Source organism: Brenneria izadpanahii, from assembly GCF_017569925.1.
Taxonomy (GTDB): domain Bacteria; phylum Pseudomonadota; class Gammaproteobacteria; order Enterobacterales; family Enterobacteriaceae; genus Brenneria; species Brenneria izadpanahii.
Map to the genome: position 1 here is coordinate 1,208,028 of NZ_CP050854.1, position 55,869 is coordinate 1,263,896.

54 protein-coding genes, 6 tRNA genes and 2 pseudogenes (2 of these 62 running past the window's edge) are annotated in these 55,869 nt (G+C 53.5%); 22 read left to right on the forward strand and 40 right to left on the reverse strand.

Annotated elements, in window-relative coordinates; translation table 11 throughout:
- The 6 genes from nrdE to HC231_RS05425 form a co-directional block, all read right to left on the reverse strand.
- Window positions 1-240, reverse strand: the start of a protein-coding gene (nrdE, locus tag HC231_RS05400) for a class 1b ribonucleoside-diphosphate reductase subunit alpha (RefSeq protein WP_208230053.1). The gene continues 1,911 nt to the left of window position 1, outside the view; 240 of the gene's 2,151 nt are visible here — the first part of the coding sequence; its start codon is at window positions 238-240; its stop codon lies off the left edge, out of view.
- Window positions 219-626 (reverse strand): class Ib ribonucleoside-diphosphate reductase assembly flavoprotein NrdI, encoded by a 408-nt coding sequence (gene nrdI / locus HC231_RS05405; protein WP_208230054.1) that lies wholly within the window; start codon window positions 624-626, stop codon window positions 219-221. Before nrdI ends, nrdE begins: the two co-directional genes overlap by 22 nt.
- An 8-nt stretch (window positions 627-634) precedes the next feature.
- Complete coding sequence (gene nrdH / locus HC231_RS05410; RefSeq protein ID WP_208230055.1) at window positions 635-871, reverse strand: glutaredoxin-like protein NrdH; 237 nt, start codon at window positions 869-871, stop codon at window positions 635-637.
- Window positions 872-1,330: 459 nt separating this feature from the next.
- Complete coding sequence (gene speD, locus HC231_RS05415) at window positions 1,331-2,125, reverse strand: adenosylmethionine decarboxylase (RefSeq protein ID WP_208230056.1); 795 nt, start codon at window positions 2,123-2,125, stop codon at window positions 1,331-1,333.
- Between the two features lie 29 nt (window positions 2,126-2,154).
- Window positions 2,155-3,018 carry a polyamine aminopropyltransferase gene (gene speE / locus HC231_RS05420; protein WP_208230057.1) on the reverse strand — a complete coding sequence of 288 codons (864 nt, stop codon included), beginning with the start codon at window positions 3,016-3,018 and terminating at the stop codon, window positions 2,155-2,157.
- Between the two features lie 108 nt (window positions 3,019-3,126).
- Window positions 3,127-3,474 carry a YacC family pilotin-like protein gene (locus tag HC231_RS05425; RefSeq protein ID WP_208230058.1) on the reverse strand — a complete coding sequence of 116 codons (348 nt, stop codon included), beginning with the start codon at window positions 3,472-3,474 and terminating at the stop codon, window positions 3,127-3,129.
- Window positions 3,475-3,598: 124 nt separating this feature from the next.
- Between HC231_RS05425 and HC231_RS05430 the strand changes: the two genes are divergently transcribed.
- Window positions 3,599-3,790, forward strand: coding sequence for a hypothetical protein (locus HC231_RS05430; RefSeq protein ID WP_208230059.1), 192 nt, complete (start codon window positions 3,599-3,601; stop codon window positions 3,788-3,790).
- A gap of 72 nt (window positions 3,791-3,862) precedes the next feature.
- Here HC231_RS05430 and HC231_RS05435 read toward each other — a convergent pair whose 3' ends face one another.
- The 3 genes from HC231_RS05435 to HC231_RS05445 all read right to left on the reverse strand — a co-directional run bounded on the left by HC231_RS05435 (window position 3,863) and on the right by HC231_RS05445 (window position 5,303).
- Entirely contained in the window at window positions 3,863-4,267 is a 405-nt protein-coding gene (locus tag HC231_RS05435) for a DUF6515 family protein (protein WP_208230060.1), read from the reverse strand.
- 66 nt (window positions 4,268-4,333) lie between these two features.
- On the reverse strand, window positions 4,334-4,687 hold the full coding sequence (locus HC231_RS05440; RefSeq protein WP_208230061.1) for a hypothetical protein: 354 nt from the start codon (window positions 4,685-4,687) through the stop codon (window positions 4,334-4,336).
- A 190-nt stretch (window positions 4,688-4,877) separates the two neighbouring features.
- On the reverse strand, window positions 4,878-5,303 hold the full coding sequence (locus HC231_RS05445; protein WP_208230062.1) for a GNAT family N-acetyltransferase: 426 nt from the start codon (window positions 5,301-5,303) through the stop codon (window positions 4,878-4,880).
- A gap of 150 nt (window positions 5,304-5,453) precedes the next feature.
- Here HC231_RS05445 and hpt point away from each other — a divergent pair, with 150 nt between their 5' ends.
- Entirely contained in the window at window positions 5,454-5,987 is a 534-nt protein-coding gene (gene hpt, locus HC231_RS05450; RefSeq protein ID WP_208231232.1) for a hypoxanthine phosphoribosyltransferase, read from the forward strand.
- A 51-nt stretch (window positions 5,988-6,038) separates the two neighbouring features.
- On the opposite strand, the gene can is transcribed toward hpt, so the two are convergent.
- Entirely contained in the window at window positions 6,039-6,680 is a 642-nt protein-coding gene (gene can, locus HC231_RS05455) for a carbonate dehydratase (RefSeq protein WP_208230063.1), read from the reverse strand.
- Between the two features lie 302 nt (window positions 6,681-6,982).
- Here can and HC231_RS05460 point away from each other — a divergent pair, with 302 nt between their 5' ends.
- A complete protein-coding gene (locus HC231_RS05460) occupies window positions 6,983-7,906 on the forward strand; it encodes an ABC transporter ATP-binding protein (protein ID WP_208230064.1) in 924 nt (307 codons plus the stop codon).
- Window positions 7,903-8,673 (forward strand): ABC transporter permease, encoded by a 771-nt coding sequence (locus HC231_RS05465; RefSeq protein WP_208230065.1) that lies wholly within the window; start codon window positions 7,903-7,905, stop codon window positions 8,671-8,673. Before HC231_RS05460 ends, HC231_RS05465 begins: the two co-directional genes overlap by 4 nt.
- A gap of 106 nt (window positions 8,674-8,779) precedes the next feature.
- Here the strand turns inward: HC231_RS05465 and panD are convergent, their stop codons facing one another.
- The 9 genes from panD to thpR form a co-directional block, all read right to left on the reverse strand.
- Window positions 8,780-9,160 carry an aspartate 1-decarboxylase gene (gene panD, locus HC231_RS05470; RefSeq protein ID WP_208230066.1) on the reverse strand — a complete coding sequence of 127 codons (381 nt, stop codon included), beginning with the start codon at window positions 9,158-9,160 and terminating at the stop codon, window positions 8,780-8,782.
- A 285-nt stretch (window positions 9,161-9,445) separates the two neighbouring features.
- Complete coding sequence (panC, locus tag HC231_RS05475) at window positions 9,446-10,300, reverse strand: pantoate--beta-alanine ligase (RefSeq protein WP_208230067.1); 855 nt, start codon at window positions 10,298-10,300, stop codon at window positions 9,446-9,448.
- Window positions 10,301-10,330: 30 nt separating this feature from the next.
- Window positions 10,331-11,125 carry a 3-methyl-2-oxobutanoate hydroxymethyltransferase gene (gene panB, locus HC231_RS05480; RefSeq protein ID WP_208230068.1) on the reverse strand — a complete coding sequence of 265 codons (795 nt, stop codon included), beginning with the start codon at window positions 11,123-11,125 and terminating at the stop codon, window positions 10,331-10,333.
- A gap of 86 nt (window positions 11,126-11,211) precedes the next feature.
- Window positions 11,212-11,733 carry a 2-amino-4-hydroxy-6-hydroxymethyldihydropteridine diphosphokinase gene (gene folK / locus HC231_RS05485; protein ID WP_208230069.1) on the reverse strand — a complete coding sequence of 174 codons (522 nt, stop codon included), beginning with the start codon at window positions 11,731-11,733 and terminating at the stop codon, window positions 11,212-11,214.
- A complete protein-coding gene (pcnB, locus tag HC231_RS05490) occupies window positions 11,733-13,145 on the reverse strand; it encodes a polynucleotide adenylyltransferase PcnB (protein ID WP_208231233.1) in 1,413 nt (470 codons plus the stop codon). The genes folK and pcnB overlap by 1 nt, the downstream gene beginning before the upstream one ends.
- Before the next feature lie 132 nt (window positions 13,146-13,277).
- Entirely contained in the window at window positions 13,278-14,198 is a 921-nt protein-coding gene (gluQRS, locus tag HC231_RS05495) for a tRNA glutamyl-Q(34) synthetase GluQRS (protein ID WP_208230070.1), read from the reverse strand.
- 176 nt (window positions 14,199-14,374) lie between these two features.
- Complete coding sequence (gene dksA, locus HC231_RS05500) at window positions 14,375-14,830, reverse strand: RNA polymerase-binding protein DksA (protein ID WP_136168102.1); 456 nt, start codon at window positions 14,828-14,830, stop codon at window positions 14,375-14,377.
- A gap of 323 nt (window positions 14,831-15,153) precedes the next feature.
- A complete protein-coding gene (gene sfsA / locus HC231_RS05505) occupies window positions 15,154-15,858 on the reverse strand; it encodes a DNA/RNA nuclease SfsA (protein WP_208230071.1) in 705 nt (234 codons plus the stop codon).
- Window positions 15,859-15,865: 7 nt separating this feature from the next.
- Window positions 15,866-16,402, reverse strand: a complete 537-nt coding sequence (thpR, locus tag HC231_RS05510; protein ID WP_208230072.1) for an RNA 2',3'-cyclic phosphodiesterase — start codon at window positions 16,400-16,402, stop codon at window positions 15,866-15,868.
- A gap of 75 nt (window positions 16,403-16,477) precedes the next feature.
- On the opposite strand from thpR, the gene hrpB reads away from it, so the two are divergent.
- Window positions 16,478-18,922 carry an ATP-dependent helicase HrpB gene (gene hrpB, locus HC231_RS05515; RefSeq protein WP_208230073.1) on the forward strand — a complete coding sequence of 815 codons (2,445 nt, stop codon included), beginning with the start codon at window positions 16,478-16,480 and terminating at the stop codon, window positions 18,920-18,922.
- A gap of 102 nt (window positions 18,923-19,024) precedes the next feature.
- Window positions 19,025-21,547, forward strand: a complete 2,523-nt coding sequence (gene mrcB / locus HC231_RS05520) for a bifunctional glycosyl transferase/transpeptidase (protein ID WP_208230074.1) — start codon at window positions 19,025-19,027, stop codon at window positions 21,545-21,547.
- Between the two features lie 138 nt (window positions 21,548-21,685).
- Here the strand turns inward: mrcB and HC231_RS05525 are convergent.
- Window positions 21,686-22,266 (reverse strand): annotated as a pseudogene (locus tag HC231_RS05525) (LysE family translocator).
- A 137-nt stretch (window positions 22,267-22,403) separates the two neighbouring features.
- On the opposite strand from HC231_RS05525, the gene HC231_RS05530 reads away from it, so the two are divergent.
- Window positions 22,404-23,864: an aminotransferase-like domain-containing protein gene (locus HC231_RS05530; RefSeq protein WP_208230075.1), complete on the forward strand. Its 1,461-nt coding sequence runs from the start codon at window positions 22,404-22,406 to the stop codon at window positions 23,862-23,864.
- Between the two features lie 9 nt (window positions 23,865-23,873).
- On the opposite strand, the gene HC231_RS05535 is transcribed toward HC231_RS05530, so the two are convergent.
- Window positions 23,874-24,497 (reverse strand): glutathione S-transferase family protein, encoded by a 624-nt coding sequence (locus tag HC231_RS05535; RefSeq protein ID WP_208230076.1) that lies wholly within the window; start codon window positions 24,495-24,497, stop codon window positions 23,874-23,876.
- A gap of 152 nt (window positions 24,498-24,649) precedes the next feature.
- A complete protein-coding gene (gene hemL / locus HC231_RS05540; protein WP_208230077.1) occupies window positions 24,650-25,930 on the reverse strand; it encodes a glutamate-1-semialdehyde 2,1-aminomutase in 1,281 nt (426 codons plus the stop codon).
- A 261-nt stretch (window positions 25,931-26,191) separates the two neighbouring features.
- On the opposite strand from hemL, the gene erpA reads away from it, so the two are divergent.
- The gene (gene erpA, locus HC231_RS05545) at window positions 26,192-26,536 is read left to right on the forward strand and encodes an iron-sulfur cluster insertion protein ErpA (protein ID WP_208230078.1); all 345 of its coding nucleotides are present in this window, start codon (window positions 26,192-26,194) and stop codon (window positions 26,534-26,536) included.
- Window positions 26,537-26,661: 125 nt separating this feature from the next.
- The gene (locus HC231_RS05550) at window positions 26,662-27,453 is read left to right on the forward strand and encodes a saccharopine dehydrogenase NADP-binding domain-containing protein (protein ID WP_208230079.1); all 792 of its coding nucleotides are present in this window, start codon (window positions 26,662-26,664) and stop codon (window positions 27,451-27,453) included.
- 26 nt (window positions 27,454-27,479) lie between these two features.
- Here HC231_RS05550 and HC231_RS05555 read toward each other — a convergent pair whose 3' ends face one another.
- The 3 genes from HC231_RS05555 to mtnN all read right to left on the reverse strand — a co-directional run bounded on the left by HC231_RS05555 (window position 27,480) and on the right by mtnN (window position 29,671).
- Window positions 27,480-27,752 carry a hypothetical protein gene (locus HC231_RS05555; protein WP_208230080.1) on the reverse strand — a complete coding sequence of 91 codons (273 nt, stop codon included), beginning with the start codon at window positions 27,750-27,752 and terminating at the stop codon, window positions 27,480-27,482.
- Between the two features lie 255 nt (window positions 27,753-28,007).
- Window positions 28,008-28,805 (reverse strand): vitamin B12 ABC transporter substrate-binding protein BtuF, encoded by a 798-nt coding sequence (btuF, locus tag HC231_RS05560; protein ID WP_246494698.1) that lies wholly within the window; start codon window positions 28,803-28,805, stop codon window positions 28,008-28,010.
- A 164-nt stretch (window positions 28,806-28,969) separates the two neighbouring features.
- Complete coding sequence (mtnN, locus tag HC231_RS05565; protein ID WP_208230081.1) at window positions 28,970-29,671, reverse strand: 5'-methylthioadenosine/S-adenosylhomocysteine nucleosidase; 702 nt, start codon at window positions 29,669-29,671, stop codon at window positions 28,970-28,972.
- A 123-nt stretch (window positions 29,672-29,794) separates the two neighbouring features.
- Between mtnN and dgt the strand changes: the two genes are divergently transcribed.
- The 7 genes from dgt (at window position 29,795) to HC231_RS05600 (ending at window position 38,560) form a co-directional block, all read left to right on the forward strand.
- A complete protein-coding gene (gene dgt, locus HC231_RS05570; RefSeq protein WP_208230082.1) occupies window positions 29,795-31,300 on the forward strand; it encodes a dGTPase in 1,506 nt (501 codons plus the stop codon).
- 207 nt (window positions 31,301-31,507) lie between these two features.
- Window positions 31,508-32,944, forward strand: a complete 1,437-nt coding sequence (gene degP, locus HC231_RS05575; RefSeq protein ID WP_208230083.1) for a serine endoprotease DegP — start codon at window positions 31,508-31,510, stop codon at window positions 32,942-32,944.
- Between the two features lie 234 nt (window positions 32,945-33,178).
- The gene (locus HC231_RS05580; protein WP_208230084.1) at window positions 33,179-34,336 is read left to right on the forward strand and encodes a CdaR family transcriptional regulator; all 1,158 of its coding nucleotides are present in this window, start codon (window positions 33,179-33,181) and stop codon (window positions 34,334-34,336) included.
- Window positions 34,337-34,751: 415 nt separating this feature from the next.
- Entirely contained in the window at window positions 34,752-35,762 is a 1,011-nt protein-coding gene (locus HC231_RS05585) for a sulfate ABC transporter substrate-binding protein (RefSeq protein WP_208231235.1), read from the forward strand.
- A 110-nt stretch (window positions 35,763-35,872) separates the two neighbouring features.
- Window positions 35,873-36,685: a sulfate ABC transporter permease subunit CysT gene (gene cysT, locus HC231_RS05590; protein ID WP_208230085.1), complete on the forward strand. Its 813-nt coding sequence runs from the start codon at window positions 35,873-35,875 to the stop codon at window positions 36,683-36,685.
- 11 nt (window positions 36,686-36,696) lie between these two features.
- Window positions 36,697-37,578, forward strand: a complete 882-nt coding sequence (gene cysW / locus HC231_RS05595; protein ID WP_208230086.1) for a sulfate ABC transporter permease subunit CysW — start codon at window positions 36,697-36,699, stop codon at window positions 37,576-37,578.
- Entirely contained in the window at window positions 37,568-38,560 is a 993-nt protein-coding gene (locus HC231_RS05600; protein ID WP_208230087.1) for a sulfate/molybdate ABC transporter ATP-binding protein, read from the forward strand. The genes cysW and HC231_RS05600 overlap by 11 nt, the downstream gene beginning before the upstream one ends.
- 174 nt (window positions 38,561-38,734) lie before the next feature.
- Here HC231_RS05600 and HC231_RS05605 read toward each other — a convergent pair whose 3' ends face one another.
- From HC231_RS05605 to HC231_RS05655, 11 genes and pseudogenes are all read right to left on the reverse strand, one after another.
- Complete coding sequence (locus HC231_RS05605) at window positions 38,735-39,994, reverse strand: efflux RND transporter periplasmic adaptor subunit (protein ID WP_208230088.1); 1,260 nt, start codon at window positions 39,992-39,994, stop codon at window positions 38,735-38,737.
- A pseudogene (locus HC231_RS05610) lies at window positions 39,987-41,442 on the reverse strand (TolC family protein). Before HC231_RS05610 ends, HC231_RS05605 begins: the two are co-directional and overlap by 8 nt.
- Window positions 41,435-42,634: an ABC transporter permease gene (locus HC231_RS05615; protein ID WP_208230089.1), complete on the reverse strand. Its 1,200-nt coding sequence runs from the start codon at window positions 42,632-42,634 to the stop codon at window positions 41,435-41,437. Before HC231_RS05615 ends, HC231_RS05610 begins: the two are co-directional and overlap by 8 nt.
- Window positions 42,627-43,319, reverse strand: coding sequence for an ABC transporter ATP-binding protein (locus HC231_RS05620; protein ID WP_208230090.1), 693 nt, complete (start codon window positions 43,317-43,319; stop codon window positions 42,627-42,629). Before HC231_RS05620 ends, HC231_RS05615 begins: the two co-directional genes overlap by 8 nt.
- Before the next feature lie 36 nt (window positions 43,320-43,355).
- The gene (locus HC231_RS05625) at window positions 43,356-44,159 is read right to left on the reverse strand and encodes a hypothetical protein (RefSeq protein ID WP_208230091.1); all 804 of its coding nucleotides are present in this window, start codon (window positions 44,157-44,159) and stop codon (window positions 43,356-43,358) included.
- Window positions 44,160-44,294: 135 nt separating this feature from the next.
- Window positions 44,295-44,756 carry a hypothetical protein gene (locus HC231_RS05630; protein ID WP_208230092.1) on the reverse strand — a complete coding sequence of 154 codons (462 nt, stop codon included), beginning with the start codon at window positions 44,754-44,756 and terminating at the stop codon, window positions 44,295-44,297.
- Between the two features lie 127 nt (window positions 44,757-44,883).
- Entirely contained in the window at window positions 44,884-45,156 is a 273-nt protein-coding gene (locus tag HC231_RS05635) for a hypothetical protein (RefSeq protein WP_208230093.1), read from the reverse strand.
- A gap of 523 nt (window positions 45,157-45,679) precedes the next feature.
- Window positions 45,680-45,755: transfer RNA gene (locus tag HC231_RS05640), tRNA-Lys, on the reverse strand.
- A 7-nt stretch (window positions 45,756-45,762) separates the two neighbouring features.
- Window positions 45,763-45,838 (reverse strand) — tRNA-Val (locus HC231_RS05645).
- A 44-nt stretch (window positions 45,839-45,882) separates the two neighbouring features.
- Window positions 45,883-45,958: transfer RNA gene (locus HC231_RS05650), tRNA-Val, on the reverse strand.
- A 45-nt stretch (window positions 45,959-46,003) separates the two neighbouring features.
- Window positions 46,004-46,079, reverse strand: a tRNA-Val gene (locus HC231_RS05655).
- A gap of 271 nt (window positions 46,080-46,350) precedes the next feature.
- Here HC231_RS05655 and gltX point away from each other — a divergent pair.
- The 3 genes from gltX to HC231_RS05670 all read left to right on the forward strand — a co-directional run bounded on the left by gltX (window position 46,351) and on the right by HC231_RS05670 (window position 48,159).
- Window positions 46,351-47,766, forward strand: a complete 1,416-nt coding sequence (gltX, locus tag HC231_RS05660) for a glutamate--tRNA ligase (protein ID WP_208230094.1) — start codon at window positions 46,351-46,353, stop codon at window positions 47,764-47,766.
- Window positions 47,767-47,963: 197 nt separating this feature from the next.
- A tRNA-Ala gene (locus HC231_RS05665) sits at window positions 47,964-48,039 on the forward strand.
- 44 nt (window positions 48,040-48,083) lie between these two features.
- Window positions 48,084-48,159, forward strand: a tRNA-Ala gene (locus tag HC231_RS05670).
- A gap of 97 nt (window positions 48,160-48,256) precedes the next feature.
- On the opposite strand, the gene ung is transcribed toward HC231_RS05670, so the two are convergent.
- Entirely contained in the window at window positions 48,257-48,943 is a 687-nt protein-coding gene (gene ung / locus HC231_RS05675) for a uracil-DNA glycosylase (RefSeq protein WP_208231236.1), read from the reverse strand.
- A 364-nt stretch (window positions 48,944-49,307) separates the two neighbouring features.
- Here ung and grcA point away from each other — a divergent pair, with 364 nt between their 5' ends.
- Window positions 49,308-49,691: an autonomous glycyl radical cofactor GrcA gene (gene grcA, locus HC231_RS05680; protein WP_208230095.1), complete on the forward strand. Its 384-nt coding sequence runs from the start codon at window positions 49,308-49,310 to the stop codon at window positions 49,689-49,691.
- A gap of 299 nt (window positions 49,692-49,990) precedes the next feature.
- Here grcA and HC231_RS05685 read toward each other — a convergent pair whose 3' ends face one another.
- On the reverse strand, window positions 49,991-50,956 hold the full coding sequence (locus HC231_RS05685) for a metallophosphoesterase (protein ID WP_208230096.1): 966 nt from the start codon (window positions 50,954-50,956) through the stop codon (window positions 49,991-49,993).
- A gap of 247 nt (window positions 50,957-51,203) precedes the next feature.
- Window positions 51,204-52,529 (reverse strand): ATP-dependent RNA helicase SrmB, encoded by a 1,326-nt coding sequence (srmB, locus tag HC231_RS05690; protein WP_208230097.1) that lies wholly within the window; start codon window positions 52,527-52,529, stop codon window positions 51,204-51,206.
- A gap of 133 nt (window positions 52,530-52,662) precedes the next feature.
- Between srmB and trmN the strand changes: the two genes are divergently transcribed.
- Complete coding sequence (gene trmN / locus HC231_RS05695; RefSeq protein ID WP_208230098.1) at window positions 52,663-53,409, forward strand: tRNA(1)(Val) (adenine(37)-N(6))-methyltransferase TrmN; 747 nt, start codon at window positions 52,663-52,665, stop codon at window positions 53,407-53,409.
- A 34-nt stretch (window positions 53,410-53,443) separates the two neighbouring features.
- Here trmN and nadB read toward each other — a convergent pair whose 3' ends face one another.
- A complete protein-coding gene (nadB, locus tag HC231_RS05700) occupies window positions 53,444-55,045 on the reverse strand; it encodes an L-aspartate oxidase (RefSeq protein ID WP_208230099.1) in 1,602 nt (533 codons plus the stop codon).
- 384 nt (window positions 55,046-55,429) lie between these two features.
- On the opposite strand from nadB, the gene rpoE reads away from it, so the two are divergent.
- Window positions 55,430-55,869: the 5' portion of an RNA polymerase sigma factor RpoE gene (gene rpoE, locus HC231_RS05705; protein ID WP_048637826.1), read on the forward strand. The gene runs 136 nt beyond the window's last position; the window shows 440 of its 576 coding nt (coding positions 1-440); the start codon lies at window positions 55,430-55,432; its stop codon lies beyond the right edge, outside the window.

Sequence of the window (55,869 nt, forward strand, 5' to 3'; positions counted from 1 at the left end):
ATCCAGCACCTCGGCTTCGTAATAGCCCTCTTCAACCAGATAGCGCAGCTTTTCCTCCAGGTTATGGAAGAACACCGTATTTTGATTGACGTGCTGCAAGAAATAGCGGCGCGCCGCCAGCCGGTCTTGTTCAAACTGGATGCGTCCCTCGGCGTCGTAGAGGTTCAGCATGGCGTTCAGCGCATGGTAATCCAGCTCCGTGTTGGCTGGTTTGGTGATCACGGATTCTGTCGTTGCCAAAATTCAGTTACTCCTTTACGCACGTTTTCAACGTCTTCTGCCGTGCCCAGTAGCTCGAAGCGATACAAATAGGGCACCTGGCACTTCTGCGCGATGATGTCGCCGGCGATGCAGTACGCCGTCCCAAAGTTCATGTTGCCCGCGGCAATCACCCCGCGCAGCCGATCGCGGTTTTGCCGATCGTTCAGAAAACGGATCACCTGTATGGGCACCGCGCCTTTGGCGCCGCCCCCGCCATAGCTGGGAACCACCAGAATGTAAGGCCGTTCCATTTTCAGTATGGGTTGGTCGCTCGCTATCGGAATGCGCAGGGCCGGTAACCCAACCCTGGTGATGAATCGATGGGTGTTTTCCGACTGGCTGGAAAAGTAGACCAGCGGGTTCATCTTGCCCCCTACGACGCTTGTAATTGGCTCAGTGTGCTGATTTTGTCCGGGCGGAAGCCGCTCCAGTGGTCGTTGGCGGTCATTACCACCGGTACTTGCTGATAACCCAGCGCTCTTACCTGCCGCAATGCTTGCTCATCTTCCGTGAGATCCACCAGTTGATAGTCAATTCCCTGCTTATCCAGCGCACGGCATGTGGCGTTGCATTGAACACAATCTGGTTTTGTGAAAATAGTAATACGCATGATTCGTATTTACCTTATGGCTTGAAAGAGTTATGTCGGAGCGGTTATGCTGCTGGGCTTCTGCCTTGAACCGATCCACGGAGCAGCCGTCGTTTATTTGGTGGCTACGCTTTAGATACTAGATGTGGGTGTTTTAAATTTCAACCATACAATATATAGGAAATATACTGAAATTTAGCAAATAGGGATCTAAGCCAGACGGCGCAAGGGGAAAACAGAAATCAAGAAAAAAATTTTCTTTTGCCGACGGGAAAATCGGCGTGTTTTTTGGCGTAATTTTGTTCAATTCAGGTTGGCGGCATGGATGAAGAAAGGGAGCTTATGCTCCCTCAGAGTGATGACAGCGTTAGCGAATCCCAATCCGTCATTCCCGCCTAGGCAGGGGTCTTCCCGATATCAACCCTCGGCTTGATGTAGATCTCCGCCTGCGCGGGGATAACGATGACTTTACTAAAGCCATCACAAGACCGGCAGATTCCTGCCGTAATAAATTTCCTGCATCTCGTGATACAGCAAATCGGTGATTCTTTTACGTTCCTGCGCGCTCAATGTACTGGGATCGACGTTAAACAGATAATGTTTAAGATCGAAATCTTTCAGTAACATCTTGGTGTGGAAGATATTTTCCTGATAAACATTCACATCCATCAGGTGATAGAGCGATTTCATATCCGCCGACATAAAATTCTGGATCGAATTGATCTGATGATCGATAAAGTGTTTTACGCCGTTGATATCGCGGGTAAATCCGCGTACGCGATAATCAATGGTGACGATATCCGATTCCAACTGGTGGATTAAATAGTTCAGCGCCTTTAGCGGAGAGATGACGCCGCAGGTGGACACTTCGATATCGGCGCGGAAAGTGCACAGCCCGACTTCAGGATGACTCTCCGGATAGGTGTGTACGCAAATGTGGCTTTTGTCCAGATGGGCGACCACGGAGTTGGGCAATGGGCCAGGATGCTCGGAGTTATCGACATCGCGCGGATCTATCGGTTCTTCGCTGACCAGTATGGTCACGCTGGCGCCTTGCGGCTCGTAGTCTTGACGGGCGATGTTGAGAATATTCGCGCCGATAATCGAGCAGGTTTCGCTCAGAATTTCGGTCAAACGATTGGCGTTATACTGTTCATCAATGTAGGCGATGTAACCGTCGCGATCAGCGGCGGTTCTGGTGTAACAGATATCGTAGATACAAAAACTCAGGCTTTTAGTGAGATTATTAAAGCCGTGTAGTTTCAGCTTGTGCAATTTAAGTCACCCCCTTATGGATGCGTGGATCAGCGCGAAGCCGATAACGCATTCAGTAAATATTGCGGCAGCGCGAAGCTACCAACGTGAACGGCCGGATTATAATAGCGGCATGCAATGCCGGACGCATCAACGCGTTGTTGTAATGTCTCTGCGCTTATCTGACGCAATGACGGATGGTTACTGGCCCAGGCAAACGTCATGATGCCGCCGTAATAGGTGGGGATCGCCGCCTGATAAAATGTGACGTCGCTGAAATAGCTGCTGAGTTTGGCGTGGCTGTTAATGGCCTCGTCCTGTTGCAGAAAGCAGACGCCGTTTTGCGCCACGAAAATGCCGCCTTCATTCAGACAGCGGGCGCATCCCTGATAAAAATCGGACGTAAACAGGCTTTCTCCCGGACCGATGGGGTCGGTGCAGTCGGAAATGATCACATCGAATTTTTCCGCGCATTGATTGACGAAGTTTACGCCGTCATCGATCACCAGACGAAAGCGCGGATCGTCGTAGGCGCCGGCATTATGGTTGGGTAAATACTGACGACAGAATTCCACCACGCCAGCATCGATTTCCACCATGGTGATTTGCTCAATGCCGGTGTGGCGGCTGACTTCTCGCAATATGCCGCCGTCGCCGCCGCCGATAATCAGCACGCGTTTGGCCCGGCCGTGAGATAACAGGGGAACATGCGTCAGCATTTCGTGATAGATGAATTCGTCGCGCTCGGTGGTTTGAACCACGCCATCCAACGCCATAACACGGCCAAGCGCCGCGTTTTCAAAAATGATCAGATCTTGATGATCGGTCTTTTCGTGGTATAGCACCCGGTCAATGGAAAAATACTGACCGAAGTTGGCATGCAGGGTTTCATACCAAATTTCTTTCTGGGCCATGTTCGGGTTTCCTCCGCGATAGCAGTCATGAAAATTGGCGCGTCATGATAGCTAACTCTCACCGCGCTTGCACGGTCAAATTTCGGTCAGTGCGGAGGAGGGGGAAAATTATTTCGTGTAAGCGAGTAAACCGAGTGAGTTACGAGCCAGCGATTGACATTTTTTTGGAGTCGGGATGGCAATTTTGCTCAGATCCCGATAGCTGTCCTCTCCTAATGCCGTCATGTTAAACGCGCCGTAGTTGCTGAGATCCCAACTGTTTTGCTGGGCGAACGTTAACAGTGCTCGGCGAATTTGATCGTTGGGTAAATCCTGATAACCGCAGTTATTTTTCAGATAAACGAAAACGGCAGTTAAATCGGCGAGATCTTCCGCTTCAAATTCATTTAGTGCCTTACTGGCGGAGGAGAAGCTCATCAAACTTAGCAGGAGCAGCACCAGCGCAGGTTTTTTCATGGTTAAACTCATTCCGATTATTGTCAGGAGACGTTACCACAATTGTAGATTACCTGACTAAATTTTCTTGTTCTCCATCTGATATGGCATCGGTAGGCCGAAATTAACGGTGAAGCTGGCGGCGATGGTTTTATCCATCTCCGGCAAAACCTGCATTATCAACTTGTTGGGAGGGATAGGCGCGGTGTCGCTGGATCCTGGCGGAGCCGCGGAGATTGAGGAGCGTATTTTGATGGATAGGTTGAACCCTACCGGCATCACGCTGGGCGAACAGACTATACCGGTGCAAAGCAGCATCTGGTTCGAGCCGGGATAACGGGGTAGATTGAGTATAAAAAACGAACAACCTATCCTGTTTCCCGGCCCATAGCCACGTGCTTATCTTTTTTTATAGCCCGGCGGGTTTGGGAACCTCAATATACTCGCCGTTGATATTACGTTTGTAATAGAACCCGTTTTTGACATAGAAACGCTCGCCGTTCATGTCCAGCACGGTCATTCCATCCTGGGTCGTCGCGGTGGCGGCGCTGGGAGGCGTATCAACGACAACGTAGCGGTCGTTTTGGCGTTGGTAGAAAATGCCGTTTACGACATAGTAGGTCAGCCCGGCGATTAAAACGGTTTCAACTCCATAAGGAAGTCTGTCAAACAGCATTCCCGGCCTTGGCCCCCAATCCCAATCTCCGGGACCAGGGCCGCCAGGACCGCCATGACCGCCAGGACCGGGGTGTGCAATTGCGCTCACTGGTAGCAGCAGACTTAATGCCACGAGAATCGTCAGCGATCTTTTCATACCATACTCCATACCGATCTTATCTCATCGGATTCAAATCTGAATTTACCGGCTTGCGGGTGACGATTATTGATTGCCCGCCTGTTCGGATGGCGTAAAGGGAGCCGGCGGCAATTCTCTTACCATCACCTTGACTTCGTAATTTTTACCTTCACCCCTTGGCGCATTGGCGATCAATTTATTGAGCGCTTCGTCAGGATTGTGCGTCTGAAGGGAGGCTTCATACAGCGGAGCGGGCGGCGGGAAGCCGGGGCCGCCATGAGGGAACTGTGCCATTGGCATGGGCTGCTTTTGTTTAACGATATCTGGTTTAGCAGCATCAGGTTTGGCTGTTTCAGGAGCGGCCCAGGCTGCGGCGCCAGCGGCGGAAAGCGCCAGCACTAGCGTGGCGATACCGGATAATTTAGTCAGCTTTTTCATAAACCCCTCGTTGATTGAGATCCTCTCCGGCTATAAGAAACTCAATCGGGCGACGCTGCAATGTGCTTTACGCAGATTTATTCTGTGATAACGCAATCTTATACATTCATTAACAATTGTGGGAATTACGCCTTCCGGCTTTGACAAGGCAGCTATGCTGACGGCGCAATTCCCATCCTGGCGGCATCGTTTACAGCAGTGCTTTAACCGGGATGATCCAGGCGCTGTCGTGTTTTGTAAAGCCCAGCTTAGGGTAATAATCCACAGCCTGCGGCGCGGCCAGCAGAATGATTTTGCACTGTGGAGATAATTGCTGTGCCGTGAGCTGAATCAGTTTTTTCCCTATGCCGCAGTGCTGCATCTCTTCTGACACGGCCAGATCGGACAGGTAACAGCAGAAATGGAAATCGGTAACGCTACGGGCAACGGCTACCAGCGTATCGCCTTGCCAGGCCGAAATCAGCAGGCTGGCGTTTTCCAACATGCCATTAATGGTGGCGCTATCGGACAGAGGACGTCGCGGGCCTAATGATGTTTTGGTCAGTAATTCGATAAATTGGCGGCTGGAAATCGGTGCGTTAACTTTATAATCAATTTCTGTTTCTGATGCGTTCATAATGGTTCCTGCTGCTGGGGATGACCGGCGCTTTCTGATATACTTCGCGCCCTTAGGCGCTATCTGTCTGCACTGGCGCATCATTGAGAATCCGGGGCCGAGCCCTTCTTGATGATGCAGAATATCTTTATTTAAAGAGTTATGAGTATGATGAAACATACCGTAGAAGTCATGATTTCTGAACAGGAAATTATGGCGCGCGTTACCGAATTAGGCCGGGAAATTAGTGAGCACTATCGCGACAGCGGCAGCGATATGGTGTTGGTCGGCTTATTGCGTGGGTCGTTTATTTTTATGGCTGATTTGTGCCGGTCGATCGATGTTTCACACGAAGTCGACTTTATGACGGCTTCCAGCTACGGCAGCGGTATGAGCACCACCCGTGACGTGAAGATCCTTAAGGATCTGGATGAGGACATTCGTGGTAAAGATGTCCTGATTGTCGAAGATATTATCGACTCCGGTAATACGTTGAGCAAAGTGCGGGAGATTTTGCAATTGCGTTCGCCGAAATCGCTGGCTATTTGTACCCTGCTGGATAAGCCGGAACGCCGGGAAGTGGATGTAAAAGTCGAGTGGGTTGGATTCGCGATCCCTGATGAATTTGTCGTCGGCTATGGCATTGACTACGCGCAGCATTATCGGCACTTACCCTATGTAGGCAAGGTAGTGCCTCAGGAATAAGCAACGATGCCGCTGATGACGCCCCGACTCGGGCCTCATCAGCGGTCAGGCTCAGGAAAGGGAGGACATTGCCCGGCGGTAACGTTGCTCCAGCGTTTCCCGGCTGGTGGCGCTGATTTCCAGATCGCGCAGCCGCCCGTCTTGAATACCATAAACCCATCCATGGATTGTCACCTTCTGGCCGCGTTTCCAGGCCGATTGCATCACGGTAGAATGGCCGAGGTTATAAACCTGCTCAATCACGTTGATTTCACACAAGGTATTCAACCGCTGTTCGGGAGGCAACTCCCCCAGCAGCGAACTATGCTTGTACCATAAATCGCGGATGTGCAGCAGCCAGTTGTTGATTAAGCCCAGTTCCGGATTCTCCACCGCGGCCTGGACGCCGCCGCAGCCGTAGTGGCCGCAGATGATGATGTGTTTGACTTCCAGCACTTCAACGGCATATTGCACCACGGAAAGGCAGTTCAGATCGGTATGAATAACCAGGTTGGCGACATTGCGGTGAACAAACAGTTCGCCTGGCTCCAGACTGGTCAGGCTTTCCGCCGGGACACGGCTGTCTGAGCAGCCAATCCATAAAAAGCGGGGACGTTGCGCCAATGTCAGTCGTTCAAAATAACCAGGATCCTCCTCCACCATTGTTGTCGACCAGCGCTGATTATTGGCGATGAGCGTTTCAATATCTTTCATAAAAGTAAATGACCTGTAACAAACAAGGAGCAGTGAGAGTTAATATAAGACATCAATCATCGTTTGAAAAACGATAGTTTTATACCCGTCATGCTTCAAGCTGCATGTGCGTTGGCTACGCTGAGTCATCCGAATCACTGACTTGAGTAAGCCCGTCGGGATGCCTTCACTTGCCGCGTGAGCCCATCGGGGCCGGCGCAAGCGCTGTTCAAAACGCCATGCGCTTTGTCCTGCAACTCGAATTATTTAGGGTATAGAATCTAATTTGTAGAACTTACTGATAATAAGGCAACGCATTTCTTATGACATATGCACTGGAACTGGCGCAGTTAACCAAAACTTACTCAGGAGGGGTTAGGGCGCTGCGAGGAATCGATCTGCGTGTCGAGGCGGGAGATTTCTACGCGCTGTTAGGACCGAATGGTGCAGGGAAGTCCACTACGATAGGCATCATCAGCTCACTGGTCAATAAAACCGCCGGCAAGGTTCGGGTATTTGGCTACGATCTTGAGCGGGATGTGGTTAATGCGAAACGCCAATTGGGGCTGGTACCGCAGGAATTTAACTTTAATCCGTTTGAAACCGTCTTGCAGATTGTGGTCAATCAGGCGGGTTATTACGGCGTCAAACGTCATGATGCGCTGCAACGGGCGGAAAAATACCTGAAACAGCTGGATTTATGGGGAAAACGCAATGAGCGCGCCCGGATGCTATCCGGCGGCATGAAACGCCGTCTGATGATAGCCCGCGCGCTGATGCATGAGCCTAAGCTACTGATTCTTGACGAGCCCACCGCCGGCGTGGATATCGAACTGCGCCGCTCCATGTGGGGGTTTCTGAAAGAACTCAACGCGCAGGGAACGACGATTATTTTGACCACCCACTATCTGGAGGAAGCCGAGATGTTGTGCCGTAACATCGGCATTATCCAGAATGGCGAACTGGTGGAAAATACCTCCATGAAGCACCTGCTTTCCAAACTTAAATCAGAAACTTTTATTTTCGATCTGGCTATCAAGAGTCCGTTGCCGAAGCTTGATGGCTATAAATATCGTTTGCTGGATACATCGACGCTGGAAGTCGAAGTCATGCGCGAGCAGGGCTTAAACGGCGTGTTTAGCCAGCTTAGCGCGCAGGGGATTCAGGTATTAAGTATGCGCAACAAAGCTAACCGCTTGGAAGAGCTGTTTGTCACCCTGGTTAATGGTTATGGAGAAAAAGCATGATGCGTTTGTATTGGGTGGCGTTGCAGAGTTTGTGGATTAAAGAGGTCAATCGCTTTGGCCGGATCTGGATTCAGACGCTGGTGCCGCCGGTTATCACCATGACGCTGTATTTCATTATTTTCGGTAATCTGATCGGTTCGCGTATCGGGGATATGCATGGCTTTGATTATATGCAGTTTATCGTCCCTGGTTTGATCATGATGTCGGTAATTACCAATGCCTATGCGAACGTGGCTTCCTCCTTTTTCAGCGCGAAATTTCAGCGCAACATTGAGGAATTACTGGTGGCGCCGGTGCCTACGCATGTGGTGATCGCCGGTTACGTCGGCGGCGGCGTGGCGCGCGGCATTTGCGTCGGAGTGCTGGTGACGGCGGTGTCGCTGTTTTTTGTGCCGCTGCATGTTCATGCCTGGTGGGTGATTATTTTAACCCTGGTTCTGACGGCGGTGCTGTTCTCGCTGGCGGGATTATTGAATGCGGTTTTTGCCAAAAGTTTTGACGACATCAGCCTGATTCCGACCTTTGTGTTAACGCCGTTAACCTATCTGGGCGGGGTGTTCTATTCGCTGGCGTTATTGCCGCCATTTTGGCAGTCGGTCTCAAAACTTAATCCCATCGTGTATATGATCAGCGGCTTCCGCTATGGTTTTCTTGGCATTCAGGACGTTCCGCTGGCATTTACCATGGCCGTATTAGCCGCCTTTATCGTGGTGTTTTACATTATGGCGTGGTGGCTGATTGAGCATGGCCGCGGGTTGCGCAGCTAATTCGGCTGGTGGCGGGAATGGGGTAAAAGCCCTCATATCGGCGCCGGCTTTAATCAATAAGCCGGCCATCATAAGGACAGAGGCGGTGTTTTCACCGCCTTGTTAATCAGGCCACCTGTACCGGAATGGCTTTGGCCTGGCGCTGCAATTCATTGTCGCCGGAGAAATAAGCGACTTTAGGATGATGCTCTCTCGCCTGTTCGTCAGACATCTGTACGTAAGAGCAGATAATCAGCCTGTCGCCTACGCAGGCGCAGCGTGCGGCGGCGCCGTTCACCGAAATGATCCGCGAACCTCGCTCGCCGGCGATGGCGTAGGTTGAGAAACGTTGGCCGTTGTCCACGTTATAGATATCAATCGCTTCGTATTCCAGTATGCCCGCCGCATCCATAAAGTCCTGGTCGATGGCGCAAGAGCCTTCATAGTGCAAATCAGCCTGAGTCACCTTTACTCGATGCAGTTTGCCCTGCAACATGGTACGTATCATGGTTCGTTACCTCGGTTCATCCCCTGCATCTTTCAAGCCGCATCGGTGTCGGCTTCCCTCATTACTCGGATCGTCCCTGAGCCTCGCTCCTCCGGGGCCGCGGCAAGCGGCGCTCAAATCTGCCCCGGCAGATTTGTCACCCCAGTCGCTTACTGGTGTAAGCGGCTGGAGATGAATGCGAGACATCCTGTCTTTCACCGAAGGCCAGCCGTTGGCTGGTCAAATTCGTTCCCGACGAATTTGTCATTCAGCCGCCGCTTTGATGCCACTCGAAATCTATTGGGGTCATACGGTCAAATCGACCTGTTGGTTATCAATCAATCGCGCTTTGCCCAGCCAGGCGGCTATTAATACCACCGCACGGGCGCTGTCTACCGTTAGCGGCTGCAGCGTTTCAGCATCGCGAATGAATAGCTCGTCCGGCGTGAATCCGGCTTGTTTCAGTTCTTCTTCAGCCTGAGTCAGTAACTCATCCAACTGACGATTGCCATCCGCCAGTTGCGCGACAACGGCCGCCATGATCTGCTTTAACCGCGGCGCGATCCGGCGCTGTTCGGCGCTGAGATAGCCGTTGCGCGAACTGAGAGCCAGCCCGTCTTGCGCGCGCACGATCGGCACGCCGACAATACTGATGTCATAACCCATATCGCTGACAAGCTGACGAATGAGCGCCAATTGCTGATAATCTTTTTCGCCAAAGCAGGCCAGGTCGGGCTGTACCATGTTAAACAGTTTGCTCACTATGGTCGCCACGCCCCGAAAATGACCGGGACGGCTGGCGCCTTCCAGCATATGAGAAAGTCCGGGAACTTCGACAAACGTTTGCTCTTCCAGCCCGTTCGGATATATCACATCCGGACTTGGCGCGAAAACCAGATCGACCTCGCGCTGGGTCAGCTTCTCACAGTCTTCCTGCAACGTTCGCGGGTAGTTGGTCAGATCGTCCGGCCGTTCAAACTGCATCGGGTTGACAAAAATACTGACCACAACGATATCAGCTCTTGCCCTGGCTTCATCAACCAGCCTCATATGCCCATCGTGTAAATTGCCCATCGTGGGAACCAGGGCAATGCGTTTCCCCTCCTGGCGCCAGCGACGGATTTCACGGCGTAGCAGTAGAGGGGTTTCAATAATCAACACGTCTACACTCCTTAACGAAAACAGCCAATCTTAATGGAAAGAATGTTCTTCGGCTGGATAAATGCCTTGTTCAACTTCCTGTACATAAAGACGCGCGGCCGCGCGGATGTCGCCGCTTTGCGCCAAAAAATTCTTGGCGAATCTGGGCGTTTTTTCGCCCGTAATGCCAAATGCGTCGTGCATGACCAGAATCTGCCCATCGGTGACGTTACCCGCGCCGATACCGATAACCGGAATGGAAAGCGCTTCGGTGATGCGTTTCGCCAGCGCCACCGGCACGCATTCCAGCACCAGCAACTGTGCTCCGGCCTGTTCTAAGGCTTTGGCATCATCAAAGAGTTGATTGGCTGCGGCCTCATCCCGGCCTTGAACCTTATAACCGCCGAAGATGTTGACGGACTGCGGCGTCAGGCCTAAATGCCCGCAAACGGGAACGGCGCGTTCCGTCAGCATCCTTACGGTAGGCGCCAACCAGCTTCCGCCCTCAAGTTTCACCATGTTTGCGCCCGCCCGCATTAATTGCGCCGCCTGGCTGAACGCCTGCTCCGGCGTTGAATAGCTCATGAACGGCATGTCGGAAAGGAGCAAGGCAAGCGGCGCGCCGCGGCGGACGCATTCCGTATGATAGACCACGTCATCGATAGTAACGGGCAGGGTGGAGTCATGCCCTTGTAGTGTCATACCCAGTGAGTCGCCGATCAACATCACCCGGATGCCTTGTTCGAAAAATAAGCGGGAAAAACTGGCGTCGTAAGCGGTAATTGAGGCGAACTTTCGCTGTTCTTGTTTCCATTGGCGCAAGTGGGACATGGTCGTCGGTTTCATGACAGCCTTCCTGAATCAATAGGGCGAGAAGAATTAAGGTGGATCATTCTAATGGATGCAGGCGGACAGCGATAGCGATCAAGCGCTCACTTGGATGAACGGGTCGATTGGCCGACGGCGGCGGCATTATTCCAAAGAGTTAAGCCGTTGCGATCGATGTTCGCCAGAAGATGCGAAAGCGATTCCCCATCGGGAAAACAGAGTTCAGGGGCGATCTCCGCCAGGGGATACAGCATAAATTCGCGGTTTTTCATGTCGTAGTGGGGGACCGTCAGCCGCGGCGTGTCGATGACCTCGTTACCAAACAGCAAAATATCCAGATCCAGCGTCCGCGGGCCCCAGCGATGCGCCTTACGCACCCGGCCCTGTTCCCGCTCGATAGCTTGCGTATGATCCAGAAGTTGTTCGGCGCCCAGGGCGGTTTCCAGCTCTGCGACGGCATTCAGGTAATCAGGCTGATCCTGGGGACCCAATGGCCGGCTACGGTAAAAAGACGAGCAGCGGACCAAACGAGTTTGCGGCACGTTATCCAGCGCGGTCAGGGCGGCATGCGCCTGCTGCAGCGGATGCGCAAGATTGCTGCCCAGAGCCAGATAAACGCGCGTCATCAGGCGTTTTCTCTGCGTTCGGGGCGCGGTTTGCGCGGACGACGCGGGCGGGAACGCCGATGTGGCGTCGGGCCGTCATCCAGCGAATTCAACATGGATTGCTGACGCGGCGGCGCGGCGACCTGGAACTCGCTCCACCATTGCGCCAGGCGTAATAGATCCTGGTGGTTTTCTATTTCGGCTCGCAGGCAAAGCAGATCGTAGGCCGCCCGGAACTTAGGATGTTCCATCAGCTTGTAGGCGCGTTTACCCTGACGTCGGGACAGGCGCAACTGCAATAGCCAGATATCGCGCACTAATGAGGTAATGCGTTTAGGGATTGCCAGCGAACGGCACTGTTCATCCAGAATGTCATTCATTGCCAGCGAGAATGCATCGAAATAGGCCAGACCGCTTTCCTGAGCCAGCTTTTGCGCGTGTTCGATCAGCGGATACCACAGCATGGCCGAGAATAGAAACGCCGGATTAACCCGCATATTGTTTTGCAGGCGTTGGTCGGTGTTCTTTAGCACCTGTTCGATCATCCGCTCCAGCGTGGTATCGCCGGCTTCGGTAAAGTTGCGGCTGATTAACGGGAACAGCGGCTGGAATAGCTGGTATTCGCACAGCATCTTGTAGGTCGGATGGCCGTAACCCGTTTGCAGCAGCTTCAGCGACTCTTCAAACATCCGGGCCGCCGGGATATCGTGCAGCAGAGCGGCAAGCCGGGGGATCGGTTCGGCGGTTTCAGGGCTGATAGTCATGCCCAGTTTGGCGGCGAAGCGAACGGCGCGCAGCATGCGCACCGGATCTTCGCGGTAGCGGGTTTCCGGATCGCCGATCATGCGAATAACGCCCTGGCGCAGATCGTTTAGGCCGTTGGTGTAGTCGCGGACGGTAAAATCGGAAATGCTGTAATAAAGGCTGTTGATGGAAAAATCGCGGCGTTGCGCATCTTCCTCAATGGAGCCGAAAATATTGTCGCGCAGCAGCATGCCGCTCTGGGCCTGCTGGGCCGAATTTTTGGCTTCGTGCTGTTCTTGGTGCTGATCGTGATGCCCGCGGAAGGTAGCGACTTCGATCACTTCCGGTCCGAACATGACATGGGCCAAACGGAAACGACGGCCAACCAACCGGCAGTTGCGGAATAGCTTACGTACCTGATCGGGCGTTGCGCTGGTGGTGATATCAAAATCTTTAGGCTTTTTGCCCAACAGCAGGTCACGAACACCGCCGCCGACCAGATAAGCTTCGTAGCCCGCTTTACTCAGACGATAAAGTACTTTCAGCGCATTATCGCTGATATCACTGCGTGAAATATTATGCTGGTCACGCGGGATCACGGTCAGATGTTGACGCGGTTCCTCGGTTTTGACCGTTTCGTTCTCACGATTCAGTACTTTACGGCAAAAATTAGCGACTCGGGTAAAGATAATACACCTCGATAGTGATGAATAATTAAAGACACAACAAAAACTTGCGGGAGAAATTTTTGACGTCGCTCCCCGCGACGGCCCGTAAGAATGACGCCCAGAAATGGCGCGCCATAAAAAAATAGCGGCTAATCATAGCTCACCAGGCTCAGTTTGAGAATGCTGATGTGATCGCAGACCGATTTTTGCCGCTTGCCGGGGGATTGGCGAAAGCGACCAATGCGCGACAGACCACGCCAATAATGCCGGGAGCGTTAAGTCTTGCCAGCTCTCAGGTAATGGCTGATGCAGAAACTCTAAGGCGGCGATCAATACCGGACGCGGGTCGCTATCAGGCAGCGGCGGGGCATGATTCTGTTTGGAGAGTTTATGCCCGTCTGCATCCAGTACCAGCGGCAAATGGATGTAAGCGGGTTCTTTATATCCCAACTGGCGATATAACGAGATTTGCCGCACCGTCGGTTCTATCAAATCCGCTCCGCGCACAATCTCCGTCACGTTTTGTTCATGATCGTCGACGACCACGGCCAGATTATAGGCAAACAGTCCGTCGCGGCGATGAATAATAAAATCTTCGCTCGCTAATGCGGGATCCGCATGAATTTCACCGCTTAAGCCATCATGGAAGTAGAATACGGGGGTGGTCTGACGTATGCGAACCGCGGCGTTTCTCGCGGGCAGGCCGCGATCCCGGCAGTGGCCGTCATATCGGCCGCCAATCTGCCGGATGCGGCTGCGGGTACAGGTGCAATAGTAGCTAAGCCCCTGTTGCGCGAGCCAGTGGAGCGCCTCTTGATACCGAGCGTGGCGTTGCGACTGATAGACTACCTCGCCGTCCCAATAAAGGCCGTAGCGCTCTAACTGGGAGAGAATTCGTGCGGCGGCGCCGGGCGTTTCGCGGGGAGGATCGATATCTTCAATACGAACCAGCCAACGCCCATGATTGGCGCGAGCTTGCAGATAACTGCCGAGAGCGGCAATCAGTGAACCGAAGTGTAGATCGCCAGACGGGGAAGGGGCGAAGCGACCGATGTAATGATCTGTTTTAGACATAAAGGTAAGAACAACATCGCTATACCAAGCATTTCACCAGCGCGGGCACGGCGGCTGTTCTCAATAACGTATACTTGCCCTTTGGGGGCGGCAATTAATTAAGCGGGAATCATTCCCGCACAGCCTACGCCCTGGCGCAATTAACTTGCCCAAGGGTAGGCTGTTAGGATGAGTGATTATCCTGCCATCTGCTTTTCGCGTATTTCTGCCAGTGTCTTGCAGTCAATACACAAATCGGCCGTTGGACGGGCTTCCAGACGACGGATGCCAATCTCTACGCCACAGGATTCGCAATAACCAAAGTCTTCATCTTCGATTTTTTGCAACGTTTTGGCGATCTTCTTGATCAGCTTACGTTCACGATCGCGGTTGCGCAGTTCAAGGCTGAACTCTTCTTCCTGAGCTGCACGATCCACCGGATCGGGAAAATTGGCTGCTTCATCACGCATATGCGATACAGTACGATCCACTTCATCCCTGAGTTGGTTGCGCCATGCTTCAAGAATACGCTTGAAATGAGCCAGCTGAGCGTCGTTCATATACTCTTCGCCCGGCTTCTCCTGGTACGGCTCTACTCCGGCAATTGCGAGAATGCTCAGAGAAGATGTCTTACGGTTTTGCCCTTCTTGCATGTTGCTTCTCCTACATAACACGACACGCACTATACCCGTCTTATTCGAAGTTACAGCGTTGTCTAGCGCCCCTCATTTACCTGACCGGCCGACTTGCGTAGGCGCGTCAGATTCATTCGTTTTGCTTTACTGCAAATCCAATCACTGGGTATATCGATCCCCTAAGGGGGAAAAACAGGCCGCTATAAATAACAGATGAAGATTAGGTTGGCAATGGTTCCTGACACCGGCCTGATAAAGTGTGAGGAGCAACGTATTATCATCGGATGATAAACAACGTGTTAGCGTGTTATTGCATGGCCACTTTATTTATCTATTTATCGCTATATCAATAACGGCAGCCGATCCGCAAGCTTGATGCCATCAGGTGTTAATGTTGCGCCGTAACATAAAATTTCAACCCCCTGGCGCTGCGCCGCGATTAGTAGTTCGGCATAGCGCGGGTCGATATGCCGTGCGGGGGAAACCTGCTTGATTCCCGAATGCAATACCGCGAAAAACAGCACTGCCCGCTCGCCGTTGGCTACAACCTGTTGCAGTTCACGCAGATGCTTTTGTCCCCTAAGGGTAACCGCATCGGGGAAATAACCCTGCCCGTGTTGCAACAATGTAACGGATTTCACCTCAATATAGCAGTTAATCCGGCCCGGCGCCTGCAATAACAAGTCTATCCGACTGTTTTCCGAACCGTACTTCACTTCGGTTTTGCAAGATGTATAACCCGCTAACGATTCTATCCGATTGTCTACCAAGGCTTCGCGCAAAAGTGTGTTGGCGCGCAGAGTATTGACGCAAATCCAGTCGTTCCGCCGTGTTTCGGTCAACTCCCAGCTATGCGGGTATTTACGTTTGGTGTTGTCGGATGTGGAGTACCAGACCGTATCGCCCGGCGTCGCGCAGCCCGTCATGGCGCCGGTGTTGGCGCAATGAATCGTCAGTTCTTTTCCTTCCGGCGTTACCACGTCGGCAAGAAAACGTTTGTAACGTTTAATTAACCGAGCCGGCCGTAAGCGGGGGGTATATTGCATGGGAATCCTATTTTTGTTTCGTCAGCGGCCAACTTGCTAGGGTCTGATAGCGGGTCTTGCCATTTTCAAACAGCGACTGGTACAGAGAGAAATGGCGCATAGGTATCGGCCAGTTGAAATCCGCGGGGGGCAGGGCGACGGGTCTGGTGGCGCCTCGCAGCAGGGTGATATGCGGGTGGAACGGTTGCGCGCTCTGATGGCAGCCGTTGCGGGCCGCTTGAGATCGCAATAAGTCGGCCAGTTGCAGTAACCCGCGGGGAGCCTGCCTGCACCCCATCCACACGACGCCGGGACGCGGCCATTGGCCAGCGTCATTCAGATTTACCGTAAATTCAGGTTGGTTGATGCGCCCGGCCAACGAGCGCAGCGCCTGCTCTTTTTGTTCGCTGACTTCGCCCAGAAAAGCCAGCGTCAGATGAAGATTGGCGGCCGCAACCGGCCGGCCGGCTTCCGGCGGAAAGCGGTCGGCGCGCCAGCGGACGATCTCCCGCTGGACTTTTTCCGGTAGCGATAAGGCAAAAAACAGGCGTCGAGTAGGGTGCATGTCGCTCTCTTAAGTTCTGGTTCCATCCGATGCTACAATGCCTGCCTTTGAAAGTTAACCTTTACGGAGAGTTCTGTGATTTTACCGCCCGTCAGCGCCGTCCTGAATGATGTGATAAGCGCGTTGCACATGTCGCCTCAGGTTTTATTGAATGCGCCGACCGGTGCGGGGAAATCAACCTGGCTGCCGTTACAACTGCTTCGCCAGGGGGAGCTGGACGGAAAGATCATCATGCTGGAGCCTCGCCGGCTGGCGGCGAAAAGCGTTGCCTGGCGTCTGGCGCAACAGTTAGGAGAAGAACCGGGACAGACGGTTGGCTATCGGATGCGCCTGGAAAGCCGCGTCAGCGCGGCAACTCGTCTGGAGGTCGTCACCGAAGGCATTTTGACGCGCATGCTGCAGCAGGACGCCGAACTGAAGGGCGTCGCGCTGGTCGTGCTGGATGAGTTTCATGAGCGCAGCCTGCAGGCCGATCTGGCTTTGGCGCTGTTGCTGGACGTTCAGCAGGGGCTGCGCGACGATTTAAAGCTCTTGATTATGTCCGCCACGCTGGATAATAGCCGCCTTGCGACACGGCTTCCCGATGCGACGACGGTGGTATCGGAAGGGCGCAGTTATCCGGTTGAACGTCACTACTATCCGTTGAATAGCCAGGAGCGGCTGGAGGAAGGCGTCGCCCGTCAGGTAAAACGCTTATTAACCGAGCAGCCTGGGTCGCTGTTGCTGTTTTTGCCCGGCGTAGCCGAAATCAAGCGGGTGAATGCTTTGTTGGCGGATAATGCGGCGGATGATGTGGACCTGTGTCCTTTATATGGGGCGCTGACGCTGGCGGAGCAGCAGAAAGCCATTCTACCCTCGGAAAAAGGGCGGCGTAAGGTTGTGCTGGCGACCAATATTGCCGAAACCAGCCTGACGATAGAAGGGATCCGGCTAGTGGTGGACAGCGGTCTGGAACGGACTACGCGCTTTGATGTCAAAAGCGGCTTAACCAGACTGGTCACTCAGCGTATCAGCCAGGCGTCGATGGTTCAGCGTGCCGGACGCGCCGGCAGGTTGAGCGCCGGCGTCTGCTGGCATTTATGTTCCCGTGAACAGGCGGAACGCGCCGCGGCGCAAAGCGATGCTGAAATACTTAATAGCGATCTCAGCGGTTTCTGGCTGGATCTGTTGCAGTGGGGCTGCACGGACGCCAATCAGTTAATCTGGCTCGATCCGCCGCCGCCGCCCGCTTTGCAGTCGGCCCGGCGGCTTTTGCGCCAATTAAGCATTACTGACGAGCAGGGTAGGTTGACGGCCGAGGGGCGGAAGATCGCCGCATTGGGGTGCGATCCGCGGCTGGCGGCCATGCTGACCGCGGCGGCGGGACGGAATAACGATGCGTTGGCCACGGCGGGGTGCCTGGCGGCGATATTGGAAGAGCCGCCCCGCAGCGGTTCGATAAATATGCTGGACTGGCTGCATCGTCCGCTTCCGCACTGGCTGCGGCGGTCACAGCAGCTTACTCGCCGTTTGTCGCCGGCATCTGGACGTATTGATGAAGGATGGGCCGTTTGGCTGCTTGCTCGCGGATTTGCCGATCGTATCGCCCGGCGGCGCGGTCAGGATGGGCGCTACCAGTTGGCGAACGGCGCCGGAGCGATGATGTCGCCGGACGATGCGTTGTCCGGCACTGATTGGTTGCTGGTTCCTAGTTTATTGCAGAACAGTCATAATGCGGATGCGCGGATTTTACTGGCGCTGCCGTTGGACATTGAGCGTCTGGAGCAGCAGTTGCCCGGCTTGATTAGCGAACATAACGTGGTGCACTGGGATGAAGAAAAAGGTACTCTGCGCGCCAGCAAGCGTCGCCAGATCGGATGCCTGACATTGCGTTCTCGTCCGTTAAGCAAACCCTCCGATGAGGAACTGCAGCAGGCGATGCTGGCTTGGCTGCGGGAGCAGGGGCTTTCCGCGCTGAATTGGGAGCCGGCGGCGCAACAACTGCGCGTCCGGCTGCGGTGCGCCCGCCAGTGGCTGCCGGAGGTAAACTGGCCGCCGGTGGATGATGAAACTTTGCTGGCGACGCTGGAACAATGGCTACAGCCGTCGCTGTCTGGCGTGAGGGATTTGCGCGCGCTGCGTCAGATCGATCTGGTTGAGGCATTAATGCGTTTGCTGGATTGGCCTCTACGTCAGCGGTTGGATAGCGCTTTGCCCACTCATTACACGGCGCCGGGCGGCAGCCGTTTAGCGATTTCCTACTACGAGGATAAGCCGCCGGTGTTATCGGTGCGGATGCAGGAAATGTTTGGCGAACGTCAAAGCCCGATGTTGGCGGAAGGACGTGTCGCGCTGGTGCTGGAACTGTTATCGCCGGCTCAGCGGCCTTTGCAGATTACGCAAGACCTGGCTGCGTTCTGGCAAGGCGCTTACCGCGAGGTGCAAAAAGAGATGAAAGGGCGCTATCCCAAACATGTCTGGCCGGACGATCCGGCGAGTGCGCTCCCGACGCGGCGTACTAAGAAATATCAGAATCGTTAATTTCAGATGTTTCCTCTTCCTTGAAAAAGGCGCGGGAAACAGAGTAGGCGGCCTAAGCGTAAAGCAAAAGGGCCGTTACAACCTGACGGAGAAGTAACAAGCATGTCTCGGGATGACCGCGAACCTATCGGACGTAAAGGAAAAACGTCGGGACGTAAACCTGCTCGCAGGCAGGATGTACGGCGCCGCAGGGATGACGACTATGATGACGATGATTATGAAGATTATCAGGATGATTTTGATGACGATGACGATGATGATGGCTATGATGACGAGGACGCTATGACGGGCAAACCGCGCAAGAAACGGCGCTGGCTGGGACTCTTCATCAAACTGGCTCTGGTTTTCGCCGTGCTGCTGGCGATTTACGGCGTATATCTCGATAGTCAGATTCGCACCCGTATTGAAGGCAAGGTGTGGCAGTTGCCGGCGGCGGTGTACGGACGGATGGTGAACCTTGAACCTGGGATGTCTTATAACCAGAAAGAGATGATCAGCCTGCTGGAAGGGATGCAGTATCGTCAGGTTAGCCGCATTACCCGTCCTGGGGAATTCAGCGTACGCGGCAACAGCATTGAAATGCTGCGCCGCCCCTTCGATTTTCCTGATGGCAAAGAGGGGCAGATTCATGCTCGTCTGACGTTCAGCAACGATCGTCTGTCGCAGATCCAGAATCTGGATAACCAGCGTAACTTCGGATTCTTCCGCCTCGATCCAAAGCTAATCACTATGATGCAGTCGCCGAATGGCGAACAGCGCCTGTTTGTGCCGCGCTCCGGATTCCCCGATCTATTGGTGGATACATTGATCGCCACCGAAGATCGTCATTTTTATGAGCATGACGGCATCAGCTTGTACTCGATCGGGCGCGCGTTTTTAGCCAATATCACCGCCGGTAGGGCGATCCAGGGGGGGAGTACGCTGACGCAACAGTTGGTAAAAAACCTATTCCTCACCAATGAACGTTCCCTGTGGCGTAAAGCGAATGAAGCCTATATGGCGCTGATCATGGATTATCGCTATAGCAAGGATCGCATTCTGGAGCTGTATCTTAACGAAGTGTATCTCGGTCAGAGCGGCGGCGATCAGATCCGCGGGTTCCCGCTGGCCAGCCTCTACTATTTCGGCCGTCCGGTGAATGAGCTGAGTCTCGACCAGCAGGCGCTGCTGGTGGGCATGGTGAAAGGCGCGTCGCTGTATAATCCGTGGCGCAATCCTAAAATCACCCTGGAGCGGCGCAATCTGGTATTACGCTTGCTGCAGAATCAGCAAGTTATCGACGCCGATCTGTATAACATGCTGAGCGCCCGACCGCTGGGCGTTCAGCCTAAGGGCGGCGTCATCAGTCCCCAGCCCGCGTTTATGCAGCTGGTTCGCCAGGAACTGCAGCAAAGGCTGGGTGATAAAGTCAGCGATCTTTCCGGCGTGAAGATTTTCACCACGCTTGATCCGGTGTCGCAGGATGCGGCGGAAAAAGCCGTAGAGGATGGCGTTCCGGCGTTAAGAGCCGCGCGCGGCGTCGGCGATCTGGAAGCGGCGATGGTGATCGTCGATCGTTTCAGCGGCGAGATCCGCGCCATGGTCGGGGGATCGCAGACGCAATACGCTGGTTTCAACCGCGCCTTGCAGGCGCGCCGTCCCGTGGGATCGTTGGCCAAGCCGCCCACCTATCTGACGGCGCTGAGTCAGCCGGACACCTACCGTCTGAATACCTGGTTGGCGGATGAGCCGCTATCGCTGCGGCAGCCCAACGGTCAACTGTGGCAGCCGAAAAACTACGATCGCCAATTCCGCGGACGCGTCATGTTGGTCGATGCGTTGGCTAACTCGCTCAACGTGCCGACGGTGAATCTGGGGCTGGCCGTCGGGTTGGAGCAGGTTACGGCAACGCTGAAAAGGTTGGGTATTCCCGACTCGGCGATCGAACCCGTGCCTTCTATGCTGTTGGGGGCGATCAGCCTGACGCCGATGGAAGTCGCTCAGGAGTACCAAACGATAGCCAGCGGCGGAAATCGCGCGCCGTTGTCGTCGTTACGTTCGGTGATTGCCGAAGACGGCACCGTGTTGTATCAGAGCTTCCCGCAGGCGGAACGCGCCGTTCCGGCCCAGGCGGCCTACCTGACGTTGTACGGCATGCAGCAGGTTGTGGAGCGGGGAACCTCCCGCTCACTGGCGGTCAAGTTCCCGAATTACCATCTGGCGGCGAAAACCGGCACCACCAACGATCTGCGCGACAGCTGGTTTGCCGGCGTGGATGGCAAAGAAGTGGCGATAAGCTGGGTTGGGCGTGATAACAACGGTCCGGCAAAGTTAACCGGAGCGAATGGCGCATTGACCATCTATCGCCGTTATTTGGAAAATCAGACGCCGTTGCCGCTAATGTTGACGCCGCCGGAAGGCATCACGGCGATGGTCGTGGATGCCAGCGGTAACTTTATCTGCAACGGCAGCAGCGCCGGGCGAACCTTACCGATATGGACGGATAATCCGCAGGCATTATGTCAGGCCGCGCAGCCGCAGAGGGCTGAGCCGGCTCAGCCGCAGAGGGCTCAGCCGGCTCAGCCGGAGCAACAGCAAAACGGCGACGGCGTGGCGGACTGGATCCGGGAAATGTTCGGCCAGTAGCTTTTCCTCTATCCCCCGCTGGACGGTCTGTTGCTCAAGAAGCCGGGCCAGCGGGGAATGTACCCGCTAACCCCTTGATTTTCCTATGTTGCAGCCTTGTCTCCGCTGAATCGCAGTTTCACCGGCGGCGGGCGGCTTTTACTCCATCGCTCCCAGCAGCATCCAGAGGGCAGTGATCACTAGCGACAACGCCATAATCGTGTTGAACAAGCGCAATTTCCAGGGCTCTTGAAGATGCTTGCCGATTTGGTCGCCAAGCGCCGCCCATACCAGAATGCATGGCAGGGTTAACGCCATAAGGACGAACACAATCGTGAAGATGTCGCTGCTGGCGGTATAGAGTAACGCTATGTTGCTGGCCATCAGCCAGGCTTTGGGGTTGACCGTCTGGAACAGCGCGCCCTGAAACAGGGTCATCGGCTGACTTTTACCGCATAGCTCCGGCGCGGACGCGCGTGCGATTTTCCAGGAAAGCCATATTAAATAGCCGCATCCCAGCACGGTGAGCGGCAGTCTTACCGCGCTCATCCAGCTCAGCAGCAACTCCAGCGCCACGCCCATCAGCGCCGTTTGCACCCCGCAGCCAAGCATAATGCCAAATAACATCGGCAGCGTGCGGCGTATGCCGAAGTTAACCCCGGAGGTCGCCAACAGCAGGTTGTTGGGACCGGGGTAATTGACATGACGGTAACGTAGCTGAAAAAAGAGGGGTCGAGCATGGTGTTTTCCTTTAACGCTGAATGAGAACGTCATGATAAGTGGAATAAAACGATGGTAACAGTTACAGATAATGCTTATTGTAATGAGTACAGTTAGAGTCGGTTTTTAATTGTACCCATTGATTGACGAGGTGATTGTGTCCAGTATCGACCCACAAGAAAGCACGCTTTATCAGCAGTTGGCTGAAACTTTTGCGACGGCGATCCATCAGGGAACCTGGTCGCCGGGGAGCCGGTTACCCGCCATCCGGCGCGTGGCGGGATCGCATCATGTCAGTGTGAATACCGTGCTTAATGCCTGGCGCATTCTTGAGGATCGCGGTCTGATCGAGGCTCGCCCGCAATCAGGCTATTTTGTGCGCGGACGTTTGCCGCCGTTGACGAAAACCCGGCAGCACCGGGCGCGGGTCATCTCGCCAAGCAGCGATAAATTGGATCTGATCGATTCGGTTTTTGCCGCGCAAAAGCATCCCGATTACCTCAACATTTCTCTCGCCTGTCCGCAAAGTAGCGATTTTTACCCCTCCGCGAAGATCGGCCGTATTACCGCTTCGCTATTGCGCCGTCAGCCGGAAATGATTGGCCGCTATGCTTTGCCGCCGGGCAGTGAACGGCTGCGGCGCGAGGTGGCGCGGCGGGCGATGGAGTCCGGCATGGCGCTGAGCAGCGGCGATATCACGGTAACCCATGGCTGCATGGAGGCGTTGCAGCTGGCATTGCGGGCCGTGACCCGGCCGGGCGATTGCGTAGGGCTGGAGACGCCGACCTATTTTTATCTGTTTCCTCTGCTGGCGAGTCTGGGACTGAAAACGGTGGAGATTCCGACCAGCCCGCAACGCGGGCTTTCATTGGATGCATTGGAACTGCTGCTTTCAGAACAACGGCTGCAGGCGATCGTCGCTATGCCCAATGTACAAAATCCACTGGGTTGCAGCATGACGCTGGAAGATAAAAAGCGGCTGGCGAAACTGGTTAACGATTATCAGGTTCCGTTGATAGAAGACGGTTTGTATGGCGAGCTACAGTTTAGCTGGCCGCTCTCTCCGGCGGTCAAAGCGTTCGATTGCGACGGCTGGGTGATTTATTGCTCCAGCTTTACGAAAACGCTGGCACCGGATTTTCGTATCGGCTGGATGGCCGCCGGGCGGTTCAGCGCGACGGTGGCGCGGCTAAAATCGGTGTCGTCAATGGCGGAGTCTGCTCTGCTATCGGAGACGCTGGCGCAATTTTTGGAATCAGGCGGCTACGACCATCATCTGCGCTCGTTGCGCCGCCGCTATGCCGCCCAGTTGGATGAGGCCCGCGGACTGATCGCACGCCATTTTCCGCAAGGCACCCGCGCCACGCAACCGCAGGGCGGCTTCGTCTTTTGGTTGGAGATGCCGGGCAATGTAGACGGCGTGGCGCTATTTCATCGTCTGTTGCAGGAGAAAATCAGCGTGACGCCCGGAGCGCTCTATACCCTGAGCGACCGCTGCCAACATGCGATTCGTCTCTCCTGCTGTTATCCCTTTGATGAGCGCTACACCCACGCGCTTAAACGCGCAGGCGCGCTGACCTGCGAAATGAGCGGCATGGCGCCGGGCAGTGAAAGTTAGTCGGATGTTTTATGGGGTGCCGTTTCGCCCCCATAAAATATAGCCATTGCGTTTGCTTAAACGTTCATAGTAATCGCGAACCGCTGGGTAATCCGGATGATCCAACGGTGTTTCGTACCAGCGGTTGACCGATAGGCCAATGGGAATATCGGCAAGGGTGAAATCTTTCCCCGCCACATAGTGACCGGTTCTTTCCAACTGTTGGTTGAGGATACTCATGGTGTGCGACCAGTCTTTGCTGGATGCGGCCAGGAGATGCGGATCCTGATGGGCGGGCGATTGGCGTACCAGCGACATAAACGCGTAACGCCATGAGGTATTGAGCTCGGCAGACTGCCAGTCGATCCACTGATCAATGGGCGCACGGGCGCGGGGATGTTGCGGATAGAGCCATTCACCGCCGTGGGCGTTAGCGAGATAGCGCAGGATCGCGTTCGACTCCCAGAGGGTGAAATCCCCCTCTTGAATGACGGGCACCATGGCATTAGGATTTAATGCTAAAAATTCAGGCTCAAGGGGGGATTTATAGCCATCGCCCCACTCCTCGCGATGAAAGGGAAGCGCGAGCTCATCGCACAGCCAGAGTACTTTTCGCACATTGATCGACGACGCGCGTCCTAAAATTTTCAACATGTTTTTTTCGCTTACTCCAGAAAATAAATTTATTGGTAAATTATTCGGCGTGCGTTGTCATCCCGGAAAGAAAATAATTTCAGATATTCCTGCGAAAAAGACGGCGCCAGAGAGATGGCGCCGTTGGAAAACAGAGTAAACCCCAGGCCGCTCTACAGCCGGGCAAAAGAATGATGCGCGGCTTCGATCGTGCGCTCAATATCCTGCTGGCTGTGGGCCAGAGACATAAAACCGGCTTCGAAGGCGGAAGGCGCCAGGTAAACGCCTTCTTCCAGCATCATGTGGAAAAAGCGTTTGAAGCGATCTACGTCGCTCGTCATGACGTCCTGATAGCAGGTAACGCGCTCGGCATCGGTGAAAAACAGCCCAAACATTCCCCCGGCCTGATTGATCACCAGTGGAATATTGGCCGCTTTCGCCGCCGCCGACAGTCCGGCGGTAAGCTGTTCGGTCAGTTCGGTGAGCTTTTGGTGCACGCCGGGTTTGGCCACTTCCGTCAGGCAGGCTAACCCGGCGGCCATCGCAATTGGGTTACCGGAGAGCGTTCCCGCCTGATAAACCGGACCGGTTGGCGCCAGAGCCTGCATCACCTCGCGCCGGCCGCCGAATGCGCCGACCGGCATACCGCCGCCGATGATTTTACCCAGGCAGGTCAAATCGGGCACTACGCCGTAGTGAGCCTGCGCGCCGGCCAACGCAACGCGAAATCCGGTCATCACTTCATCAATGATCAATAACGCGCCGAATTCGTCGCACAGCGCGCGCAGTCCCGGCAGGAACTCCGGCAGCGGCGGCACGCAGTTCATATTACCGGCGACGGGTTCGACAATAACGGTGGCGATCTCCTCCGGGTATTGCTCAAAAGCGGAACGCACCGAGGCCAGATCGTTGTAGGTGCAGGTCAGCGTGTGGCGGGCGAAATCCGCCGGCACGCCGGGTGAATTCGGCTGGCCCAGCGTCAGGGCGCCGGAACCGGCTTTCACCAGCAGACAGTCTGCATGTCCGTGATAGCAGCCTTCGAATTTGATGATTTTGTCGCGTCCGGTAAAACCGCGCGCCAGCCGGATCGCGCTCATGGTCGCTTCCGTCCCGGAGTTAACCATGCGCACCATATCCATGGTAGGCACCAGCGAGGTAACCAGCCGCGCCATCTGGACTTCTATCTCCGTTGGCGCGCCAAAACTCAATCCACGCTCGGCGGCGGCGATGACCGCCTGGCGAATCGCCGGGTGATTATGTCCCAATACCATTGGGCCCCAGGAACCGACGTAATCAATGTAGGATTTACCATCGGCATCGTAAAGATAGGCGCCGTCTGCCCGTTCGATAAACAGCGGAACGCCGCCCACGCCGTTGAAAGCGCGGACCGGGGAGTTCACGCCGCCGGGGATGACCTGCTGCGCCGCTGCATACAGACTTTCAGATTTATTCATTAAATGGTGTCCTGACTTTGCGTTTGTCGTGGAAAGTAACGCCATTCTAATCAACTGACCACGGTTATGAAATCGTTGCGCGGAGATCGAATCCGATCAACCTGCGAGATGGCTGGCGGAACCGCCGTCGCCGCTGCATAATTGAGGAGTTATTCATCATCTGACGTCAAATATTGAACGTTTTAATCCGCTATTGGATAATGCGCGTATAATTGGGTGAGAAAAGTATCACCCGATGAGAATTGAGTTGGGAGTAAAAATATGAGTGACGATGTGGCAGTGCCTCTGCAATTTACTGATGCGGCGGCGAAAAAGGTGAAACTCCTGATTGCTGATGAAGAGAACCCTGAGCTGAAATTGCGGGTTTATATTACCGGGGGCGGTTGTAGCGGCTTCCAGTACGGTTTTACTTTCGACGATCAGATCAACGAAGGCGATATGACCATTGAGAAGCAGGGCGTCGCCCTGGTGGTTGATCCCATGAGCCTGCAATATCTGGTGGGCGGCTCGGTCGATTATACCGAAGGGCTGGAAGGTTCGCGCTTCGTGGTAACCAACCCGAACGCCAAGACGACCTGCGGCTGCGGCTCTTCTTTCAGTATCTGATAACGCCTTTACCCGTCAGAAAAGATAAAACCCGTGCAATCTGAGCGACTGCGCGGGTTTTTTGTATGTGGCGATAGGACATACTGTCATTACGGATAGCGAGGGTGAACGATAGGAAGCGGAAATTGAAACGGATATTGGTTATCGGTGGATATGGTCATGCGGGCGCGCAGATAGTCGATTTGTTACTGGCGGTTGGTGAAGCGCATATTACGGTGGCCGGCCGAAATTTAGCGCGCGCCACGCGTTTTGTGCAGGATCGTGAAGCGTATGCATCCCGTTTGGCCGGTATGGCGCTTGATGCAAGGGATGCTGCGCAACTGGGTACGGCGGCGTTAGGGATGGATTTGGTGATTGTTGCCGCGGGAACATCATCAACGGTGGTTCCCGGCGCCTTGGCGGTTATTGCCGCAGGCGCCGATTTTCTTGATATTCAGGTTAGTGCGGCAAAAGTCCGCCAATTACAGGCGCTGGATGCGCAGATGCGAGCCTTGACGGCATCACTGCCTATGCTGCGCGAGGGCGGTTTTCGCGTAGCGGGATTTAACTTGATTACGGATTTTCTCGTTATACCGATCGTCATGGCCGGGATGAAATTATCGCCATCCCTCACGGCTAGGCCGCTTGCTCGTTTACTGCGGGCTTCCATCATCCATGGCTCCAGGCCGCCCTATGGCGCGGCGCTGCAGTTGGATGGGGGGAAACGGGGGGAAAACAGGACGTTATTGCGAATATCGCACGCTGACGCCTACGCCATGACGGCAGCGCCCGTCGTCGCCACGGTCCTGCAATTGCTTGACGGCTCCGCCCGCCGTCCGGGCGTGCATCTACAGGCTATGTTGGTTGATCCGCCGCGTTTTTTTGCCGATTTGCAAAGATTCGGCATTCAGGTAGACCGTTTTTTTCAACCTTGCTAAGCGGCTGGATATCCGCTGACTCAGGTTTACCACTCAACCGTAATCAGACGCGTTTCCACATCGCTTTCTGTTTTGGCTGTTGCTGACGACGCCGGTTCAGCCGGTATACGCGATTCGGTTATTTTGGGCTGAAGGACGGAAGCGACGTTGCACTTCATCTGATATTGCCCCTGTTGAGGTTCAACGCCGCATGAAGGCAGAATGGTTAGCCGGGCGTTAATTTGCCCGCTGCTATTTCCCGCATAAGCGGAACCGCAGACCGCCAGAAGCAAGCCTGCGCTAAGCAAAATATATTTCATTTTCAGTTTATTACCTGGTGTTGAAAGAGCCTATTCAGACTCGAAAATTATCTATGCCCTTCATCTTTTAAGCCGCCGCGATGCGTCTATCAGCGATGAGGTTTTTTTTCGGCGTTTGTATTTATTTCAACCGTTGCGGCGAGATTATAGGCAAAGCGTCGTTGCGAAAACAACGATGATGTTACAAGATATTTTATTAAAATAATCCTTGTAAATCATTATGTTAATATGATTTATCCGGTGATAATCAATCGGCTAATTATTTTTTTTCAGTTCGGCCAATTGACGGCAAATCTGCTGCGCCGCCAGCAATAAGCGCGGTCCGCTGCGATTGAACCAATCTTCATTGACCGCAATAACCGGAATGGATAATTGCGGTTGCCAGAATGTCTGCGTATTCGCTACCGCATCGGCGGAGCCGCTGATGATAATCGCCTGTGGTTTGCGCATTAATACCTGTTCCCGGCTGACCTGCGGCCAGGGAACCGCGCTGTCGCTGAAGATGTTCTGAGCGCCGCACAGCGAGACAACCTGACTTTGCAAAGTACCTTGCGCCGAAGTGAACAGCGGATGGGCGCCAAACTGCATGAACACCCGCAACGGGGTATTGCTGGCGTATTGCCGCTGTAATTCCGCCAGTTGCTGACGAAGCGCGCTGGCGGTTTGTTTCGCCTGTTCCGGATGCAGACTGTATTGCGCCAGCTTCGTCAGCGCGGCGGGAATATCATCAAGCGTTTTGGCGTCCAGATAGACAATGGGAATGCCAAATCCGGCCAGCTGTTCCAGCGGTCTTTGCGGATTGCCTTCACGCCAGGCCAGAATGAGGTCCGGTTTCAGCGCAAGGATCCGCTCAAGGTTGATCCCCTGCCAGGAGGCGACCTGCTCCAGCTTTCGCGCTTCCGGGGGATAGTCGGACCAACTGCTGACCGCCACAAGCTGCGTTCCCATTCCGGCGGCGAACGCTATTTCGGTGGCGTGCGGCGCTAAGCTGATCACGCGCTGCGGAACCGCGTTTGCCGCGGCGATGGTGAAAAATAGCAGCAGCCCGAGCAAAAGGCGGAGAACGCCTATACACGATTGATAACGCTCGTTATTAGGGATTGCGTTCCGCTGGGGGCGTAGCGGCGTAAGCCGCCGAAGCGCCCCTCGGTACGATAAGCCCGGATATCTCGGCGTTACCGTGATGGCGTTATCGTCTAATATCCTCTGCCGCATTGTTACCGGCGCTCAGCTAGCGCCTGTAGCATGGTCTCTACCATACGTGTGGATTGCTGCGCGGCCACGGACAAAAATTCATCAAAGCTCAGGTGGGACTCTTGGTCGGCGACGTCGGAAATTGCCCGCACGATGACGAAAGGTACGGCAAACTGGTGGCAAACATGGGCAATCGCCGTGGCTTCCATCTCGACCGCGATGGCCTTGGGGAAGGTTTTACGAATGCGGGCCAACGGTTCCGCGCCGTTAATAAACGCGTCGCCGCTGACAATCAGGCCGCGCACCGCGTTCAACTGTAATTTCGTAATCGCTTCCTGAGCCAGCGTGATTAACTCTTCATCCGCGATGAAGGCGGCTGGGCAGCCCGCCATCTGGCCGGGTTCATAGCCAAAAGCGGTGACATCGGCGTCGTGATAGCGAACTTCATCGGAAACCACAATATCGCCAACCTTCAGCGTAGCGGCCAATCCGCCGGCCGAACCGGTATTAATCACCACGTCAGGCCGGCAGTGTTCCAGCAATAACGTGGTGCCTAGCGCGGCGGAGACTTTACCGATTCCTGACTTCAATAAGGCGACGTCGACGCCGTTTAATTGCCCGCTATAAATTTCGCAACCTGCGCGCTGTATGGTCTGAAGGTTTTCAATACGATCGCGAAGCAAAGTAACTTCTTGTTCCATAGCGCCGATAATGCCGACTTTCATAGTGTTCCCCACAAATTTTGTTATAAATAGCACGAGTGTAGCGTCGGCTAGTCTATCATGGCTTAGTGGGTTAAATGGAGACGGTTATGCGGCGGCACGCGACCCGTCAATATGGGGAGTACTATGTCTGATATCGATTTTGCGAAAAAGATGAGTTTTCAGCGCCCTCTCAGTCATCCGATTACGGCTGAAGATGAATATTCCATTGTTCGTCAGTTTGAGAGCGATCGCGGACGTATCATTAACTCCGCAGCCATTCGCCGGCTACAGCAAAAAACCCAGGTTTTCCCGTTGGAACGTAACGCCGCGGTGCGCTCGCGGCTGACGCACTCCATGGAAGTTCAACAGGTTGGGCGGTACATCGCCAAAGATATTCTGGAACGGCTGAAGCGGGACAACCGGCTGGAAACGCTGGGGCTGGCCCAACTGCAAACGCCGTTTGAAAGCATGGTGGAAATGGCCTGCCTGATGCATGACATTGGCAATCCGCCTTTTGGTCATTTCGGCGAGTCGGCGATTAATAACTGGTTCAGTCAGTTAATGGACGTCACGCACGCGGGGGATTCTGCCGGCGAAGATAACTGTCAGGTCGGCTTTTTACACCTAAAAGAGGATGGACTGAACGAATTGCGCCGCCGTATTCGTCAGGATCTAAGCCATTTCGAAGGCAATGCCCAGGCGATCCGTCTGGTGCATACCTTGCTTAAGCTGAATCTGACTTACGGGCAGGTCGGCTGTATTTTGAAATATACCCGCCCCGCGTATTGGAGCGAAGAAACGCCGGCAGCGTTTAATTATCTGATGAAAAAGCCCGGCTATTACCTGGCGGAGGAGGCCTTCGTCACGACACTGCGTGAAGAGCTGTCGATGGGAGAGTTTCATCGCCATCCGCTGACTTATATTATGGAGGCGGCGGATGATATTTCCTACTGCATCGCCGATTTGGAAGATGCCGTAGAGAAAGATATTCTCACCATTGAGCAACTCTACGAACATTTGCATCACTCCTGGGGCGAAGTTCGCTCGGGAGATTTATTCACTAAAACGGTGGGTAAATCTTATGAAAACCGGAATCGTCACCAATGGCGCAGCGTCAACGATCAGTTTTTCATGAATCTTCGCGTGAATACGGTGGCTAAACTAGTGCCGCACGCCTCTCAGCGTTTTATTGATAACCTGCCGGAAATCTATTCGGGGGCGTTTAATCAGGCGCTGCTGGAGGATGAAAGCGCGCAAAACCGATTATTGAAAATATTTAAGCATGTTGCGTTGAAGCACGTATTTAATCACCACGAAGTCGAACAATTGGAGCTTCAGGGCTACCGGGTGATCCGCGGATTACTGGATATTTATAGTCCGCTGCTGGATATGTCCTATCAGGATTTTAGCCAGTTAGTGAAAGAAGGAACGCACAAACGCTATCCGATCGAGACACGGCTGTTTCATAAATTATCCAGCAAACACTGTATGGCCTACCGGGAAGCCGTGGAGAACCTGCAACACCTGTCTTATGCGGAACGGGAAATTCGCGAATACTATTTCCGCGCCCGTTTGATTCAGGATTATATCAGCGGCATGACCGATCTTTATGCCTACGACGAGTATCGTCGCCTGATGGCCGCGGAATAATAACTTTTGTAAAGAGATCCAATATTTTCTTACGGTTCAGCATCTTCCATTGATGAACTTAGTTGAGCCATATTTATCTTATACAGCACAACCTCTATATCTTTCGTCTTTCAAGCTGCGGGCGTTTCGGCTTTATGCATCTTGAAATCTATTGGGTATATAAAGGCTGTGATAGCTTGCCTGTTGATTACTGTGAGACATATTCCCATGAAAAGAAAATCATTGGTTCTGAGTGCGCTGACGCTAAGTTTGGCGATGGCTATGGGGCCGCTGGGTGCAAATGCGGCAGAGTTGATCCCATCCTCTTCTTCATCAAATCAGTTGCCCAGTCTGGCGCCGATGCTGGAAAAAGTCATGCCTTCGGTGGTCAGTATCGCCGTAGAAGGGCATACCAGCGTCGCCAGAGAAAAGGTCCCGCAGCAGTTACAGCCGTTCTTTGGTGATAATTCCCCATTTTGTCAGGATGGTTCGCCGTTTCAGGACTCCCCCATCTGTCAGGGCGATGACGGCGGCGACGGGCAATCATCCCGCCAGCAGGCTTTTCAGGCACTGGGCGCCGGGGTGATCATCAATGCAGAAAAAGGCTATGTGGTAACCAATAACCACGTGGTGGATAACGCGGATAAAATTCAGGTTCGGCTGAACGACGGCCGTAAATATGACGCCAAAGTGATCGGCAAAGATCCTCGTTCTGACGTCGCATTGGTGCAGTTGCAGAACTTCAAGAATCTGACGGCGATCCAAATGGCTGATTCCGATCAACTGCGCGTCGGCGATTACACCGTGGCGATCGGTAATCCGTATGGTTTGGGTGAAACGGCGACCTCCGGGATTGTTTCGGCGCTGGGGCGCAGCGGGCTGAATATCGAAAATTATGAAAACTTTATTCAGACCGATGCGGCCATCAACCGCGGAAACTCCGGTGGGGCGCTGGTTAACCTGAACGGCGAACTGATTGGTTTGAACACCGCGATTCTGGCGCCGGATGGCGGCAACATCGGTATCGGTTTTGCCATCCCCAGCAATATGGTGAAAAGCCTGGTTGCCCAGATCGTCGAGTTTGGCGAAGTGAAGCGCGGCGAACTCGGCATTACCGGGACGGAGCTGAATTCCGAACTGGCCCAGGCGATGAAAGTGGATGCACAGCGCGGGGCGTTCGTCAGCCAGGTTCAACCTAAATCAGCCGCGGCCGAAGCGGGAATTAAAGCGGGCGACGTCATTGTCTCGTTAAACGGCAAAGCAATAAGTAGCTTTGCGGCGTTGCGGGCGCAGGTCGGTTCGTTGCCAGTTGGCAGCAAACTGTCGCTGGGGCTGCTGCGTGACGGCAAGCCGCTCACGGTGGACGTTACGCTACAGCAAAGCAGCCAGGCTCAGGTTGCGTCGGGGAACCTTTATTCCGGCATTGAAGGCGCCGAGCTAAGCAACACCCAGATTGATGGTCAAAAAGGCGTCAAAGTCGATAATGTAAAAGCGGGTTCCGCGGCGGCGAAAATCGGCTTGAAAAAAGGCGACATTATCCTGGGCGTGAATCAGCAACCGGTGCAGAATCTTGGCGAGCTGCGGAAAATTCTGGATAGCAAGCCGGCTGTTCTGGCGCTGAGTATTCGTCGTGGCGACAGCAATATTTATCTGCTGATGCAATAAATCACTCCTGTTAACGCCGGGTATTCCCATACCCGGCTCAGGCCGTGATATTAGCTGCGGTATGCTAAGCCTGATGCAGTTCGGCAATGGCTTACCTTTCCTGTACGGCCCGCATTTTGTGAGTTCTTCCACAGTTTAAAGCGAATTCCTGATTCTTTGTTAATTTGCACAATGTACGGCGCGGAACGCGGCGTTATGCTGGTGCGGTTGTCAGTGTTCCTCTCAGAGGTGAAAATGGCGTCGTATCATCTTAATGCCAAGATGGCGCAGGATATTGTCGCACGTACAATGCAGATTATTGATAGCAATATCAACGTGATGGATTCCCGCGGCAAAATCATCGGCAGCGGCGACCAGGAGCGGTTAGGGGAGTTGCATGAAGGCGCGCTGCTGGCGTTATCGCAAGGGCGGGTCGTCGACATTGATGAGGCAGTTGCACGGCATTTGCACGGCGTTCGTCCGGGCATCAATCTGCCGCTGCACATTGACGGCAATATCGTCGGAGTGATCGGCCTTACCGGGAATCCGGGACAGCTACGCCAGTATGGCGAACTGGTCTGCATGACCGCAGAAATGATGCTTGAGCAGGCGAGGCTGCTGCATATGCTGGCGCAGGATAGCCGCCTGCGCGAAGAATTGGTGCTTAACCTGCTCCGTACCGATGAACTGTCGCCGGCTTTGATGGAGTGGGCTCAGCGTTTGGGCATCGATCTTAATCAGCCGCGCGTTGTGGCGGTGGTTGAGGTTGATAGCGGGCAGCTTGGCGTTGACAGCGCCATGGCCGAGCTTCAGCAGTTACAGACGTTGCTGACGACGCCGGAGCGTGACAACCTGATAGCCATTGTTTCCCTGACTGAAATGGTGGTGTTGAAACCCGCCTTGAACAGCCACGGCCGTTGGGATGCGGAAGAGCATCGCCGGCGGGTGGATAGCCTGCTGTCGCGTATGGCGGAAAGTAGCCGGTTGCGTGTTCGTCTGGCGCTGGGTAACTACTTCTCCGGTCCCGGCAGTATCGCCCGTTCTTACCGTACCGCCCGGACGACCATGAGCGTCGGCAAGCAGCGTATGCCTGCGCAGCGTTGCTATTACTATCAGGATTTAATGCTGCCGGTATTATTGGATAGCTTACGCGGCGGCTGGCAGGCGAATGAACTGGTGCGGCCGTTAACCCGGCTCAAGGCGATGGACGGTAACGGCCTGCTGCGCCGGACGCTAAATGCCTGGTTCCGCAATAACGTTCAGCCTGGCGCGACGGCAAAAGCCTTGTTTATCCATCGCAACACATTGGAATACCGTCTTAACCGCATCTCCGAGCTTACCGGACTGGATTTAGGCAATTTCGACGATCGTCTGCTGTTGTATATCGCTCTGCAACTGGATGAAGAAGAGTAGCTATCAATAAACTTGCCGGAATTCACGGACAGTGAATTAACGCGTTGACCGCTATCGTTTACTTAGATTGAAAACTATTACATAACCATAAACAATATAACGCGAGAGTATAAATTATCGCGAAACAGTATTTTTGCCACTTTCCCATATCCTCTATTGTCACTTCCATGTGTTGCTCTGATGTCCGTGTTTAAGCCGCGTTAATCAGCCGCATTCATCGTTATCTTTTATGACCGACTCCCTTGAGCGTTGCCTTTGGGGCGCATCCCGGTTTCATGCCGTCCAGCTTCGGCTGATGTATACGTCAGAAGAGATAACGCTTAAGTGGTTGTTCTGGTGGGAAAGGATGCCAACAGCGCTACAGCTTGAAAAATGAAAGGTAATAATAACAGTTCAATTTTGGGGAGTAATAATGATGTCAATACGCCGTCTGGGATTATCCCTTGCTGCAGCCACGCTACTGTTTTCTGGCGTCGCTTCTGCGGCAACAGAGTTACTGAATGTTTCTTATGATCCTACCCGCGAGTTCTATCAGCAATATAACGCCGCTTTTATTAAGCATTGGAAAGAGACCACCGGCGAAGATATCTCGATCAAGAATTCACATGGCGGATCGGGTAAACAGGCTCGTTCCGTCATCGACGGCCTACAGGCGGACGTGGTAACGCTGGCGCTGGCTGGCGATATCGATGCGCTTAATCTGAATCAACAAATTATCGATCCAAAGTGGCAGGCGCGTTTGCCTGACAACAGTACGCCTTATACCTCCACCATCGTTTTTTTGGTGCGAAAGGGTAATCCGAAGCAAATCAAAGATTGGGGCGATCTGATTAAGCCGGGCGTTGAAGTGATCACGCCAAATCCGAAAACTTCCGGCGGGGCGCGTTGGAATTTCCTTGCAGCCTGGGCTTATGCCAGAGCCCAGCCTGGCGGTAATGAGGAAACGGCGCTGAAGTTCGTTACTGAAGTGTATCGTCATGCGCCGGTTTTGGACACCGGAGCCCGCGGTTCGACCATCAGCTTTGTTCAGCGTCAACTGGGCGATGTCCTGCTGGCCTGGGAGAACGAAGCCTATCTTTCTCTGCAAGAGCAGGGCGGCGATCAGCTTGAAATTGTGACGCCATCGCTGTCCATTCTCGCCGAACCCCCGGTTGCGGTAGTGGATAAGGTGGTGGATCGTAAAGGCACGCGTAAGCAGGCGGAAGCCTATCTGCAATATCTCTACAGCGATGAAGCGCAGCGGATTATCGGTAAAAACTTCTATCGCCCGCGCAATGCCAAAATTGCCGAAGAGTTTAAAGGCCAGTTTGCGCCGGTGAATCTGGTAACCATTGATAAAGACTTTGGCGGTTGGAAAGCCGCACAGGAAACCTTCTTTAACGATGGCGGCGTGTTCGACAAAATCTTCCAGGAAATTAATAAGTAAGTAATGAATTTCTGATGTTGGAAAAGCCGCTGGGGTGGATTCAGCGGCTTTGATTCGTCGGCAGGGGTTAATTAGCCCGAATCACTGAGTATGACTATTAAAGGCACCGTATGTCGCAACGTAGCTCCCCGGTAATTCCCGGTTTTGGTTTAACTTTGGGTTTCAGCCTGAGTTATTTAGGATTGATTGTACTCATTCCGTTGGCAGGAATGTTTCTTTATGCCAGCCAATTGACACTGGTACAGTTTTGGGAGCTGATTACCAGCCGACAGGTGCTTTTTTCCCTCCGTTTGTCCTTCGGGACGGCGCTGATGGCCGCTTTTATCAATGGTATTCTGGGAACGCTGCTGGCATGGGTGTTGGTGCGTTACACCTTCCCCGGACGCAAGGTCATTGATGCAATGATCGACATGCCCTTTGCTCTGCCGACCGCCGTCGCCGGGATTGCGCTAACGGCCTTATATGCGCCGAATGGACTTATCGGCTCGCTGTTTCCCTTTAAGATCGCCTATACCGGCATTGGTATTACGCTGGCGCTGATTTTTGTCACCTTGCCTTTCGTGGTCAGAACACTGCAGCCCGTGCTGGCTGATATTCCGAAGGAAATCGAAGAGGCGGCGGCCTGCCTTGGCGCTCGTCCGTTGCAGGTATTCCGCCATGTCTTAATTCCGACGTTGCTTCCCGCCTGGTTAACCGGCTTTGCCCTGGCATTCGCCCGCGGCGTGGGCGAGTACGGATCCGTGGTGTTTATCGCGGGGAATATTCCATTTAAAACTGAAATCTTGCCGCTGCTGATCGTCTCCAAACTCGATCAGTATGACTATAAAGGCGCGACCGGAATTGGCGTGTTTATGCTGCTGGTTTCTTTCATTATGTTGTTGCTGATTAATTTATTGCAGCGCCGTATTCAACCGAAACTGTAAGGTTTGTCGTCATGGAACAGGTTATGTCCACTCAGTCCCGGGCAACGAAATCCCCGAAGAATCCGGCGACGTATTACGTTTTGGTTTCGTTGGCGTGGATCGTTTTTTTTCTGATTCTGGTGTTGCCGCTCTTGATGGTGGTGACGCAGGGATTGCATAACGGGGTCGGGGCGTTCTGGAACGCCATTACCGAACCGGATGCGATCTCCGCGCTGAAACTGACATTACTGGCAACGGTGATTTCGGTTCCGCTCAATGTGGTTTTCGGATTGGCGACGGCATGGTGCGTGACCAAATTCGAATTCCGCGGCAAAAGTTTTTTGCTGTCGTTAATCGATCTGCCTTTCTCTGTCTCTCCCGTCGTGGCGGGTCTGGTTTATGTTCTGCTGTTCGGCGCGCAAAGTAAGCTGTACCCGTTCCTGACCGCGCATAATCTGGAGATCGTTTATGCCGTGCCGGGGATTGTGCTGGCGACCATTTTCGTCACGCTGCCCTATGTCGCTCGCGAACTGATCCCTCTGATGGAACAGCAGGGCTCGCAGGAAGAAGAAGCGGCCAGACTGCTGGGGGCTAACGGCTGGCAAATGTTCTGGCATATCACGTTGCCTAACGTGAAGTGGGCGTTAATTTATGGCGTGGTGCTATGTACCGCCAGGGCGATGGGGGAGTTCGGCGCGGTTTCCGTGATTTCCGGCCATATCCGCGGGTTGACCAATACGCTGCCGCTGCATATCGAAATTCTTTACAACGAATACAATATCGTCGCCGCTTTTAGCGTCGCCATTCTGCTGTTGGTGATGTCGCTGGTCGTTCTACTGTTGCGCCAGTGGAGCGAGAGCCGTCTGACGAAGCAATTACAGAAACAACAGGAGTTGACCAAAAATGAGCATTGAGATCCGTAATATTAATAAACAATTTGGTCAGTTTCAGGCTTTGAATCAAATCAACCTTGCCATTCATAGCGGCGAGCTGGTGGCGCTGCTGGGGCCGTCCGGGTGCGGCAAAACGACGCTATTGCGTATTATCGCCGGTTTGGAAAGGCCGGATAGCGGCAATATTATTTTTCATGGCGAAGATGTGTCCGTTCACGACGTGCGCAAGCGTAATGTGGGATTCGTATTCCAGCACTACGCCTTATTCCGCCATATGACGGTGTTCGACAACGTGGCGTTCGGGCTGAAAATGAAGCCTAAAGGTATCCGTCCGTCCAAACGCGACATTGAGAAAAAAGTGCATGAGCTGCTTGGTCTGGTTCAGTTGGATTGGCTGGCGGATCGCTACCCCGAGCAGCTATCCGGCGGGCAGCGCCAGCGTATCGCCCTGGCCAGAGCGTTGATTGTCGAGCCCAGCATTCTGTTGTTGGATGAACCCTTTGGCGCGCTGGATGCCAAAGTGCGCAAGGAACTGCGCCGCTGGCTATCGCGGCTGCATGAGGATATCAATCTGACGTCGGTGTTCGTTACTCACGATCAGGAAGAGGCGATGGAAGTCGCCGATCGTATTGTGCTGATGAATAAGGGGGTCATTGAACAAATTGGTTCCCCTGACGAAGTTTATAATCATCCGGCCAGCGAGTTTGTCTACCACTTTTTGGGTGATAGTAACCAACTGAAAATTGAAAAAACGGATGAAACCATTCTGTTTCGCCCGCATGAAGTCGCCTTGTCCGTTCAGGCGCAGGACGGCTATCAGCCGGTCATCGTTCGTGATATTCGCCCGCTGGGCGCATTAACCCGCCTGTCGTTAAAAATTGGCAACCAACAGGAGTTAATAGAGGCTGAAGTGGCAAGGGACGATCTTAGCCTGCGGGGGTTGCAAAAAGGCGATGTTATCCAGTTCAAACCCAAACGCTATAACCATGATTGGGAAATCTGACGCTTGACCGTAACGCTGATAAAAACGTCCTGAAAAGGGCGTTTTTTATATGGCGTAGGGCAAAACCATCATCAGCGATTAAACGCCGTTGCATGACAGTGCCATACAATTGAAAACAGATCTCATATCACACCGATGGTTTTATCCTGACAAAGGGGCTTGTTAGCGATAGACTTATTTGTCGATTTTTATCTCTCCTGTGGATACGCCCGCCACCTCAACACCCTGTGGTACGGCACGCCCCGGCGTTACGTCGATTCGCCGGGGCGTGCCGTCGGCGTCCGAGCGGAAGATCACATAGCTGTTGCCTCCTTCGTCGGTGCGCAGCGCTTCGACGGGAACGGCAATCCCTTGTTCATTGCGGTACGTCACCACCGACAGCCGGGCGCTCATCCCCAGCCGCAGACGCTGGCGCTGGTCGGGAGATGGCGTGTCGATGGCGACCAACACGTCATAGCGGGCGCCAGCCCCTTCCGACTCGGCGGCGCGGCCTTCGATGCCGATAGTCTGGATACGGCCTTGCAGCGTCAGCCCGGCGAAGCCGTCGCCGTCGATCTCCACCGGCATCCCCTCTTGCAGTTGGTGCAGATCGGCCTCTTCAATGCTGGCGACGGCCTGCAGACGATCGGGGTTAATCAGGCCGAACAACGGCATCCCCTGTGTGATATGCATCCCCCGCTGCGGCGGCTGCCACTTGCCGGTTTCCGTTACGGCGGGCCGTACCAGCACACCGGCGAAGGGCGCACGCACTACCTGCTGCGCTTGCATCGCCAGCAGCGCCTGATGACGCGATTGCGCATTCGCCAGTTCCATTTCGGCAATCTGACGATCTTCGCCGCGCCCTTTGTTCAGCGTGGCCTGCAACTCTTCTTGCGCGGCGGCCAGATCTTGCCGCTGGGCCTGCGCCTGCTGTTCCAGCGCATCCACTTCCATGCGGGCTACAATGCCGCGCTCAAACAGTGTGCGGGTGTCTTTCAGGCTGGCCTCGGTATTCGCCAACGTGAGACGGGCGTTGTTAAGGGTGCGGCGCGCCCGCGACATTTCCTGGCCTTGTTCCCAATGTTGTAGTTCCTGCGCCATTCGCTGCGCCTTGAGCAGTTCGGCCAGCGCCTGACGCCGTTGGATATCCAGCAGACCGGTATCCAGCGTCAGCAGCGGTTGCCCTTTTTCTACACGCAGCCCTTCGGCGGCCGATACGCTTTTAATCGTGCCTTCAAACGGCGCCGCGAGTGTCAGATGGGTTGCAGCCTGAATCCGGCCGGTCAGTCCCAGCCGGTTCTCCAGCACCTGTGGTTCGACGCGCAGCCATCGCACTTGCGGCGCGTCGGCGGCTGGCGCCGGCCAGAACCGCCACATGCCGGTTACGGCGATCGGAATGATCAGGATTGTCAGCGCGGCTAACCGATGCGACCAGAAACGTACGATTTTAATCATTGAGTGAGATATCCCAGCTTTGCAGCGTTGTCCCCAGCGTCTGATCCAGTTCGGCCTGGGCGTTGAGATAGGCGATTAGCGCGTCGAGCCGGGCATTTTCGGCGTTGCGCAGGTCGGCCTCATAGCTCAACACCTGAAAGTTGCTGGAACGCCCGACGGTGAGCTTTTCCCGTTCGATATCCAGCTTGCGGTGCGATAGATCGCGAGCGCGTTGGGCGATCTCGAACTGGCGCCAGCGTACGCCGATACCGCGCACGGCATTGGCGACGTCGCGCTCCAACTGCTGGCGGGCTTCGGCGATCTGCACGCGCTGATTCTGCACGCTTACCCGTGCTTGCACTTCCGCCTGCTGTCGGCTCATGTCGCCAATGGGGATTTCCACCTGCACGCCGACATAGTTTTCCCAACCGCGTGAGTCGCCTGCCGCGGCGTTGCGGTCTCGTTGCTGACTCGCCCCGCCCACCAGGGACACATCCCACAACCGTTCGTTACGCGCCACCGCCAGATTGATATCCGCCTGTTCGCCGGCGATCAACTGCGTAAGGTAGGCGGGTTGCATGGCCTCGGCCTGTTTCAGCGCTTCGGCGGGGCTGACGCTGATGCGGCTGGCCTGTAGCTTTTCGGCGGCGCGGATTGGCGTGCGTAAATCCAGCGCCAGCAGTTGCAACAGTTCCAGACGGCTGTTATCAAGCTGGTTGAGCGCGTCTTCGTAAGACAGTTCCTGCGTCGCCACGTCCGCTTCGGTTTGCACAATGTCAAACTCCGCCATGCGCCCGGCGGCGATCAGTGAACGGTTGACGTCCAGCAATTGGCGCGAGCGCATCATCGGCAATGTGCAGCAGTTCTTGCGCGCGCAACAATTCCCGATAGGCGACAATAATCTGCGTAACGGTCTGGGCGACGGTGGCTTTCAGCATCAGGCGGTTGGCTTGTTCGGTCAGCCGGGCCAGCCGCACCGGCGCGGTGGCGGCTTCACGGCCCGCGCCGCGCAGCAGCGGCTGAATGACGGTGATGCTGGCCCCGTCGTTGCGGTCGTTTCCGGCATCGTCGGCCTGCGTAGTCCTGTGTGTCCAGGCTAGGCTGAATTGGGTGCCATAGGGCGTCAGCAGCGTGGTGGTGGGGGCTATGTCGCGTCGGCGGTAGCGGTCGTCTTGATTTCGCGCCGCAAGATAACTGCCGCTTAGCGCCAGTTTGGGCGTGAAGCGGTCTTCGGCCACCAGCAGATCGAATTTCTGCGCTACGCGATCCAGATAGGCGCTGCGGATAACGCGGTTATCGCGCAGGCTGAGGTAGATAGCGTCGCTCAACGTCAGATCAATGATTTGCGTATTGAGCCGCGACGCGCTGGCTCCCGGACTGGTGGGGTGGGACGGCAACAGACGATCGGTCAGCGCGGCCGAAGCATTCAGGCTGATAAGTAATAGGACGGAAGTAAAGGCTCTAATCATCGCGCAGCGCCTTTACCGGTTCAAGCCGCGCCGCCGTCAGGGCCGGATACAGGCCGAAGAACAATCCGACCAGCAGTGAGCTGACGACGCCTAGTGGCAACGACAGCGGCGACAGAGAAAAGGCCCAGCCGGAGAGCTTCACGAACAGCCAGGCGGCGGTCAGACCGAAAACAGATCCGGCCAGCGCCCCGGCCACTGCCAGCATGACCGCCTCCAGTAGAAATTGGCGGCCAATATCCCGTGGGCGTGCCCCCAACGCCATGCGCACGCCGATTTCACGTCGCCGTTCGCTTACGTTCATCACCATGACGTTCATCACGCCCACGCCGCCCATCAGCAGCGCGATCCCGCCCAGCCCGGCCAGCAGCCAGGTGAAGGTACGCGACTGGCGCGCCATTCCCTCCAGCAGTTGCTGCGGGATCTGTACCGTGACCTCGCGGCCTGGAGTAAGCGATGAGAGATAATCGCGCAGCGCGGCGGCCTGCTGTGACAGCGCGGCGCCATCGCGGGTTCGCGCCACCACAGTGCCGATTTCCGGGGAAGGAACCAGACGGCGCATGCCCTCGACGGGCAGGAGAATAGCTTCATCCACCGGCACCGGGATCAGTGGATTGTGCCCTCGTTCCTGCAAAACGCCCACTACCTCGAACAGATAGCCGCCGATTTGTATCCGGCTGCCGAGTGATGCGCCCAACTCAACGGCGGCTTTCGCACCTAGAACCGCATAGGTGCTCTGGCGATCGTAACGGGTAAGGAGACGACCCTGGGTCACGAGCAGATCCATCACTGGAGCCAGTTCGGCGCTGGCGCCGACCACAACAGTACTGAAATTTCGACCGTTCAGGCGGGCGTCGGTTGTGGTCAGGATCAGCGGAGCGGCGTAGCGGATACCGGGTAAGGCGCGGGTCAGTGACGGCGTATCCAGTATGGCGGGCGCGCGGCGCTGACTGCCAGTTTCTGCGGCGGCAAAGCTGGCGACCAACATATCGCTGCCCATGTCCTTGAATGTGCTGATGGCGTCCGCCGCCGCGTTGTGACCGATGTTCAGCAGTGCGACCACCGACGCGCAGCCGACAGCGATACCCAGCAGGGCCAGTAGCGCCCGACGCCCCAATTGCCACAGGCTATCCAGCGGTTCGGTCAATGCGTGGCAAAGCGAAGGGCCGTAAGGCGAATGAGAGGTTTCAGGCATGGCCCTCTTCCTGTATGCGTCCGTCGCGTACCTGAATCCGGCGCTGCATCTGCCGGGCAATGGATTTGTCATGCGTCACCATCACCAGCGTAACCCCCTGTTCGCGATTCAGCGTCAGCAACAGCGCGAGGATTTCACCGGCGGTCTGGCTGTCGAGGTTACCGGTGGGCTCGTCGGCCAGCAGTAAAGACGGTTCGCCAATCAAAGCGCGGGCGATAGCGACGCGCTGGCGCTGGCCGCCGGACAGATCCGCCGGGCGGTGATGAAGGCGCTCGGCCAGCCCGACCCGTTCCAGTTGTTGTTGTGCCGCCAGGCGAGCGTCATGGCGGGAATGGCCGCGATAGAGCAGCGGCAGCGCCACGTTATCCAGCGCGGTAAGGCGCGGCAGCAGGTTGAAACTCTGGAACACGAAACCGATAACCTGATTGCGCACTCTGGCCCGTTCATCGCCAGAAGCCTGCGCCATGTCGCGGCCATTCAGCAATAGACGCCCGGCGCTGGGCTGATCGAGCAGCCCGATGATATTCAGCAGGGTGCTTTTGCCCGAACCGGACGTGCCGACGATGGCACAGCTCTGGCCGGAAGGAATGGATAGCGAAACGTCATGCAGCACCGACTGCATGGATGCGCCGGTACGGTAGGCGTGGGTGATGCTTTGCAGGCGGAGCAACGGCGTATTTTCCATCAATCACTCCGCATTCCGGGTAGGGATGATAACGGATTATTTTTTGTCATCATTAGCGAGCAGGGTAAAAAGGCTCATCGGGATGAGATGGAAATTTTTCTCCTGTAGCTCGTTTTTCCAGTTATTCAGTGTATTAAACAGGGATGTGTCATTTGTTGCAGACGATGATGAGCTTAATGATATTTTTGCCTGCAATTGCGCTTCATAACCCGCTGGATATTGTGCCTGTTCGATTGCGGGTTGCGATTTATAAAATTCGAGCATATCCGAATAAATCTGTGTAATTTTTCCAGTTCGGTTATATTCAGCCATGGCTTTTGCAACAACTTTCTGTGCCCATGCTTCGTATTGGTCATTAGATTCGTTCCATGCGGCCCTGCGCTCATTAACAGTAAATGTGCCGCTGTCATCGTAGGTAATCAGCGCCAACTGTTCTCGCGACATCCCCTTGAACGGGTTGCCTGCCTTGCCATTTAAATAATCAGTGGCCTGTTTTGCCCTAGCTAGCAAATCTGGGGCAGTTGTATCGGGAACCTCGGCGTCATAAATTTTTTTATACGAATCGGTATAATAATTCGCATCGGTGATCTCTTTGAGAACTGACTCGGCTTTTATCTTGAGTTCGCTGCGGCTAAGACTGGCATCGCGTTTTTCTGCTCGGGTAGCTGCATCACTTAATTGCTGGGCGAAAGACGACACCCTAGTGGATGTTGTATTGGTGGATTTATTTTGTTCACTCTGTACGGAGTTGCTGCTCACTTGATTTTTAATTGCTGAACTTGATGTATTACTTCTTTCATTAATTAGTGTGTTTGTTGAAAATTTATTGATGCTGACCATAAAATTCTCCATTTGTTATAATGTCGTCTAATTAAATTGAATTAAAAATAAATCAAATCGATACCACGACATATTTTAATAACAATATCCCATCGCCACCTGTCGGTAACGATGGGGCTATCCATTTCTGGATAATTACTTCATGGTAAATTCAACCGCCCATGAGCCAGTTATACTGGTTGACGTGATGGTGGCTTTACAAGTAGCTCCACCACTTGCTGTCGCCGTTTTGTTCCATTTTGGTACTTTGGGAATGGTGCCGCTAAATAATCCCCCCGGAATAACTTCATTTACAAACGTCGTACCAAAAACGCAGGTTTTTTTGCCGATGGTATAACGAACTGCTGCGGCATTCGCATCAGTGGTAATAAGATTTTGTACCGTATAGATGCTAGTCCCTTTAGCAGAAACACTAGCCAATGGCGTTGGATTTGCCAGGATGCTTGTATTTACTTCATTACTCGTTACAGGCGAATATTTTGCCGGTGCGGTTCCGAGATTTTTGAAGGTAATAGTCACCGGCCCAGCATAAGCCGAGCCAGCAGTAAACAATGACGCAACTGTAATCGTAGCCAGAATACTTTTTTTAATTCGCATATCGCATATCTCCATATATTGATTTTCACACATCTAATGGCGAATTATTTTCGCCCGCTATGCGGCACAGTCCTTTATTTATCTGTACTGCAACGTCTTCCTGCTATTATTTGTTTACGCAGCATCGTCAGCCATTCAGTGCGGGAATCATGTGGTTTATTGTTGTCAGCAATGGCATCCGGAAGGTAAAGAATCGACTCTTGCTGAACGGCGTCGCGGAAGTGGTTGAATGTGGTGACTTGCCAGTGAGATATTCCATCGTAATACCAGTTGCCCGGCCTTTTTCCGTGATGCTCCAAACAACATTGTCGTGAATGAAGTCTGGCTCTTCAGCATTTGAGGTGTCGCTCGACGTATTTTGCACCTGAACATAGGCCGTCGAGGCTGTGTTGATTTCCATATCCCAATCCTTGAGGTATCAATAGCGGCAGTAGATTTCATTAGAAACAGGTGGAAACATCTGTCTGATCAAATATCGACATAATCATTTAGATCTTTACTTATTCTTTACTATTTACTGCGTTAATACTTGCGCCGTATTTACAATTTATTATTTTTATACAAGTAGTTAGCGTCACTATTTTCTCTTCTGAAATTTATTTTTTTGATTAATTTTCAAACCATGACATAAAGCGCTAACAAAGCGATACCGATCGGCCAAGCCGATCGATACGATCTGACCGATCTATAAAAACGATTATCTTTTGCTCGTTACTTCAAGATGGGTTCTTTCGAAATCCGTGATAACTAAATGATTTTATTTATTTTAGTCTCAACGGAGTGGGCGGACTGGTTTTCCCGGTTTGTCAGAGAAAGCGCGATATGCGGCACCTGATGCTCAGGTTTTATCTTCAATACGCACGACTCGGCGCAGTATAAAAGTAAGGTAGATTTATTCTAGAAGGGTAAAACTATGCGGATATTGGTGGGTCGTGCAGGATTCGAACCTGCGACCAATTGATTAAAAGTCAACTGCTCTACCAACTGAGCTAACGACCCGCAGAAGTGGTGGGTGATGACGGGATCGAACCGCCGACCCCCTCCTTGTAAGGGAGGTGCTCTCCCAGCTGAGCTAATCACCCACTTCTTGATCTTCATTTCAGTAAGAAAATAGCTGGCATGAGATTGGTGGGTGATGACGGGATCGAACCGCCGACCCCCTCCTTGTAAGGGAGGTGCTCTCCCAGCTGAGCTAATCACCCAATCTCAATTTTTCTTACTTCACACAACGCGGCACTCTAAAAGAGTGGTGGGTGATGACGGGATCGAACCGCCGACCCCCTCCTTGTAAGGGAGGTGCTCTCCCAGCTGAGCTAATCACCCTCGCTGTGTGGAGTCGCATTATAGGGATAGTTGAAAGTGAGTCAACGCTTTTTAAAAGTAAAATGGTTGTTCGTTGTAAAATTAGTCAGGACGTCTTATTTCTGGCCGTCGGCGATGCTTCCTTATTCACTTATATGGGGAATAAACCGCGGAGTAATACGTTACAGCGTTGAGGAATCGGGGCAGAATGATAGAATGTTGCCCACTTTTGTTATTTGAACTCATGTCGGTATACGCCGACAGCCGTTGCGTAAAAAGGCTGTAATCCCAAATGAAAATTAAAACCCGTTTCGCGCCCAGTCCAACTGGCTATCTTCATGTAGGCGGCGCGCGCACCGCGCTATATTCCTGGTTATTTGCCCGTCATCACGGCGGTAAGTTTGTTTTGCGTATTGAAGATACCGATCTGGAGCGTTCCACTCAGGACGCGATCGATGCCATTATGGATGGCATGAACTGGTTGAATCTTGACTGGGATGAAGGTCCGTATTATCAGACCAAGCGCTTTGACCGTTACAATGCCGTCATCGACCAGATGCTGGAAAACGGCACCGCTTATCGCTGCTATTGCTCGAAAGAGCGTCTGGAAGCGCTGCGTGAAAAACAGATGGAAAACGGCGAGAAACCGCGTTATGACGGATGCTGCCGTGACTCCCACGAGCATCATGCGGATGATGAACCTCATGTGGTGCGTTTTCGCAATCCACAAGAAGGTTCCGTTATTTTCAACGACCGTATCCGCGGTCCGATTGAATTCAGCAACCAGGAACTGGATGATCTGATCATCCGTCGTACGGATGGCTCACCCACCTATAACTTTTGTGTGGTGATTGATGACTGGGATATGGAAATCACCCACGTTATTCGCGGCGAGGATCATATTAATAATACTCCTCGTCAAATCAATATACTGAAAGCATTGGGCGCGCCAGTGCCGGAATATGCGCATGTCTCCATGATCCTGGGGGATGACGGTAAAAAATTATCCAAACGTCACGGCGCCGTTGGCGTTATGCAGTATCGTGATGATGGTTACCTGCCTGAAGCGCTGTTGAACTATCTGGTGCGTTTGGGCTGGTCTTCCGGCGATCAGGAAATTTTTACTGTTGATGAGATGAAAGCGCTGTTTTCATTAGACGCTATCAGCAAATCCGCCAGCGCGTTCAATACGGAAAAGCTGCAGTGGCTGAATCATCACTACATTAATCATCTGCCGCCGGAATATGTGGCGACGTATCTGGCATGGCATATTGAGCAGGCTGGCATTGATACGCGTACCGGCCCGCAATTGAGCGAACTGGTGACCTTGCTGGGCGAACGTTGCAAGACGCTGAAGGAAATGGCCGCTTCCTGCCGCTATTTCTATGAGGATTTTGATCAGTTTGATGCCGATGCGGCGAAAAAACATCTGCGTCCGGTTGCCCGTCAGCCTTTGGAACTGGTTCGCGCCAAACTGGCGGCGATTACGGACTGGACGGCTGAAAATATCCATCATGCCATTCAGGGAACCGCGGATGAACTGGGGCAAGGCATGGGTAAAGTCGGTATGCCGCTGCGTGTGGCCGTAACCGGCGCTGGGCAGTCTCCGGGGGTTGACGTTACGGTGCATGCGGTCGGTCAGCAGCGTGCGCTGGCGCGTATTGACAAAGCTCTGGAGTTTATCGCTGTGCGTGAAGCTCAGCAATAATCTCTGCTGCCATTTCTGCGGTTAGAAACGGAACCCTGGATTTATCCAGGGTTTTTTACATCTGCTGTTTTTGCCATTTTTTCCGATGTTTGATGCCTTTTTCAGCGGTTAATCGCATAAAAAGATTTAGCCGTTGACACTGGTAGGCGGGTCTCATATTATGCGACCCGTTCACACGGATACGGTCTGTAGGAAACGGGGCTATAGCTCAGCTGGGAGAGCGCTTGCATGGCATGCAAGAGGTCAGCGGTTCGATCCCGCTTAGCTCCACCAAATTTATTTTGGTTGGATTTAGTATCAGGAACATTCCACATTGTGGGGCTATAGCTCAGCTGGGAGAGCGCTTGCATGGCATGCAAGAGGTCAGCGGTTCGATCCCGCTTAGCTCCACCAAATCACTTTTCTTCTATATCTTATTATCCCTTGCTAAAAACATATTCCGCTATTGCGTTATGACGTATCTGCCCCCATACCATGAAGGCAGAACTTTTTACTGGCTTTCTGGTAAGCGCGGCGTCCAGTCAATCGGGGCAATGCCTTGTTGCGCCAGAAGCTGGTTAGCCTGAGAAAAGTGTCGGCATCCCAGAAAACCACGATGTGCGGATAGTGGGGAAGGGTGCGGCGCTCTCAGAATATGATGGCGCTGACGGTCGATAATGTTGCCTTTTTTCTGCGCGTGCGATCCCCACAGTAAAAAAACAAGCCCCTCCCGATTTTCATTCAACGCTGCGATAACGCGGTCGGTAAAGGTCTCCCATCCCAAATTAGCGTGTGAATGCGCTTTGCCCGCCTCAACGGTTAACACGGTATTAAGCAGCAATACACCCTGCTCGGCCCAGCTTTGCAGAAAGCCATGCTGCGGAATTGCAAAATCGGGTATGTCATTCGCCAGCTCTTTATAGATATTCACCAAAGACGGTGGCGCAGGAACGCCGGGACGAACGGAAAAGGATAATCCATGGGCTTGATTTGGGCCGTGGTAGGGATCCTGACCGAGAATAACTACCTTGACCTGATGAAGCTCGGTAAAGCGAAAGGCATTAAAAACGTCTTTTTGCGGTGGATAAATCGTTTTTCCGGCCGCACGCTCTTTAGCAACGAATTCCAGCGTATTTATAAAATAGGGTTGCTGCTTTTCTTGTGCCAGCACGTCATGCCAGGTTAGGGAAGTTGCCATCATTCACCCTTTGTTTTACAGGAAAATTTATTGGCAGTAGCTTACCGTTCAATTGTTCCAAGGTAAAACTGTAACGATAGAAAGTATGCGAGGATATCGCCTGATTTGAAAAAAAATTGAAAATTTACAAAAATATTTGCAGTCGTTCGATAACGTTAAATTTGATGTGAAACAATAAATTGCCGGGATTGCGAGATTCCTGATGGGTTTTAAATTGATTTAAATCAAAGAATGATGGTCATGGTACTGGTATATAAGAGTGCAGAGACATTTGATTTTATATAATCGTTAAGAATTGATGGCAGTTTGTTACTAATGCCAACTTTCAATTAAGACAATAATACGCCGTTTTACGGAGGCAATAATGGTTACTGGTATTCAAATCACCAAGTCAGACAACAACGCGCTGGTTAACTCTTTCTGGTTGCTGGATGAAGAAAAATCTCAGGCACGTTGTGTCTGCGCTAAATCTGTTTATAGCGAAGATCAGATTGTTCCAGTAAGCGACCTGGGCCAGATCGAATATCGTGAAGTTCCGCTGGAAGTTAAACCAGAAGTGCGCGTGGAAGGCGGTCAGCACCTGAATGTGAACGTGCTGCGTCGTGAAACGCTGGAAGATGCCGTTAAACATCCGGAAAAATATCCGCAGCTGACTATTCGTGTTTCTGGTTATGCCGTGCGTTTCAACTCTTTGACGCCAGAACAACAGCGTGATGTTATCACCCGTACTTTTACCGAAAGCCTGTAAGCGGTAAATCGGCGCTGGCCGAATTTTAGCTAATATTGCGGGAATCGGGACGCCGGTAGCGGTATCCCGAAAGGGGTTCATGTTGATTCATGAGCCCCTTTTTCATGCGGCTGATTCCCGGCGGGATAAAATTTCACTGTTCCACATCTGGGCCAACGCCGGTTGATCGATATTGATATTCACGCCCGCTTAACGCCGCGGAGGTTGAAAACAGCGCGCCGGTTTATAGAAAATCTCATGCCTGATGATGGGAAAAAGATGAAACAGACTATCTGTGCATTGCGTTTTAATGATGATTATCACGCATGCGCTTTATTCAACCGCCTGGAAACGGCGTCGTACATACCTTCCACATAAATATTCAGATCTTTATCAATCGTAACGGTGGCGCAGGCATTATGAGGCAGCGGCCATTCGACCAGCGCTTTGGTGGTGAAGTAATGGATGCCATTTCTGAAATTATAACGGCCCGGATGGTGGTGGCCGGAGAAGACCGCCAGAACCCGTCCCGAATCTTCCAGCGCTTTGACTACAGGCTCCGCATTCTGAACGATAACTTTCGCTTTCGCCATTTCCGGGTCAAAGTAATCCAGCGTCTGGTGCGTAAACACCACGATGGGTTTGTCGTCGGATTTCAGTACGGCGCGCAGCCAGTCAATCTCTTCATCGGGAATATTGGCGATATCCCAGGTAAAGTTGTTGTGGGAGAAGTGCACGCCTTTGCCTGTGGCGTCGGTATAACAGGCGTCTAATACGATGAAGCGAATGCCGTTTTTTACAAAGGTATAATAGAGCTTGCCGTTGGCATCGCCGGCGTTTTGCGTACAGGCAAGAAAATCCTGTGGACTGATGGCGTCAAAGTCATGATTCCCGGCTACGTGGTAGCGATCGCCTTTAAATTTAGCAAATTCATCCTCCACTTGCTTCAGGAAATCTATGGTCTGCTCATGGTTTTGGGGGCTGACGCAGTCCTTAAAGTCGCCCAGTTCAATGGCAAAGTCGAGCGATTGCGTGTTGAACAGGTCGATGACCTGGCGAAATTTCGGCAGTGCATGCCGGTAGACCTCGTAGAACTCCTCTCCCGGAGCGCCATAGGTGTCGTTATCCGCATAATGGATATCGGTGACCAGGCCGAACTTCAGCAGTTGTTTGTCAGATTCAGGCAGCGTGAGTTGAGGGGCTGTGGGCGTTTCGGACAAGGCTGCAGTTGATCGGGATGCCAGAAAAATAGCTCCGGCTAACTGCAGAAATTGGCGACGACGCATAACATAATTCTCCTGTAAATTAATTAATAGCGAGAGAATTATGAGGGAGTTGTGTATTAATCTTGTGACGCTTCTATGAAGAGATAAGCGTAATGCAGGTTTGAGACGCGTGTCGATGGGAACTGCGCCGGCAGTCTCAGCTGGGCCGGCGCGATTCGCTAAGCCGGCAAACGACCATAGCCGCGCAACAAACGGCGCTACGCTGAGCCGCCGCGCCATCTGTTAATCGCGCGGCTATACCCGTTGCTTATTCAGCGGCGGATTCGTCAGCCTTTCGGGCTGGCTGTCGGCGCTTGCCAATGTTTTTTCTATCCCGCTGACGCACCTTCACTTTGGTTTTCTCTTTTTCTTTCTCTTTCTTTTCTTTCCGCTTAGCTAACGCTTTCTTGGAGGGTTTGCCTGTCGTTTTAGCGCTCGGCGCTTTGGTGGCAGGGCGCAGCTCATCGACAACGCGGGGCTTGAGCGGTTCATTCAGGTAGCGGCTGATCTTGCCAAGCAGCAAATGGTCGTGCGCTTCAACGAAAGAGATGGCGCAACCTTTACGGCCCGCCCGGCCGGTGCGCCCGATACGATGAAGATAAGTATCGGCGGTACGCGGCAGGTCAAAGTTGAACACGTGGCTGATATCGTTGATGTCTATACCGCGCGCGGCGACATCGGTCGCGACCAAAACGTTTACTCGTCCGTCGCTCAGGCGTTTAATCGCTTCATTACGTTTGGCTTGCACCATTTCGCCTTCGAGATAACAGGCGGTAATGCCGGCTTCCCGCAGCCAGGCGACTAACTCATGAACGCGTTCGCGCTTACGGACAAAAACAATGGAACGGGTGACGTCCGGCTGTTTCAAATGGTGGCAAAGCAGCGCCGTTTTGTGTTTGATATCGTCAGCGCGGTAGTACCATTGCAGAATTTTTTTACGTTCGCGGCGTGAGGGATCGGCCTCAACTTCGACGGGATCGTTCAGCAAGCGCTCGGCAAAGTCTTTAATCGCTTCGCCTTCCAGCGTGGCGGAGAACAGCAGCGTTTGTTTACGCCAGCGGGTTTCACCGGCAATATGTTCAATATCCTGTGCAAACCCCATATCCAGCATTCTGTCCGCTTCATCCAGGATCAGCGTCTCGACGGCGCGACAATCAAAGTTTTCTTCTTTGATGTATTGCAGCAAACGGCCGGTTGTCGCCACCACAACATCCTGGTTCTCGCTAAACACTTCGGCATGGTTCATATATGCCACGCCGCCGGTGATGGTTGCGATGTCCAGATGGGTATGCGCGGCGATCTTGCGCGCCTGATCGGCGACCTGCATGGCGAGCTCGCGCGTCGGCGTTAAGATCAGAATGCGCGGCGGCCCGGATTTTTTACGAGGGAAATCTAATAGATGCTGCAAAACCGGCAGCAGATACGCTGCGGTTTTACCGGTGCCGGTTGGCGCGGACCCCAGCACGTCTCGGCCGTCCATCGCTGGCGGGATCGCCGCCGACTGAATTGCAGTCGGACGTTCATAACCCATATCGCGCAGGGCGTCTAACAGGCTGTCATCAAGATCTAACTCGGAAAAATTTGTGGCTGTCATGGTCTACCTCTATTTGGGGCGCCGATTATAGACGTATTGGCCGGGTTCTTCACCTGTTTAAACAGACAACGGCGCTTTTACTGTATAGATGTTTGCCCTATGCTACGACGGTTTTAATCGGGAACGAGTAATAATGAGCGAGCCATCTGATAATAAGCCGGTGTTGCGTCGAGGCGGATTTACCTTCAAGCAGTTTTTTGTCGCGCACGATCGCTGTGCCATGAAGGTGGGGACCGATGGCATATTGCTGGGATCCTGGGCGCCGGTATCCGGCGCGCGGCGCATATTGGACATTGGCTGCGGCTCGGGTTTGATCGCGCTGATGTTGGCGCAGAGGAGTGATAATAATGTCCGGGTTGATGCGGTTGAACTGGATGCGGACGCGGGCCGCCAGGCGGCTGAAAATATCGCCGCGTCTCCCTGGTCCGAACGGGTGGCGGTTTACATCGATGATATTGTTACGTTTGCCGAAACCAAGACCGGGGATTACGCTCTGATTGTCAGCAACCCTCCTTATTTTGCGCCGGGCGTTGCTTGTCGCTCGTCGCAGCGTGCTCAGGCTCGTTATACCGTTGCATTGACGCATGAGTCGCTGCTTGACTGCGCGCGGTGTCTGATCGCGCCAGACGGCATATTCTGTGTCGTATTGCCCATGCAGGCCACGGCGGATTTTGCGCAACTGGCGCGGCGCCAGGGCTGGTTTATTCGGCGGCGTATGGACGTGACCGAATATGTTTCCCGTCCGGCGCATCGCGTATTGCTTGCGCTGTCCCGACAGGCGGGAGACTGCCAGATGCGGCAATTAGCGATACGCGATGCGGCGCATCGTTATTCCGCTGATTTTCAGGCGCTGACGAAATCTTTTTATCTGTTTATGTAGGTTCCTACTGGAGAACCTACATAAACAGGATGAATTACGGAGTAAGGATAGTCGGCTTGGGGGTTTCGAACTGGTTGGGGTAATCCAGAGTATAATGCAGTCCGCGGCTCTCTTTTCTATCCAGCGCGCAGCGGACGATCAATTCGGCTACCTGAACCAGATTGCGCAGCTCCAGTAAGTTGTTGGAAATACGGAAGTGCGAATAGTATTCATCGATTTCCTTCTGGAGCAGATTAATACGGTGCAGCGCCCGTTCCAGACGTTTCGTGGTTCTCACGATCCCGACATAGTCCCACATAAATAATCTTAGCTCGTGCCAGTTGTGCTGGATAACAACCTGTTCGTCTGAATTATCAACCTGACTTTCATCCCAGGCCGGCAGCTCTTGAATCAGGTCGATTTGCGGCAGGCGCCGCAGGATATCTTCTGATGCTGACCAGCCGTATACCAGACACTCCAGCAATGAGTTCGACGCCATGCGGTTTGCGCCGTGCAGCCCGGTGTAGCTTACCTCGCCGATGGCATACAGCGCGTCAAGATCGGTGCGCCCCCGTTGATCGACCATCACGCCGCCGCAGGTGTAGTGCGCGGCCGGAACAATAGGAATGGCTTGCCGGGTGATATCGATACCCAGTGTCAGTAGCTTTTCATAGATGGTGGGGAAATGCTGCTTAACAAATTCCGCGGGTTTGTGGCTAATATCCAGATACATGCAGTCTGCGCCAAGACGCTTCATTTCGTGGTCAATGGCTCTGGCGACGATATCGCGCGGCGCAAGCTCTCCTCTGGCGTCGAAGTCCGGCATAAAGCGGCTGCCGTCGGGACGCTTCAGGTGAGCCCCTTCGCCGCGCAACGCTTCCGTCAGCAGAAAGTTGCGCGCTTGCGGGTGGAATAAGCAGGTCGGGTGAAACTGATTAAACTCCATATTGGCTACCCGGCAGCCTACGCGCCATGCCATGGCGATACCGTCGCCGGATGAAATATCCGGATTGGTGGTATATTGATACACTTTGGATGCGCCGCCGGTGGCGAGAACGACGGCTTTCGCCCGACAGGACTCGACCATTTCCCGTTCACGGTTCCAGATGTAGGCGCCGACAATTCTGCGGGGACCGGGTAAGCCGAGTTTGCTGGAGGTGATTAAATCAACGGCGTTACAGCGTTCCATAATGTGGATGTTGGGATGCGATAGCGCTTTTTGCACCAGCGTATTTTCTACTTCTTTCCCTGTCGCGTCGGCCGCATGCAGAATCCGGCGATGGCTATGCCCGCCTTCGCGGGTAAGGTGATAACGCTCCTCGCCGCCGGCGCCGGTTTCGGTATCAAACAGTACGCCCTGTTCGATCAGCCACTGCACGCAGTTTTTAGCATTGCTGGCGATGAACTCTACGGCTTCGCGTTCGCACAGTCCGTCACCCGCGATTAATGTATCTTCAATATGTGATTCGATGCTGTCGGTCTCATCAAAAACAGCAGCAATGCCGCCTTGGGCATAGAAGGTGGAACCTTCACTCAGCGGTCCTTTGCTGAGTACGGTAACGTTTGCCTGAGAGGCCAGACGAAGAGCGAGGGAGAGGCCGGCAGCGCCGCTGCCAATGATTAATACGTCGCAGGAGTATTCAGTGGTCGGTTGCATGTTCGTATCGTCCTTGTTCGTATCGTCATGTAAGAAAAGAAGAGGAAAACCGATGGTAGCACTCAATGTTTTATCGATGTATTGATTTTTATGGCCTGTAAAGATGTATAAATACCGGGCATCAGACAGGGCCGATTCGTGCTAATGAAATGGATTTATCGTATGATCGGTTCGATACGCTTGATGATAAATAGAAAAACCAGCGTGTTGGTGTGGTGAAATCACCGGTGATTCCACCACGGTAGGCAGAATAAAGCGGTTTATCCGGAACTTTATGCGACGTGTCAGCTCTAAGCTTGTGCTTGCTCTGGGTATAACTATATATGATATGGCTGGCAGTATTATTTTACGTGTGGAGAACGGTTTGAGGAGATATTACCTCGGATGAGCGAGCAGCTAGCAGATCAGGTTCTGGTTGAGCGGGTCCAAAAAGGCGACCAAAAGTCGTTCAATTTACTGGTCATTCGTTACCAGCATAAGGTGGCGAGCCTGGTATCCCGTTACGTACCCCAAGGGGACGTGCCTGACGTGGTTCAGGAATCGTTTATCAAAGCGTATCGTGCGCTGGAGTCATTCCGTGGCGATAGTGCTTTTTATACATGGCTATACCGTATTGCCGTGAATACGGCGAAGAACTATCTGGTTGCGCAGGGAAGACGTCCTCCCTCCAGCGATATTGATGCCAATGATGCTGAAAATTATGAAAATGCAGGCGCATTGAAAGAAATATCGAACCCTGAGAACTTAATGTTGTCAGAAGAGCTGAGAAGCATTGTTTTCCGTACGATTGAGTCTTTACCGGAAGATTTACGTTTGGCGATTAC

What these genes read in the sequence shown, in the direction of transcription:
- erpA (WP_208230078.1), top strand. Translation starts at nt 26,192, where the DNA reads ATGAGTGACGATGTGGCAGTGCCTCTGCAATTTACTGATGCGGCGGCG.
- hpt (WP_208231232.1), top strand. Translation starts at nt 5,454, where the DNA reads ATGAAACATACCGTAGAAGTCATGATTTCTGAACAGGAAATTATGGCG.
- HC231_RS05430 (WP_208230059.1), top strand. Translation starts at nt 3,599, where the DNA reads ATGGTTTTATCCATCTCCGGCAAAACCTGCATTATCAACTTGTTGGGA.
- gltX (WP_208230094.1), top strand. Translation starts at nt 46,351, where the DNA reads ATGAAAATTAAAACCCGTTTCGCGCCCAGTCCAACTGGCTATCTTCAT.
- HC231_RS05600 (WP_208230087.1), top strand. Translation starts at nt 37,568, where the DNA reads ATGAGCATTGAGATCCGTAATATTAATAAACAATTTGGTCAGTTTCAG.
- dgt (WP_208230082.1), top strand. Translation starts at nt 29,795, where the DNA reads ATGTCTGATATCGATTTTGCGAAAAAGATGAGTTTTCAGCGCCCTCTC.
- HC231_RS05585 (WP_208231235.1), top strand. Translation starts at nt 34,752, where the DNA reads ATGTCAATACGCCGTCTGGGATTATCCCTTGCTGCAGCCACGCTACTG.
- trmN (WP_208230098.1), top strand. Translation starts at nt 52,663, where the DNA reads ATGAGCGAGCCATCTGATAATAAGCCGGTGTTGCGTCGAGGCGGATTT.
- srmB (WP_208230097.1), bottom strand. Translation starts at nt 52,529, where the DNA reads ATGACAGCCACAAATTTTTCCGAGTTAGATCTTGATGACAGCCTGTTA.
- ung (WP_208231236.1), bottom strand. Translation starts at nt 48,943, where the DNA reads ATGGCAACTTCCCTAACCTGGCATGACGTGCTGGCACAAGAAAAGCAG.
- HC231_RS05440 (WP_208230061.1), bottom strand. Translation starts at nt 4,687, where the DNA reads ATGAAAAAGCTGACTAAATTATCCGGTATCGCCACGCTAGTGCTGGCG.
- HC231_RS05445 (WP_208230062.1), bottom strand. Translation starts at nt 5,303, where the DNA reads ATGAACGCATCAGAAACAGAAATTGATTATAAAGTTAACGCACCGATT.
- can (WP_208230063.1), bottom strand. Translation starts at nt 6,680, where the DNA reads ATGAAAGATATTGAAACGCTCATCGCCAATAATCAGCGCTGGTCGACA.
- HC231_RS05460 (WP_208230064.1), top strand. Translation starts at nt 6,983, where the DNA reads ATGACATATGCACTGGAACTGGCGCAGTTAACCAAAACTTACTCAGGA.
- sfsA (WP_208230071.1), bottom strand. Translation starts at nt 15,858, where the DNA reads ATGCAATATACCCCCCGCTTACGGCCGGCTCGGTTAATTAAACGTTAC.
- nrdI (WP_208230054.1), bottom strand. Translation starts at nt 626, where the DNA reads ATGAACCCGCTGGTCTACTTTTCCAGCCAGTCGGAAAACACCCATCGA.
- HC231_RS05635 (WP_208230093.1), bottom strand. Translation starts at nt 45,156, where the DNA reads ATGGAAATCAACACAGCCTCGACGGCCTATGTTCAGGTGCAAAATACG.
- speE (WP_208230057.1), bottom strand. Translation starts at nt 3,018, where the DNA reads ATGGCCCAGAAAGAAATTTGGTATGAAACCCTGCATGCCAACTTCGGT.
- cysW (WP_208230086.1), top strand. Translation starts at nt 36,697, where the DNA reads ATGGAACAGGTTATGTCCACTCAGTCCCGGGCAACGAAATCCCCGAAG.
- HC231_RS05630 (WP_208230092.1), bottom strand. Translation starts at nt 44,756, where the DNA reads ATGCGAATTAAAAAAAGTATTCTGGCTACGATTACAGTTGCGTCATTG.
- hemL (WP_208230077.1), bottom strand. Translation starts at nt 25,930, where the DNA reads ATGAATAAATCTGAAAGTCTGTATGCAGCGGCGCAGCAGGTCATCCCC.
- nadB (WP_208230099.1), bottom strand. Translation starts at nt 55,045, where the DNA reads ATGCAACCGACCACTGAATACTCCTGCGACGTATTAATCATTGGCAGC.
- HC231_RS05580 (WP_208230084.1), top strand. Translation starts at nt 33,179, where the DNA reads ATGGCGTCGTATCATCTTAATGCCAAGATGGCGCAGGATATTGTCGCA.
- panD (WP_208230066.1), bottom strand. Translation starts at nt 9,160, where the DNA reads ATGATACGTACCATGTTGCAGGGCAAACTGCATCGAGTAAAGGTGACT.
- HC231_RS05625 (WP_208230091.1), bottom strand. Translation starts at nt 44,159, where the DNA reads ATGGTCAGCATCAATAAATTTTCAACAAACACACTAATTAATGAAAGA.
- HC231_RS05465 (WP_208230065.1), top strand. Translation starts at nt 7,903, where the DNA reads ATGATGCGTTTGTATTGGGTGGCGTTGCAGAGTTTGTGGATTAAAGAG.
- mrcB (WP_208230074.1), top strand. Translation starts at nt 19,025, where the DNA reads ATGTCTCGGGATGACCGCGAACCTATCGGACGTAAAGGAAAAACGTCG.
- nrdH (WP_208230055.1), bottom strand. Translation starts at nt 871, where the DNA reads ATGCGTATTACTATTTTCACAAAACCAGATTGTGTTCAATGCAACGCC.
- HC231_RS05685 (WP_208230096.1), bottom strand. Translation starts at nt 50,956, where the DNA reads ATGCGTCGTCGCCAATTTCTGCAGTTAGCCGGAGCTATTTTTCTGGCA.
- cysT (WP_208230085.1), top strand. Translation starts at nt 35,873, where the DNA reads ATGTCGCAACGTAGCTCCCCGGTAATTCCCGGTTTTGGTTTAACTTTG.
- mtnN (WP_208230081.1), bottom strand. Translation starts at nt 29,671, where the DNA reads ATGAAAGTCGGCATTATCGGCGCTATGGAACAAGAAGTTACTTTGCTT.
- gluQRS (WP_208230070.1), bottom strand. Translation starts at nt 14,198, where the DNA reads ATGTCTAAAACAGATCATTACATCGGTCGCTTCGCCCCTTCCCCGTCT.
- HC231_RS05615 (WP_208230089.1), bottom strand. Translation starts at nt 42,634, where the DNA reads ATGCCTGAAACCTCTCATTCGCCTTACGGCCCTTCGCTTTGCCACGCA.
- degP (WP_208230083.1), top strand. Translation starts at nt 31,508, where the DNA reads ATGAAAAGAAAATCATTGGTTCTGAGTGCGCTGACGCTAAGTTTGGCG.
- HC231_RS05605 (WP_208230088.1), bottom strand. Translation starts at nt 39,994, where the DNA reads ATGATTAAAATCGTACGTTTCTGGTCGCATCGGTTAGCCGCGCTGACA.
- folK (WP_208230069.1), bottom strand. Translation starts at nt 11,733, where the DNA reads ATGACGCGCGTTTATCTGGCTCTGGGCAGCAATCTTGCGCATCCGCTG.
- panB (WP_208230068.1), bottom strand. Translation starts at nt 11,125, where the DNA reads ATGAAACCGACGACCATGTCCCACTTGCGCCAATGGAAACAAGAACAG.
- HC231_RS05435 (WP_208230060.1), bottom strand. Translation starts at nt 4,267, where the DNA reads ATGAAAAGATCGCTGACGATTCTCGTGGCATTAAGTCTGCTGCTACCA.
- grcA (WP_208230095.1), top strand. Translation starts at nt 49,308, where the DNA reads ATGGTTACTGGTATTCAAATCACCAAGTCAGACAACAACGCGCTGGTT.
- HC231_RS05620 (WP_208230090.1), bottom strand. Translation starts at nt 43,319, where the DNA reads ATGGAAAATACGCCGTTGCTCCGCCTGCAAAGCATCACCCACGCCTAC.
- HC231_RS05555 (WP_208230080.1), bottom strand. Translation starts at nt 27,752, where the DNA reads ATGAAATATATTTTGCTTAGCGCAGGCTTGCTTCTGGCGGTCTGCGGT.
- HC231_RS05425 (WP_208230058.1), bottom strand. Translation starts at nt 3,474, where the DNA reads ATGAAAAAACCTGCGCTGGTGCTGCTCCTGCTAAGTTTGATGAGCTTC.
- thpR (WP_208230072.1), bottom strand. Translation starts at nt 16,402, where the DNA reads ATGCACCCTACTCGACGCCTGTTTTTTGCCTTATCGCTACCGGAAAAA.
- HC231_RS05535 (WP_208230076.1), bottom strand. Translation starts at nt 24,497, where the DNA reads ATGTTGAAAATTTTAGGACGCGCGTCGTCGATCAATGTGCGAAAAGTA.
- dksA (WP_136168102.1), bottom strand. Translation starts at nt 14,830, where the DNA reads ATGCAAGAAGGGCAAAACCGTAAGACATCTTCTCTGAGCATTCTCGCA.